General features: G+C 62.2%; 56 protein-coding genes and 1 pseudogene (1 of these 57 cut by a window edge). 33 read left to right on the top strand and 24 right to left on the bottom strand.

The genetic code is table 11. The features are described 5' to 3' along the window. The coding region (locus tag NLX68_RS00005; protein ID WP_254281986.1) for a hypothetical protein at positions 1–241 on the top strand (241 nt) is incomplete at its 5' end. An 83-nt stretch (positions 242–324) separates the two neighbouring features. On the opposite strand, the gene NLX68_RS00010 is transcribed toward NLX68_RS00005, so the two are convergent. Both NLX68_RS00010 and NLX68_RS00015 read right to left on the bottom strand, forming a co-directional pair. After that, positions 325–1,545, bottom strand: a complete 1,221-nt coding sequence (locus NLX68_RS00010) for a CaiB/BaiF CoA-transferase family protein (RefSeq protein WP_254281987.1) — start codon at positions 1,543–1,545, stop codon at positions 325–327. Positions 1,546–1,558: 13 nt separating this feature from the next. Next, the gene (locus tag NLX68_RS00015; protein WP_100781906.1) at positions 1,559–2,740 is read right to left on the bottom strand and encodes an acyl-CoA dehydrogenase; all 1,182 of its coding nucleotides are present in this window, start codon (positions 2,738–2,740) and stop codon (positions 1,559–1,561) included. Positions 2,741–2,900: 160 nt separating this feature from the next. Between NLX68_RS00015 and NLX68_RS00020 the strand changes: the two genes are divergently transcribed. The 10 genes from NLX68_RS00020 to NLX68_RS00065 all read left to right on the top strand — a co-directional run bounded on the left by NLX68_RS00020 (position 2,901) and on the right by NLX68_RS00065 (position 12,672). Continuing rightward, positions 2,901–3,827, top strand: coding sequence for a LysR family transcriptional regulator (locus NLX68_RS00020; protein WP_115084991.1), 927 nt, complete (start codon positions 2,901–2,903; stop codon positions 3,825–3,827). A gap of 406 nt (positions 3,828–4,233) precedes the next feature. After that, positions 4,234–5,355, top strand: coding sequence for a Re/Si-specific NAD(P)(+) transhydrogenase subunit alpha (locus tag NLX68_RS00025; protein ID WP_010222584.1), 1,122 nt, complete (start codon positions 4,234–4,236; stop codon positions 5,353–5,355). Positions 5,356–5,366: 11 nt separating this feature from the next. After that, positions 5,367–5,699: an NAD(P) transhydrogenase subunit alpha gene (locus NLX68_RS00030; protein ID WP_010222585.1), complete on the top strand. Its 333-nt coding sequence runs from the start codon at positions 5,367–5,369 to the stop codon at positions 5,697–5,699. A 2-nt stretch (positions 5,700–5,701) separates the two neighbouring features. After that, the gene (locus NLX68_RS00035; RefSeq protein WP_010222587.1) at positions 5,702–7,138 is read left to right on the top strand and encodes an NAD(P)(+) transhydrogenase (Re/Si-specific) subunit beta; all 1,437 of its coding nucleotides are present in this window, start codon (positions 5,702–5,704) and stop codon (positions 7,136–7,138) included. Positions 7,139–7,316: 178 nt separating this feature from the next. Further along, entirely contained in the window at positions 7,317–8,810 is a 1,494-nt protein-coding gene (locus NLX68_RS00040; RefSeq protein ID WP_254281988.1) for an acetyl-CoA hydrolase/transferase family protein, read from the top strand. Between the two features lie 318 nt (positions 8,811–9,128). After that, positions 9,129–9,344 carry a DUF1127 domain-containing protein gene (locus NLX68_RS00045; protein WP_010222590.1) on the top strand — a complete coding sequence of 72 codons (216 nt, stop codon included), beginning with the start codon at positions 9,129–9,131 and terminating at the stop codon, positions 9,342–9,344. Between the two features lie 296 nt (positions 9,345–9,640). Next, on the top strand, positions 9,641–9,958 hold the full coding sequence (locus tag NLX68_RS00050; protein WP_010222591.1) for a DUF2388 domain-containing protein: 318 nt from the start codon (positions 9,641–9,643) through the stop codon (positions 9,956–9,958). A 117-nt stretch (positions 9,959–10,075) separates the two neighbouring features. Continuing rightward, positions 10,076–10,369: a DUF2388 domain-containing protein gene (locus tag NLX68_RS00055; RefSeq protein WP_254281989.1), complete on the top strand. Its 294-nt coding sequence runs from the start codon at positions 10,076–10,078 to the stop codon at positions 10,367–10,369. A gap of 27 nt (positions 10,370–10,396) precedes the next feature. Further along, a complete protein-coding gene (locus NLX68_RS00060; protein ID WP_010222593.1) occupies positions 10,397–10,717 on the top strand; it encodes a DUF2388 domain-containing protein in 321 nt (106 codons plus the stop codon). Further along, entirely contained in the window at positions 10,714–12,672 is a 1,959-nt protein-coding gene (locus tag NLX68_RS00065; RefSeq protein ID WP_254281990.1) for a DUF4105 domain-containing protein, read from the top strand. The genes NLX68_RS00060 and NLX68_RS00065 overlap by 4 nt, the downstream gene beginning before the upstream one ends. On the opposite strand, the gene NLX68_RS00070 is transcribed toward NLX68_RS00065, so the two are convergent. Beyond that, the gene (locus tag NLX68_RS00070; RefSeq protein ID WP_254281991.1) at positions 12,673–13,074 is read right to left on the bottom strand and encodes a GFA family protein; all 402 of its coding nucleotides are present in this window, start codon (positions 13,072–13,074) and stop codon (positions 12,673–12,675) included. A gap of 303 nt (positions 13,075–13,377) precedes the next feature. Between NLX68_RS00070 and NLX68_RS00075 the strand changes: the two genes are divergently transcribed. From NLX68_RS00075 to NLX68_RS00115, 9 genes are all read left to right on the top strand, one after another. Continuing rightward, positions 13,378–14,685 carry a CitMHS family transporter gene (locus NLX68_RS00075; protein WP_254281992.1) on the top strand — a complete coding sequence of 436 codons (1,308 nt, stop codon included), beginning with the start codon at positions 13,378–13,380 and terminating at the stop codon, positions 14,683–14,685. 75 nt (positions 14,686–14,760) lie between these two features. Next, positions 14,761–15,528 (top strand): TerC family protein, encoded by a 768-nt coding sequence (locus NLX68_RS00080; protein ID WP_115084425.1) that lies wholly within the window; start codon positions 14,761–14,763, stop codon positions 15,526–15,528. Positions 15,529–15,743: 215 nt separating this feature from the next. Next, positions 15,744–17,402 carry a Na/Pi cotransporter family protein gene (locus NLX68_RS00085; protein WP_254281993.1) on the top strand — a complete coding sequence of 553 codons (1,659 nt, stop codon included), beginning with the start codon at positions 15,744–15,746 and terminating at the stop codon, positions 17,400–17,402. Positions 17,403–17,439: 37 nt separating this feature from the next. Further along, positions 17,440–18,813 (top strand): pitrilysin family protein, encoded by a 1,374-nt coding sequence (locus tag NLX68_RS00090; protein ID WP_254281994.1) that lies wholly within the window; start codon positions 17,440–17,442, stop codon positions 18,811–18,813. 113 nt (positions 18,814–18,926) lie between these two features. After that, entirely contained in the window at positions 18,927–19,946 is a 1,020-nt protein-coding gene (locus NLX68_RS00095) for a DUF5924 family protein (RefSeq protein ID WP_010222601.1), read from the top strand. 38 nt (positions 19,947–19,984) lie between these two features. Continuing rightward, entirely contained in the window at positions 19,985–21,130 is a 1,146-nt protein-coding gene (locus NLX68_RS00100; RefSeq protein WP_254281995.1) for an ABC transporter permease, read from the top strand. After that, a complete protein-coding gene (locus NLX68_RS00105; RefSeq protein ID WP_254281996.1) occupies positions 21,127–21,930 on the top strand; it encodes an ATP-binding cassette domain-containing protein in 804 nt (267 codons plus the stop codon). The genes NLX68_RS00100 and NLX68_RS00105 overlap by 4 nt, the downstream gene beginning before the upstream one ends. 1 nt (position 21,931) lies before the next feature. Beyond that, positions 21,932–22,870, top strand: coding sequence for an MlaD family protein (locus NLX68_RS00110; protein WP_254281997.1), 939 nt, complete (start codon positions 21,932–21,934; stop codon positions 22,868–22,870). Continuing rightward, positions 22,867–23,490: an ABC-type transport auxiliary lipoprotein family protein gene (locus NLX68_RS00115; RefSeq protein WP_115084432.1), complete on the top strand. Its 624-nt coding sequence runs from the start codon at positions 22,867–22,869 to the stop codon at positions 23,488–23,490. Before NLX68_RS00110 ends, NLX68_RS00115 begins: the two co-directional genes overlap by 4 nt. On the opposite strand, the gene NLX68_RS00120 is transcribed toward NLX68_RS00115, so the two are convergent. The 5 genes and pseudogenes from NLX68_RS00120 to NLX68_RS00140 form a co-directional block, all read right to left on the bottom strand. Beyond that, the gene (locus tag NLX68_RS00120) at positions 23,472–24,701 is read right to left on the bottom strand and encodes a nucleoside recognition domain-containing protein (protein WP_254281998.1); all 1,230 of its coding nucleotides are present in this window, start codon (positions 24,699–24,701) and stop codon (positions 23,472–23,474) included. The two genes, NLX68_RS00115 and NLX68_RS00120, sit on opposite strands and share 19 nt — an antisense overlap. Positions 24,702–24,891: 190 nt before the next feature. Beyond that, on the bottom strand, positions 24,892–26,223 hold the full coding sequence (gene gltP, locus NLX68_RS00125) for a glutamate/aspartate:proton symporter GltP (protein WP_254282000.1): 1,332 nt from the start codon (positions 26,221–26,223) through the stop codon (positions 24,892–24,894). 746 nt (positions 26,224–26,969) lie between these two features. After that, positions 26,970–27,286: pseudogene (locus tag NLX68_RS00130) on the bottom strand (Ivy family c-type lysozyme inhibitor). Between the two features lie 2 nt (positions 27,287–27,288). Further along, positions 27,289–27,453 (bottom strand): DUF1328 domain-containing protein, encoded by a 165-nt coding sequence (locus tag NLX68_RS00135; protein ID WP_010222609.1) that lies wholly within the window; start codon positions 27,451–27,453, stop codon positions 27,289–27,291. A gap of 45 nt (positions 27,454–27,498) precedes the next feature. Next, complete coding sequence (locus NLX68_RS00140; RefSeq protein ID WP_254282001.1) at positions 27,499–27,783, bottom strand: hypothetical protein; 285 nt, start codon at positions 27,781–27,783, stop codon at positions 27,499–27,501. A gap of 440 nt (positions 27,784–28,223) precedes the next feature. Between NLX68_RS00140 and algB the strand changes: the two genes are divergently transcribed. Both algB and NLX68_RS00150 read left to right on the top strand, forming a co-directional pair. Continuing rightward, positions 28,224–29,570: a sigma-54-dependent response regulator transcription factor AlgB gene (gene algB, locus NLX68_RS00145; RefSeq protein WP_254282006.1), complete on the top strand. Its 1,347-nt coding sequence runs from the start codon at positions 28,224–28,226 to the stop codon at positions 29,568–29,570. 8 nt (positions 29,571–29,578) lie between these two features. Continuing rightward, the gene (locus tag NLX68_RS00150) at positions 29,579–31,354 is read left to right on the top strand and encodes a KinB sensor domain-containing domain (protein WP_254282008.1); all 1,776 of its coding nucleotides are present in this window, start codon (positions 29,579–29,581) and stop codon (positions 31,352–31,354) included. Between the two features lie 12 nt (positions 31,355–31,366). Here NLX68_RS00150 and NLX68_RS00155 read toward each other — a convergent pair whose 3' ends face one another. The 7 genes from NLX68_RS00155 to NLX68_RS00185 form a co-directional block, all read right to left on the bottom strand. After that, a complete protein-coding gene (locus NLX68_RS00155) occupies positions 31,367–32,986 on the bottom strand; it encodes an EAL domain-containing protein (RefSeq protein ID WP_254282010.1) in 1,620 nt (539 codons plus the stop codon). Positions 32,987–33,061: 75 nt separating this feature from the next. After that, positions 33,062–33,838, bottom strand: a complete 777-nt coding sequence (locus tag NLX68_RS00160) for an N-acetylmuramoyl-L-alanine amidase (RefSeq protein WP_254282012.1) — start codon at positions 33,836–33,838, stop codon at positions 33,062–33,064. A 62-nt stretch (positions 33,839–33,900) separates the two neighbouring features. Continuing rightward, positions 33,901–35,934: a diguanylate cyclase gene (locus NLX68_RS00165; protein WP_254282013.1), complete on the bottom strand. Its 2,034-nt coding sequence runs from the start codon at positions 35,932–35,934 to the stop codon at positions 33,901–33,903. A gap of 27 nt (positions 35,935–35,961) precedes the next feature. Further along, positions 35,962–36,816: an endonuclease/exonuclease/phosphatase family protein gene (locus NLX68_RS00170; RefSeq protein WP_254282015.1), complete on the bottom strand. Its 855-nt coding sequence runs from the start codon at positions 36,814–36,816 to the stop codon at positions 35,962–35,964. Positions 36,817–36,828: 12 nt separating this feature from the next. Continuing rightward, on the bottom strand, positions 36,829–37,458 hold the full coding sequence (gene dsbA, locus NLX68_RS00175) for a thiol:disulfide interchange protein DsbA (RefSeq protein ID WP_010222617.1): 630 nt from the start codon (positions 37,456–37,458) through the stop codon (positions 36,829–36,831). Between the two features lie 167 nt (positions 37,459–37,625). Next, positions 37,626–38,243: a cytochrome c gene (locus NLX68_RS00180; RefSeq protein WP_254282017.1), complete on the bottom strand. Its 618-nt coding sequence runs from the start codon at positions 38,241–38,243 to the stop codon at positions 37,626–37,628. A gap of 33 nt (positions 38,244–38,276) precedes the next feature. Then, a complete protein-coding gene (locus tag NLX68_RS00185; protein WP_130262208.1) occupies positions 38,277–38,579 on the bottom strand; it encodes a cytochrome c5 family protein in 303 nt (100 codons plus the stop codon). A 193-nt stretch (positions 38,580–38,772) separates the two neighbouring features. Here NLX68_RS00185 and yihA point away from each other — a divergent pair, with 193 nt between their 5' ends. Continuing rightward, complete coding sequence (gene yihA / locus NLX68_RS00190) at positions 38,773–39,405, top strand: ribosome biogenesis GTP-binding protein YihA/YsxC (RefSeq protein ID WP_010222620.1); 633 nt, start codon at positions 38,773–38,775, stop codon at positions 39,403–39,405. 301 nt (positions 39,406–39,706) lie between these two features. On the opposite strand, the gene polA is transcribed toward yihA, so the two are convergent. Then, on the bottom strand, positions 39,707–42,469 hold the full coding sequence (polA, locus tag NLX68_RS00195) for a DNA polymerase I (RefSeq protein ID WP_254282019.1): 2,763 nt from the start codon (positions 42,467–42,469) through the stop codon (positions 39,707–39,709). Between the two features lie 74 nt (positions 42,470–42,543). Between polA and NLX68_RS00200 the strand changes: the two genes are divergently transcribed. Both NLX68_RS00200 and NLX68_RS00205 read left to right on the top strand, forming a co-directional pair. Beyond that, positions 42,544–42,831, top strand: coding sequence for a DUF2782 domain-containing protein (locus NLX68_RS00200; RefSeq protein ID WP_010222622.1), 288 nt, complete (start codon positions 42,544–42,546; stop codon positions 42,829–42,831). Between the two features lie 64 nt (positions 42,832–42,895). Beyond that, entirely contained in the window at positions 42,896–43,846 is a 951-nt protein-coding gene (locus tag NLX68_RS00205; protein WP_010222623.1) for a homoserine kinase, read from the top strand. 74 nt (positions 43,847–43,920) lie between these two features. On the opposite strand, the gene NLX68_RS00210 is transcribed toward NLX68_RS00205, so the two are convergent. Next, the gene (locus NLX68_RS00210) at positions 43,921–44,838 is read right to left on the bottom strand and encodes a metal ABC transporter solute-binding protein, Zn/Mn family (RefSeq protein WP_254282021.1); all 918 of its coding nucleotides are present in this window, start codon (positions 44,836–44,838) and stop codon (positions 43,921–43,923) included. A gap of 66 nt (positions 44,839–44,904) precedes the next feature. Between NLX68_RS00210 and zur the strand changes: the two genes are divergently transcribed. The 7 genes from zur to NLX68_RS00245 all read left to right on the top strand — a co-directional run bounded on the left by zur (position 44,905) and on the right by NLX68_RS00245 (position 50,532). Further along, positions 44,905–45,387: a zinc uptake transcriptional repressor Zur gene (gene zur, locus NLX68_RS00215; RefSeq protein ID WP_010222627.1), complete on the top strand. Its 483-nt coding sequence runs from the start codon at positions 44,905–44,907 to the stop codon at positions 45,385–45,387. Then, the gene (znuC, locus tag NLX68_RS00220; protein WP_254282023.1) at positions 45,387–46,166 is read left to right on the top strand and encodes a zinc ABC transporter ATP-binding protein ZnuC; all 780 of its coding nucleotides are present in this window, start codon (positions 45,387–45,389) and stop codon (positions 46,164–46,166) included. Before zur ends, znuC begins: the two co-directional genes overlap by 1 nt. Next, complete coding sequence (znuB, locus tag NLX68_RS00225; protein WP_254282025.1) at positions 46,159–46,941, top strand: zinc ABC transporter permease subunit ZnuB; 783 nt, start codon at positions 46,159–46,161, stop codon at positions 46,939–46,941. Before znuC ends, znuB begins: the two co-directional genes overlap by 8 nt. 133 nt (positions 46,942–47,074) lie before the next feature. Beyond that, the gene (locus NLX68_RS00230) at positions 47,075–47,788 is read left to right on the top strand and encodes a PA5502 family lipoprotein (RefSeq protein WP_254282027.1); all 714 of its coding nucleotides are present in this window, start codon (positions 47,075–47,077) and stop codon (positions 47,786–47,788) included. A 232-nt stretch (positions 47,789–48,020) separates the two neighbouring features. Further along, entirely contained in the window at positions 48,021–49,028 is a 1,008-nt protein-coding gene (locus tag NLX68_RS00235; protein WP_254282029.1) for a methionine ABC transporter ATP-binding protein, read from the top strand. Beyond that, the gene (locus NLX68_RS00240) at positions 49,028–49,699 is read left to right on the top strand and encodes a methionine ABC transporter permease (protein WP_010222633.1); all 672 of its coding nucleotides are present in this window, start codon (positions 49,028–49,030) and stop codon (positions 49,697–49,699) included. The genes NLX68_RS00235 and NLX68_RS00240 overlap by 1 nt, the downstream gene beginning before the upstream one ends. A gap of 62 nt (positions 49,700–49,761) precedes the next feature. After that, positions 49,762–50,532: a MetQ/NlpA family ABC transporter substrate-binding protein gene (locus NLX68_RS00245; RefSeq protein WP_010222634.1), complete on the top strand. Its 771-nt coding sequence runs from the start codon at positions 49,762–49,764 to the stop codon at positions 50,530–50,532. Positions 50,533–50,602: 70 nt separating this feature from the next. On the opposite strand, the gene NLX68_RS00250 is transcribed toward NLX68_RS00245, so the two are convergent. Genes NLX68_RS00250 through NLX68_RS00270 form a run of 5 tightly spaced genes read right to left on the bottom strand, consistent with a single transcriptional unit; the run spans position 50,603 to position 54,507 of the window. Then, complete coding sequence (locus NLX68_RS00250; RefSeq protein WP_010222636.1) at positions 50,603–51,235, bottom strand: SCO family protein; 633 nt, start codon at positions 51,233–51,235, stop codon at positions 50,603–50,605. Next, entirely contained in the window at positions 51,232–52,131 is a 900-nt protein-coding gene (gene cyoE, locus NLX68_RS00255) for a heme o synthase (RefSeq protein ID WP_010222637.1), read from the bottom strand. Before cyoE ends, NLX68_RS00250 begins: the two co-directional genes overlap by 4 nt. After that, entirely contained in the window at positions 52,116–53,198 is a 1,083-nt protein-coding gene (locus tag NLX68_RS00260; protein WP_254282031.1) for a heme A synthase, read from the bottom strand. Before NLX68_RS00260 ends, cyoE begins: the two co-directional genes overlap by 16 nt. Before the next feature lie 9 nt (positions 53,199–53,207). Then, positions 53,208–53,801, bottom strand: coding sequence for a hypothetical protein (locus tag NLX68_RS00265; protein ID WP_254282033.1), 594 nt, complete (start codon positions 53,799–53,801; stop codon positions 53,208–53,210). After that, positions 53,767–54,507 (bottom strand): SURF1 family protein, encoded by a 741-nt coding sequence (locus NLX68_RS00270; RefSeq protein ID WP_254282035.1) that lies wholly within the window; start codon positions 54,505–54,507, stop codon positions 53,767–53,769. The genes NLX68_RS00265 and NLX68_RS00270 overlap by 35 nt, the downstream gene beginning before the upstream one ends. Before the next feature lie 63 nt (positions 54,508–54,570). On the opposite strand from NLX68_RS00270, the gene NLX68_RS00275 reads away from it, so the two are divergent. Further along, a complete protein-coding gene (locus tag NLX68_RS00275) occupies positions 54,571–54,774 on the top strand; it encodes a twin transmembrane helix small protein (RefSeq protein ID WP_010222642.1) in 204 nt (67 codons plus the stop codon). Between the two features lie 6 nt (positions 54,775–54,780). On the opposite strand, the gene NLX68_RS00280 is transcribed toward NLX68_RS00275, so the two are convergent. Then, a complete protein-coding gene (locus NLX68_RS00280; RefSeq protein WP_254282037.1) occupies positions 54,781–55,668 on the bottom strand; it encodes a cytochrome c oxidase subunit 3 in 888 nt (295 codons plus the stop codon). 13 nt (positions 55,669–55,681) lie between these two features. Beyond that, positions 55,682–55,816, bottom strand: the final stretch of a protein-coding gene (locus tag NLX68_RS00285) for a cytochrome c oxidase assembly protein (RefSeq protein WP_254282040.1). It continues 435 nt past the right edge of the window; 135 of the gene's 570 nt are visible here — the last part of the coding sequence; its start codon lies off the right edge, out of view; the stop codon is at positions 55,682–55,684.

Below are 55,816 nucleotides of genomic sequence, written 5' to 3' on the forward strand. Positions count from 1 at the left end.
CTCGCTGCGATCTCTCGTCAGCGGGAGGCGAATTCTACAGCGTTTCAAACCGCTGTCAACTGCCTTTTTCACCGCTGCCGATCTTTCGATCGAAGCCCTTCCGGATGACCCTGGAACCGCTAACTCCTTGAAACTCAAGGAGTTTTCAGTTCCGACTGCGCCGGAAGTGGGGCGAATTATAGACACATCCGCAGGGGCGTCAAGGACTTATTTCAACTTTGTTTCAGCGGGGGCGTTTTGACTATTAAGTAGCAAGCTTCAAGCTGCAAGTAAAAGCAGGGGCACCGCGCTCAACTTGTAGCTTGCAGCTTATAGCTTGAAGCTTTAGACCACCTTGGCCACCCGCAGACGCTCGATCTCCGATGCCGCCAGGCCAAGCACTTCGCCGAGGATCTGCTCGGTATGCTCCCCCAGCAGCGGCGGTGCATGCCGGTACTCCACCGGCGTCTCGGACAATCGAATCGGGCTGGCCACCTGCGGCACCTGCCCGGCAAGCGGGTGCGGCATCTCGATCGCCAGGCCCCGCGCCTTGACCTGAGGGTCGGCAAACATCTGCGCCAGGTCATTGATGGGCCCGCACGGCACACCCGCCTGCTCCAGCTGCGCGACCCACTCAGCGGTGGTCTTGAACACCGTGGCCTGGCGGATCAGTGGAATCAGCTCGGCACGATTGGCAACCCGCTGCTTATTAGTAGCAAAGCGTGGATCGTCCGCCCACTGCGGCTGGCCAGCAACCTCGGCGAACTTGCGGAACTGCCCGTCGTTGCCCACGGTGAGGATGAAGTCGCCGTCAGCGGTAGGGAAGTCCTGGTAAGGCACGATGTTGGGATGGGCATTACCCAGACGCCGAGGCGGCGTGCCGGTGGTGAGGTAGTTCATGGCCTGGTTGGCCAGGCAGGCAACCTGCACGTCCAGCAGCGCCATATCAATATGCTGGCCGCCGCCATCGCGGTCACGATGGGCGAGGGCGGCCAGGATCGCCACGGTCGAGTACAGCCCGGTGAGGATGTCGGTCAATGCGACACCGACCTTTACCGGACCGGCACCTTCTTCACCCTCTGGCCGCCCGGTCAGGCTCATCAAGCCACCCAGGCCCTGGATCATGAAGTCGTAGCCGGCGCGCTTGGCATAGGGCCCGGTCTGGCCGAAGCCGGTGACCGAGCAATACACCAGGCGCGGGTTGATTGCCTTCAGGCTTTCGTAATCCAGCCCATAGGCAGCCAGCCCACCCACCTTGAAGTTCTCGATCAGCACATCCGACTTGGCTGCCAGCTCGCGCACCAGGCGCTGGCCCTCGGGCTGGGTGAAGTCGATGGTCAGCGAGCGCTTGTTGCGGTTGGCCGCCAGGTAGTAGGCCGCCTCGCTGGTGTTCTCGCCGCAGGCATCCCTAAGGAAGGGCGGCCCCCAGGCGCGTGTGTCATCGCCGCTGCCCGGGCGCTCGACCTTGATCACTTCGGCGCCCAGGTCAGCAAGTATCTGCCCGGACCAGGGCCCGGCCAGCACTCGCGACAGATCCAGCACCCGCAGATGAGATAGCGCGCCCATGGCTGGCTCCTTATTAATAGAAGGACTGGATGCCGGTCTGCGCGCGACCGAGGATCAGCGCGTGCACGTCGTGGGTGCCTTCATAGGTGTTGACCACCTCGAGGTTGACCAGGTGACGGGCCACACCGAACTCGTCGGAGATACCGTTGCCGCCCAGCATGTCGCGGGCCATCCGGGCGATGTCCAGGGCCTTGCCGCAGGAGTTGCGCTTCATGATCGAGGTGATTTCGACCGCAGCGGTGCCTTCGTCCTTCATCCGGCCCAGGCGCAGGCAGCCTTGCAGCGCCAAGGTGATTTCAGTCTGCATGTCGGCCAGTTTCTTCTGGATCAGCTGGTTGGCAGCCAACGGGCGACCGAACTGCTTGCGGTCCAGGGTGTATTGGCGCGCGGTGTGCCAGCAGGCTTCAGCGGCGCCCAGGGCACCCCAGGAGATGCCATAGCGTGCGGAGTTCAGGCAGGTGAACGGACCTTTCAGGCCGCGCACATCCGGGAAGATGTTCTCTTCGGGCACGAACACGTTGTCCATGACGATTTCGCCGGTGATCGAAGCGCGCAGGCCGACCTTGCCGTGAATCGCCGGGGCACTCAGGCCCTGCCAGCCCTTTTCCAGGACGAAGCCGCGGATGTCGCCAGCATCATCCTTGGCCCAGACCACGAACACGTCGGCAATCGGGCTGTTGGTGATCCACATCTTGCTGCCGCTCAGACGATAGCCGCCGTCGACCTTCTTGGCGCGAGTGATCATCGAGCCCGGGTCGGAACCATGGTCTGGCTCGGTCAGGCCGAAGCAGCCTATCCACTCGCCGCTGGCGAGCTTGGGCAGGTACTTCTGCTTCTGCGCCTCGGTACCGAATTCGTTGATCGGCACCATGACCAGAGAGGACTGCACGCTCATCATCGAGCGGTAGCCGGAATCGATACGCTCCACTTCCCGGGCAATCAGGCCGTAGCACACGTAGTTCAGGCCGCTGCCGCCGTATTGCTCGGGGATGGTTGCGCCGAGCAGGCCGACTTCACCCATCTCGCGGAAGATCGCAGGGTCGGTATGCTCGTGACGGAACGCTTCCAGCACGCGCGGGGCCAGCTTGTCCTGGGCGAACTGATAAGCGCTGTCACGCACCATGCGCTCTTCTTCAGTGAGCTGTTGGTCGAGCAACAGCGGGTCGATCCAGTTGAAGCTTGCTTTACCGGCCATGAGCGAATCCTCGAGAAATGGGACCAGAGTTGTTGTGCATTGATCCTAGGCCCGTTCAGGCGACGAGACAAACGAGGATTGCGCATGCTCTTGTGATAATTTCTCACTTCGTAATGGTCACAAAGGCCATCTTTACGCCTTATTAGTGAGGTTGATGTACATGCGGCGCAAGATCCCCAGTACGGCGGCCCTGGTCTGCTTCGAGGCAGCCGCCCGCCACGAGAGCTTTACCAAGGCTTCCCAGGAGCTATCCCTGACCCAGGGCGCCGTATGTCGGCAAATCGCCGGGCTCGAGGAGTTTCTCAATGTCGAATTGTTTCGCCGCTCCCGCCGCGGGGTGAAGCTCACCGAAGCCGGGCTTTCCTATAGCCGCCGGGTCGCCACCCAGCTCGATGCGGTGGAACGCGACACCTTGTCGGTGATGGGCCAGCAGGGCGCCAACGTCATCGAGCTAGCGGTGGTACCGACATTCGGCACCCAATGGCTGCTGCCGCGGCTCAAGGACTTCCAGCAGCGCCATCCCGAGGTCACGGTCAACCTGACCAACCGCACCCGGCCATTCCTGTTTGCCGATACCAGCTTCGACGCGGCGATCTACTTCGGTGATGCCGACTGGTCGGGCACCGAGTCCCATCGTCTGATGGGCGAGAACCCCGTGCCGGTGTGCAGCCCGGCGTTGCTTGGCAATAACAAGCAGCTCACGGGCGAGCAGATCGCCCAGTTACCGCTGCTGCAACAGACCACTCGGCCCTACGCCTGGCGCCAGTGGTTCAACAGCCTGGAAATGAACGTCGCCCGCGACATGACCGGCCCGCGCTATGAGCTATTCTCGATGTTGGCACAGGCCGCCATGCACGAGATGGGCGTGGCGCTGATTCCGCCCTTCCTGATCCAGCGCGAACTGGCAGAAGGGCGCCTGGTGGTGGCCAGCCCGCACGCGCTGTCGAGCATCAAGGCGTATTACCTGATGATCCCCGAGCGTAAGGTGGAATCGGCTTCGCTGCGCGCTTTCCGCGACTGGCTGGTGGGAGAGGCGAGCCGCTACGCCGCAGCGCATAAGGACGACAGCTATAACTTGACCCCGTAGTCAACAAAACTTAAACCCTACAGATATAAGGAAATGTCGCATTTAGGCCAACTGTTTCAGAGGCCCTCACAAAAGCCCTTAACCCTGCTGTTTATGCGGCCTTCACAGCATAAATCGCGCTTTTAGCCAGGCATTCAGCAATTTCGGCGGAAAATTTTCAAATTTTACCGTAATCTCCCTGAAGCCCGCGCTTGGCGGGCTCCAGGCCTGTTATTGCGACATTCGGTCACAGGGTGACTTGTAGTTTGATTGCCGTCACCCTTCAAAACTGGTTGAAGCGATTCAGGAATCACCTGCAAAATGCCGCGCCCCGCTTGAATTCGGCGGGATCGTGCTGATCGGCCGCCCCAGCGCACCATCCGCAGTGCGCTGGTTTACCAACAAAAGATCACGCAGGAGAAATGACGTGCACATTGGTGTTCCTCTCGAAACGCAGACGGGCGAAACACGGGTTGCTGCAACCCCGGAAACCATCAAGAAACTGATTGGCCAGGGGCATCAGGTCACCGTCCAGAGCGGCGCCGGCATCAACGCCAGCGTTCCGGACAGTGCCTATGAAGCAGCAGGCGCCACTATTGGCAGCGCTGCCGATGCGTTTGGAGCTCAGCTGGTTCTGAAAGTTGTAGCCCCTGACGATAGCGAACTGGCCCAGATCAAGAGCGGCACCGTCCTGGTGGGCATGCTCAATCCATTCAATAACGAAACCATCGCCAAGATGGCCGAGCGCGGCATTACCGCCTTTGCCCTTGAAGCCGCGCCGCGCACCTCGCGGGCACAGAGCCTCGATGTGTTGTCGTCGCAAGCCAACATTGCCGGTTACAAGGCCGTGTTGCTGGCCGCTCACCACTATCCGCGCTTCATGCCGATGCTGATGACGGCCGCCGGGACCGTCAAGGCTGCCCGCGTGCTGATCCTCGGTGCCGGTGTCGCGGGGCTGCAGGCCATCGCCACGGCCAAGCGCCTGGGTGCGGTGATCGAAGCGTCGGACGTGCGTCCGGCGGTGAAGGAGCAGATCGAATCGCTGGGCGCCAAGTTCATCGATGTCCCTTACGAGACCGATGAAGAGCGCGAGTGCGCCGAAGGTGTCGGCGGCTATGCGCGGCCCATGCCGGCCAGCTGGATGCAGCGCCAGGCCCTGGCGGTGCACGAGCGCGCCAAACAGGCCGATATCGTCATTACCACCGCACTGATCCCCGGCCGCAAGGCACCGACCTTGCTCAGCGCCGAAACCGTGGCGCAGATGAAACCCGGCTCGGTGGTCATTGACCTGGCCGCGGCCCAAGGTGGCAACTGCCCGCTGACCGTCGCTGACCAGGTGGTGGTGGAGCAGGGCGTGACCATCGTCGGCCCGACCAATCTGCCAGCCCAGGTCGGCGCTGATGCCTCGGCCCTGTATGCACGCAACCTGCTCGACTTCATGAAGCTGCTGTTCGACAAGGACGGCGCGCTGACGATCAACCTCGAAGACGACATCGTCGCCGCGTGCCTGATGTGCCGCGACGGCCAGGTCATCCGCAAGAACGGATAAGGAGCCAGACAATGGAAGACATGCTGATCTCTCACAACGTCTATAACCTGATCATCTTCGTGCTGGCGATCTATGTCGGTTACCACGTGGTCTGGAACGTCACCCCGGCGCTGCACACGCCGTTGATGGCGGTCACCAACGCCATCTCCGCCATCGTCATCGTCGGCGCCATGCTGGCCGCCGCGCTGACCGTCACGCCGCTGGGCAAGACCATGGGCACCCTCGCGGTGGCCCTGGCAGCGGTCAACGTATTCGGCGGTTTCCTCGTCACCCGGCGCATGCTGGAGATGTTCAAGAAGAAAGCCCCAGGCAAGGGCGCAGCGAAGCAAGAGGGGCAGAAGTAAACATGAGCATGAACCTGGTAACACTTCTCTACCTTGTCGCCTCGGTGTGCTTCATCCAGGCGCTCAAGGGCCTATCGCACCCGACCACGTCACGGCGCGGCAACCTGTTCGGCATGCTCGGCATGGCCCTGGCGATCATCACCACCATCGGCCTCATCTATAAGCTGGGCGCGGAGCTGGCTACCGATGGCATCGGCTACGTGATCGTCGGCCTGCTGGTCGGCGGTACTGCCGGCTCGATCATGGCCAAGCGCGTTGAAATGACCAAGATGCCCGAGCTGGTTGCCTTCATGCACAGCATGATCGGTCTGGCCGCGGTGTTCATCGCCGTTGCCGCGGTGGTCGAGCCGCAATCGCTGGGCATCGTTGCCAGCATCAGCGACCCGATCCCTAGCGGTAACCGCCTGGAGCTGTTCCTCGGCGCCGCCATTGGTGCGATCACCTTCTCGGGTTCGGTCATTGCCTTCGGCAAGCTGTCGGGCAAGTACAAGTTTCGCCTGTTCCAGGGCGCACCAGTACAGTTCAGCGGCCAGCACAAGCTGAACCTGATCCTCGGCCTTGCCACCATCGGCCTGGGCCTGATGTTCACCTTCACCGGCAGCTACAGCGCCTTTGCCCTGATGCTGATCCTGGCGTTCGTCATGGGCGTGCTGATCATCATCCCGATTGGCGGCGCCGACATGCCGGTGGTGGTGTCGATGCTCAACAGCTACTCGGGCTGGGCGGCGGCGGGTATCGGCTTCTCGCTGAACAACTCGATGCTGATCATCGCCGGCTCCCTGGTCGGTTCGTCCGGTGCGATCCTCTCGTACATCATGTGCAAGGCGATGAACCGTTCGTTCTTCAACGTGATCCTCGGCGGTTTCGGCGGCGCGGCAGAAGCGGCCGGCCCGGCCGGCGCCAAGGAAGCCCGTCCGGTGAAATCCGGTTCGGCCGACGACGCGACCTTCCTGCTCAGCAACGCCGACACCGTGATCATCGTTCCTGGCTACGGCCTGGCAGTAGCGCGTGCCCAGCACGCGTTGAAAGAGCTGACCGAGAAACTGACCCACAACGGCGTGACCGTGAAGTACGCGATCCACCCGGTAGCGGGGCGCATGCCCGGGCACATGAACGTACTGCTGGCCGAAGCCGAAGTGCCGTACGACCAGGTGTTCGAGATGGACGACATCAACTCCGAGTTCGGCCAGGCCGACGTGGTCCTGGTTCTGGGCGCCAACGATGTGGTCAACCCGGCGGCGAAGAACGATCCGAAATCGCCGATTGCCGGCATGCCGATCCTCGAAGCCTTCAAGGCCAAGACCATCATCGTCAACAAGCGCTCGATGGCCAGCGGCTATGCCGGCCTGGATAACGAGCTGTTCTACCTGGACAAGACCATGATGGTCTTCGGCGACGCCAAGAAGGTCATCGAAGACATGGTCAAAGCGGTCGAATAAGCCGTTCAACCCGCTGTGACAAATAGCCCCAGTGCGGTACCGGCTGGGGCTTTTTCATGCCCGGCCAGCCGACAGAAGGCTCTATTTCAGGGCTTCGCATTCGACCTTGGTCGCGGGACGAAGCCAGGCGAAAACACTAGACTGCGCATCTAGCTTTAGTAGCCCGAGATAACAATCCATGTACCGTGATCGTATCCGCTTGTCCTCCCTGCACAGCAAGGTAATGAGTGCGGCTGATGCCGCTGGCCTGATCGAGGACGGCATGACCGTCGGCATGAGCGGTTTTACCCGTGCCGGTGAAGCCAAGGCCGTGCCCCATGCACTGGCCGAACGCGCCAAGCAGTCGCCCCTGAAAATCAGCCTGATGACCGGCGCAAGCCTGGGCAACGACCTCGACAAACAGCTGACCGAGGCCGGGGTACTGGCCCGTCGCATGCCGTTCCAGGTCGACAGCACCCTGCGCAAGGCCATCAACGACGGCAAGGTCATGTTCATCGACCAACACCTGTCGGAAACCGTCGAGCAGCTGCGCAACCAGCAGCTCAAGCTGCCGGACATCGCGGTCATCGAAGCGGTCGCCATCACCGAGCAAGGCCACATCGTGCCGACCACCTCGGTGGGCAACTCGGCCAGCTTCGCGATTTTCGCCAAACAGGTGATCGTCGAGATCAACCTGGCGCACAACGCCAACCTGGAAGGTCTGCACGACATCTATATCCCGACCTACCGCCCGACCCGTACGCCGATCCCGCTGGTAAAAGTCGATGACCGCATCGGCAGCACCGCGATCCCGATCGACCCGGCCAAGATTGTCGGTATCGTCATCACCGAGCAGTCGGACTCGCCGTCCACCGTGCTGCCGCCAGACGACGAAACCCAGGGCATCGCCAACCACCTGATCAACTTCCTCAAGCAGGAAGTGAACGCCGGGCGCATGACCAACAAGCTCGGCCCGCTGCAGGCCGGTATCGGCAACATCGCCAACGCGGTAATGTGCGGCCTGATCGACTCCCCATTCGAAGACCTGACCATGTACTCCGAAGTACTGCAGGACTCGACCTTCGACCTGATCGACGCCGGCAAGCTGAGCTTCGCCTCGGGCAGCTCGATCACCCTGTCGACCCGCCGTAACGCCGACGTGTTCGGCAACCTGGAGCGCTACAAGGACAAGCTGGTCCTGCGCCCGCAGGAAATCTCCAACCACCCTGAAGTGGTCCGCCGCCTGGGCATCATCGGTATCAACACCGCCCTTGAGTTCGACCTGTACGGCAACGTCAACTCCACTCACGTCTGCGGCACGCGGATGATGAACGGCATCGGTGGCTCGGGTGACTTCGCCCGTAACGCGCACCTGGCGATCTTCGTCACCAAGTCGATTGCCAAGGGCGGGGCGATTTCCAGCGTGGTGCCAATGGTCAGCCACGTCGACCACACCGAGCACGACGTCGACATCCTCGTCACCGAGCAGGGCCTGGCTGACCTGCGCGGCCTGGCGCCACGCGAACGTGCCCGGGTGATCATCGACAACTGCGTGCACCCGGATTACCGCGACGCGCTGAACGACTATTTCACCCGCGCCTGCGAACGCGGCGGCCACACGCCGCACATTCTGCGCGAAGCCCTGGCCTGGCACGAAAACCTGGAAGAAACCGGGCGCATGCTCGCCAGCTGACCTGCACAGTGACCCGCCGGTTGTGCGCAATGCCAACCGGCCGGGCAACTGATTTATTTATCCAGGCAAAAACTGTTCTACTGTACCGGTGATTTCATCGCCTTTTTCCGCTTCGTCATCCCTCTCTTGATCAAGAATGCACCATTTCAGTGCCGACCAGTACAGTTGCGCCTATTCCGAGTGCAACAGTCGCTTAAAACAGTTAACTGGCCCATCACAATGTAGGTGAACTGTATCTACTGTTATGGACGACAGAGGAGGATCATTGGCATCAGTTAAATCACTACCTAATGCCGCCACAAGCGGAAGGATGACATCATGGAACGTACCCTCAGTTCCGATCTGGTTTTCGAAAACACCGCCGAACAATCCAAGGCCTCGCTGCCACTGCGCCTGCTGGCCAACCTGATGCTGTGGCAACGCCGCATTGCCAGCCGCCACCAACTGGCTCGCCTGGATTCGCGTCTGCTGGCCGACGCCGGTATCAGCGAAGCACAACGCTACGAAGAGCTGAGCAAGCCGTTCTGGCGTTAATGCAGGGCTCGCCGGCCAAGGCCGGCACCTCGAATTCCCCAAAACCCGTCGCAGGTGACTGCTGACGGGTTTTTTCGTTTAAAGGCCCGGGCTAGAGCGGCTGACGCCACGACATGTACAGTTCTATATTTAAAGAATATGACCGGTACAGTTGATAAATCTTGCGACGATGTGGTCCAACCCTCAGGTTCCTATCGCGTGATACCCTTAGCGTACCCAGCTTGGTAAAAAGTAGCGCAACAAGCTGAGCGTGCGTCTGACATAAGAACCACCAAAGCCTATCCAGGAGATCGACCATGTTCCATTCACGCTTGTTTGGCGCCGCGCTGCTGCTGGCCCTGGCTTCCACTGCCAACGCCACCAGCTTTGTCGTCACCACCGATACCGTCGTTCGTGGTGTCGCCGCCTCTACTGATGCCACCTCCGACGTGTCGTCCTCCTTCCGTGACGACAAGATTGTCCAGGCCGCTCGTGACGACGCTGCCAGCTTCGTTGCCAGCCACGGTGATATCCGCGGCGCGAAACTGGAGAGCGCTTTCGCCCATATTCGCCAGCAGACCCCAACGCTGCAGGCCAGCGACGCGCAACTGGCACAGGCCATCCTGGCGCTCTGAAGTCGCTCGCTTCCGGCGGCATGTAACACCATGCAACCAAGCCGGGCCCTCTGCGCTGGTCCTCACCGGCGCATTGGGATAGCCTTTGGCGCTTGATTCAGCTGCCGTTCGAGACCCATGCGTTATCTGTCATTGCTGTTGCTCGTGTTCTGTTGGTGTGGTGCCGCCCTGGCGCTGGACCTGACCACCAACAACCTTGTCGTCAGTGGTTACGTCACCAGCAAAGTGACGTCAGTGCCCTTCGATCGCAAACTGCTGCTGGCCGCCCATGACGATGCTGCGGCCTTTGTGGCCAGCGATGGCCAGTGGCGGGGCGCTCGCCTTGAGGCGGTACTGAACCGGCTGCGTCAGGCCAACCCACAACTTCATGCCAGCGACCTTGAACTGGCGCAGGCAATTCTCGTCCAATGATTACTTCTGTTCTCCCGGAGATGCTCCATGCGTAACCCGCTGATTGCCGCCACCCTTGGCCTTCTGTTGCTGGCCGATGTAGCCCAGGCACAAACCCTGGTGGCCACCAGCAACATTATCGTTCGCGCCTTTGGCCGCTCGATCGATTTCACCTCCGACACCACCACTTCGATTCGCGATTCCAAAGTCGTGCGCGAAGCCCGCGACGATGCCGCCAGCTATGTCGCCAGCCGTGGCGAGATCCGTGGCGCGCAGCTAGAAGCGGCCTTCGACACCCTGCGCCAGCGTGTTCCAGAAGCACGCCAGGCCAGCGACCAGGTCCTGGCTGAAGCCATTCTCGCCCTGTGAAACCGCTACGTGCCTGGCTGCTGGGCTGCTTGCTGACACTGTTCGGCAGCCCGGCACTGGCCGACCTGCAGCTGGTGCTGCAGGCCGATGGCCTGAGCCCGCAACAACAGCGGGCCAGCCAGGCATTGCTGGATGAAGCCCTGCAGGCCCTGCCGCCGAGCTTCAAGACCCGCCTTGACCGACGCATCCAGGTCAGCTGGAGCAGCCGCATGCCAGAGGACGCCTATGGCCAGGCGTCGCCGGTATCCACCCTGGAACTCAACAGCCGCCTGCTGCCAAGCCTCACCGATGGCAGCGCCGCCACGCAAAAAACCAGCCGCCCCCACGGCAGCGTACGCCAGGAACTGCTGGCCACCGTCCTGCATGAACTGACCCACATTTATGACCGCGCCCGCCTATGGCAGGGTGCGCAGCGCCGGCTGATCACCCAGTGCAGCCGGCAGCAGAACAGTCAGGGCAAAGTCGGTCTGCCCGAGCAGTGCCGTGGCCAGACCGAACGCCGCTTCACCCTCAGCGACGACCCGCGCCTGCTCGACCTGGCCGGCTGGCAGCAGTATGTAGGCCGCCGCGGCGAGCGTGAGCAGCACAACCGCCAGGTGGCACGCAGCCCCGACAGCTATGAGCTGAGCAGCCCCAAGGAATTCATTGCGGTCAACATGGAGTACTTCCTGCTTGACCCCAGTTTTGCCTGTCGGCGCCCGGCCCTGCAGGCTTACCTGAAGGGGCATTTCGACTGGGCGCCCGAGCATCCGCCATGCCCGAGCGCATTGCCATTTCTCAACGCCGGCAATGACTTTGCCAAATCGCCGCTGGGCGAGATCGACCCCGAGCGGGTCTACGCCGTGGATTACCTGCTGGCCGAAGCCAACCAGAACTGGGTCAGCCGCTGGGGCCACAGCATGTTGCGCCTGGTGATCTGCGCCCCGGGGCGCCCGCGCGGGCCGGACTGCCGCCTGGACCTGGACCAGCACCTGGTGCTGTCGTACCGGGCCTTCGTCAATGACGTGCAACTGTCGAGCTGGGACGGTTTGACCGGTGCCTATCCGTCGCGACTGTTCGTCTTGCCACTGGCACAGGTGATCGACGAGTACACCAAGACCGAACTGCGCAGCCTCGCCTCGATCCCGCTCAGGCTCAACCGCGACGAACTGGAAAGCCTGGTGCGCCAGGCCGCCGAGATGCACTGGAGCTACGACGGCAACTACTACTTCCTGTCCAACAACTGTGCGGTTGAAACCCTCAAGCTATTGCGCAGCGGCACCGCCAACCCACGCCTGAACGATCTGGACAGCATCGTCCCCAATGGCTTGCTCGAAGTGCTCGAAGGCCGTGGCCTGGCGGATGTCAGCGTACTCGACGACCCGCGCGAGGCCTTGCGCCTGGGTTACCGCTTCGACTCCTACCGGGACCGCTACCAGGCGATGTTCCTGGTGCTGAAGAAGCAACTGCCGATCAAGCAGGACAACGTGGAAGCCTGGCTGGAGCAGTCCGCCGAGCAACGCCAGCAGTGGTTTGCCCAGGCTGATCTGCGCACCAGCGCGGCGTTGCTGCTCCTGGAGCAAGCCAGCCTGCGCCGGCAACTGTTGCTGGCCCAGGACGAGGTGAAACAACGCTATCTCACCGGGCGTGAGCTCAACGACGCCAGCGTCGGCAAGGCCAACAACACCCTGCAGCAGATCCTCGCCAACAGCGGTTTTCTCAGCCGCCCGGCGGAACTGCTGGGCAGCAGCGGTTACGGCCTGCCCCAGGCCAGCGAGCGCGAAAAGCTGCTGAGTGCAACCAGCGAGCGGCAAAAACAGCTGCAAACCCTCAGCGCCGACCTCGACAAGGAGGTCCGAGCCTTGCTCGGCCCGGCCCGTGCGGCTGAAATCAAGGCGGTCGAGGCCAACATCAAGCAGGTGGGCGAACATTTGCGTGCGCTGCACAAGGCCGGCGGCGGCCTGCAACTGCCCTGATCACAGGGTTTCGCCGTGCTCCTCAGGCAACTGTTCATCCAAATGCAGCCAGGGCAGGCGGCTGTCGATCCAGATGTGCCGGTTCGGCGGCGCCAGTTCGGGCTGGTCGAGCGTGGTAACCGTAACATCGATGCTCTGCGGGCTCAGATCAGTGGTCAGCGCCACATGGGCACCACAACGGCTACAGAAATAGCGCACGCAACTGGCCGACGAGTCGTAGCGTTGCGGCGTGCCGCTCAACCATTGGAAATCATCGCAATCCACCGTCAACCAGGTGATCAGTAAACCACCACTGACCCGACGGCAAACCGAACAATGGCAGTGGGCAACATCCGTCAATGGACCTTGAATCCGGTAGCGCAGGGCGCCGCAATGGCAGCCGCCTTCGTACGAATCACGCATCGCTCCCTCCTGATACCTACTGGCTGATAGCCAACAATGCACCTCTCGTCGGCTTTGGGCCAGCGAAAGCTGGCTGAAAGCTTCCCGCCTTAGGATTGCCCCACTACCGGCACAAGACCGGTCAGCCAGGGCCCCGTGTGTTGCATGCGGCGCCCGGCCCAATTAACAACAACAATGGTGATACTGATGCTTTCCTACGCCCGCCTCCCTGCAGCAATCCCTCCGCTATTCCACGCGCCGCGCCCCGTGCGCTGATCCGCCCGAATCGTTCTTCCTTCGACGCGCTACGCCTGGAGTACTCCCATGCTGACCTTCCTCGGCTTTGCCATGGTCATCACCTTCATGTACCTGATCATGACCAAGCGCCTGTCGGCCTTGATCGCGCTGATCCTGGTACCGATCCTGTTCGCCCTGTTCGGTGGTTTTTCCGTCAAGATCGGCCCGATGATGCTCGAAGGCATCAGCAAACTGGCGCCGACCGGGGTCATGCTGATGTTTGCGATCCTGTATTTCGCCCTGATGATCGACTCCGGCCTGTTTGACCCGGCCGTGCGCAAGATCCTCAAGCTGGTCAAGGGCGACCCGCTGAAAGTCTCGGTCGGCACCGCAGTACTGGCCCTGGTGGTGTCGATGGATGGCGATGGCGCCACCACTTACATGATCTGCGTGGCAGCCATGCTGCCGCTGTACAGCCGCCTGGGCATGAGCCCACGGATCATGGCCGGCCTGATCATCCTCGCCGGCGGCATCATGAACATGACCCCCTGGGGTGGCCCGACCGCTCGCGCCGCCAGCGCCCTGCATGTCGACCCGTCAGCGATCTTCGTACCGATGATTCCAGCCATGCTCGCCGGTGTCCTCGCCCTCCTGGCGATTGCCTATGCGTACGGCAAGCGTGAACGTGCGCGCCTGGGTGAACTGCACCTGCCGGGTGATGAAATCGATCACAGCGAAATCAGCGTTTCGCAGTTCCCGGACGCCCGCCGCCCTAAACTGCTGTGGTTCAACGGCGCCCTGACCGCGCTGCTGATGGTCTCGCTGATCATGGGCCTGTTGCCATTGCCGGTGCTGTTCATGATCGCCTTCAGTATCGCCATGATCGTCAACTACCCGTGCCTGCAGCAGCAGAAAGACCGCATCGCCGCCCATGCCGGTAGCGTACTGGCAGTGACAGGGCTGATTTTCGCGGCGGGCATCTTCACCGGCATCCTCTCCGGCACCGGCATGGTCGATGCCATGTCCAAAAGCCTGTTGGCGGTCATCCCGGATGCGCTGGGCCCTTACCTGGCGGTCATTACCGCGGTTGTGAGCATGCCGTTCACCTTCTTCATGTCCAACGACGCCTTCTACTACGGGGTCTTGCCGGTGCTCTCGGAAGCAGCCAGCCATTACGGCATCTCGCCGGTGGAAATGGCCCGCGCGTCGATCGTCGGCCAGCCCGTGCATCTGCTCAGCCCGCTGGTACCCTCTACGTACCTGTTGGTGGCCCTGGCCGGCATCGAGTTCGGCGATCATCAGCGCTTCACCTTGAAGTGGGCAGTGTTGATCTGCCTGTGCATAATGCTCGCCGCGCTGCTCATGGGAATTTTCCCCCTGTTCAGTAGCCTATAAAACAACAGAGTCACCTAACCGTAGCCGCGCCCCATTGCCTGGGGCGCTCTGCTTACATCGTTCGAAGGAATACACATGGAATGGCTGACCAGCCCAGAGATCTGGGTTGCCTTTTTTACTCTGACGGCGCTTGAGATCGTTCTCGGTATCGACAACATCATCATGATCTCGATCCTGGTCAGCCGCATGCCCAAGCACATGCAACAGCGCACCCGGATCTTCGGCCTGGCACTGGCCATGGTCACCCGGATCCTGCTGCTGCTGTCGATCACCTGGGTAATGCGCCTGACCGCCGATCTGTTCGTAGTGTTCGACCAGGGCATTTCCGGGCGCGACCTGATCCTGTTCTTCGGCGGCCTGTTCCTCTTGTGGAAAAGCTCTCAGGAGATCTACCACGGCCTGGAAGGTGAAGACGAAACCAGCGACGAGCCAAGCGGCGCCGGCGGCAAGTTCTTCTACACCATCATCCAGATCGCGATCATCGACATCGTCTTCTCCCTCGACTCGGTGATCACTGCCGTGGGCATGGTTTCCCACGTACCGGTGATGATCGCCGCGATTATCGTCGCCGTGCTGGTGATGATGCTGTGCGCCGGCGCCATCAGTAACTTCATCGACAAGCACCCGTCGCTGAAGATGCTCGCCCTGTCGTTCCTGATCGTGGTCGGTACCGTGCTGATCGCCGAATCCTTCGACGTACACGTACCGAAAGGCTACGTCTACTTCGCCATGGCGTTCTCGCTGGCAGTCGAAGCGATCAACATCAAGATGCGCACGGCCATGGCCAAGAAGAAGCAACAGAGCGATCCGGTGAAACTTCGCAAGGACATCCCGGGTCAGTAATCCCGGTGCTGTTGAAAAGGGCCCTGCGGGGCCCTTTTTTCATTTAGCGCCATGACAGTTTTGTTTCAAAGGCTGCCATGGCTATGCGATGCTGGCGCCACGGCCGTTGGCCGACTACAGCTTAAGTGAGCACTGGGAAAAACCGCCTGGTAGCAGGACAGGCTCACAGCATTATCCATTTGCCCCACTGGGGCGCATTACAGGGGGCCTTTTCAATGCTGACCCTGCTCAATCTGCTTTCCGCCGTGGCGTTGCTGATCTGGGGCACGCACATCGTGCGTACCGGTATCTTGCGGGTGTATGGCTCAAACCTGCGTCGGGTACTGAGCCAGAACATGTCCAAGCGGCCGCTGGCGTTTGTCGCCGGTATCCTGGTGACGGCAATGGTGCAAAGCAGCAACGCCACGGCGATGCTGGTGACCTCGTTCGTTGGCCAGAGCCTGATGGGCCTGACCCCGGCGCTGGCGATCATGCTCGGCGCCGATGTCGGTACGGCACTGATGGCGCGGGTGCTGACGTTTGATTTGTCGTGGCTGTCGCCGCTGCTGATCTTTCTCGGGGTGATTTTCTTTCTTTCCCGCAAGCAGACCCGCGCCGGCCAACTGGGCCGCGTCGGTATCGGCCTGGGCCTGATCATCCTCGCCCTGCAGTTGATCGTCGAAGCGGCAGCGCCGATCACCCATGCCCAGGGCGTGAAAGTGCTGTTCGCCTCACTCACCGGCGACATCCTCCTCGATGCCCTGGTCGGCGCCCTGTTTGCGCTGATTTCCTACTCAAGCCTTGCCGCCGTGCTGCTCACCGCAACCCTGGCCGGCGCCGAGCTGATCAGCCTGCCGGTGGCCATCGGCCTGGTGATCGGCGCCAACATCGGCAGCGGCCTGCTGGCCTTTCTCAGCACCAGCATGCAAAACGCCGCCGGCCGCCAAGTGGCGCTGGGCAGCTTGCTGTACAAGCTGATCGGCCTGGTGCTGATCATCCCTGTGCTGCATCCGCTGGTGGCGTGGATGGACAGCCTGAGCTTCAGCCCACAAGAGCTGGTGATCGGCTTTCACCTGCTCTACAACACCCTGCGCTGCCTGATCCTGTTGCCCACGGTTACCCCGATGGGGCGCTTGTGCAGCTGGCTGCTGCCCGAGCGCGAAGAAGCCAACGGCCGAGCCCGCCCACGGCACCTGGATGCCACCGCACTGACCACGCCCAGCCTGGCCCTGGCCAACGCGGTGCGCGAAACCCTGCGCATGGGCGACCTGGTCGACAGCATGCTCGATGCCATGCTCAATGTGCTGCGCGGTACCCAGACCGCCATGACCCAGCAAATGCGCGGCCTCAACGAAGACGTCGAGGCCCTGTACAACGCCATCAAACTGTACCTGGCGCAGATGCCGCGCGAAGACCTCAGCGAGCAGGACAGCCGGCGCTGGGCCGAAATTATCGAGCTTGCAATCAACCTCAAGCTGGCCAGCGACCTGATCGAGCGCATGCTGCGCAAGGTTCAGCAGCAGAAGACCTCCCAGCGCCGGGAGTTTTCCGACGTTGGCCTGGAAGAACTCACCGGGCTGCACAGCCAGTTGCTGGCCAATCTACGCCTGGGCCTTTCAGTGTTCCTCAGCGCCGACCCGGAAAGCGCCCGCCAGCTACTGCGGGAAAAACGCCGCTTCCGCGCCCAGGAGCGGCGCCTGGCCCACGCCCATGTCAGCCGACTGCAACGTAAAGTGGTGCAAAGTATCGAGACCAGCTCGTTGCACCTGGAACTGATCGCCGACATGAAACGATTGAACTCCTTGTTCTGCAGCAGTGCCTATGTCGTATTGGGCGGTTCCGATACCGGCGGCCTACTGCTCGACAGTGTGCCGGACGACGCTCATTCACCCTGATCGCTTGACCCCAAGAACTCCCGCAAGGAAGCTCGCCATGCGTTGCCTGCTATTCATTTGCCTGTTGCTGGGCTGCGTGCCCGGCTTTGCCCTCGACCGCTCCCAGGTCGAAGGCTATCTGCTGCCCAACGGCCTGCAGGTAGTACTCAAGTCAGGTTATGAACGCAACCATGTGTCGATCCGCCTGGTGGTGGGTGTCGGCTTCGATGACTTCCCGTGCGAGCGTCAGGAGTTGCCGCACCTGCTCGAACACTTGCTGTTCAGCGGTATCGACGACCGCGGCGAGGGTGGCCTGGAAGAGCGCATGCAGGCGCTGGGCGGGGAGTGGAACGCCTACACCAGCAGCGCCGATACCACCTTCGTCATCGAAGCGCCGGCGCGCAACCAGCGCAAGGTGCTCGACCTGCTGCTGGCCGTGATCAACGACACCCGGATCGATGAAAAAGCCCTGGAGCTGTCCAAGCGCATCGTCGAACGCGAAGACGGTGGCCATTACTCCCACCTGCAACGCTGGCTCGACCGCCAGGACCTCGGCCACCGCGCCAGCGACCAATTGGCGGTGGAACTGGGGCTCAAGTGCGCCGAGCGCTCCTCCATCGAGGACATGACCCTGGAGGAGGTCAACGACCTGCGCCAGCACTGGTACGCCGCCAACAACATGACCCTGATCGTCGTTGGCGGCCTCGACCGCCTGCTGCCGGCCTACCTGGAGCGCACCTATGGCGAGCTGCCAGCGGTCGAGCCAGGTGAACGGCGGGTGCTTGACGGCGTTACCCACGCAGGCGAACCCCGCCGAGAGCTGACCCGCGGCTGGCTGGGCGACAGCGCACACTTGCACTGGCTGTTCCTGGAGCCGGTGCTGGACAACGACCATGGTCAGACCTACGACCTGCTGCAGCGCTATCTGGACTGGGCGCTGTATGACGAATTGCGGCTCAGGCACGGCTTTTCCTATGGCCCCTCCAGCCAGCGCGAAAGCTTTGGTGACACCGGGTTGATGGTGCTCAATGCCGACCTGGACCGTGCCGATGTCGATGCCGCCGAGCAGGCCCTGGCCGCCATGCTTGAGCGCTTGCGCAAGGATGGCCTGGACCCGGTCACCTTCCAGCGCATCAAGCAGGCTGCCATCGACCGCGAAGCCTGGGCCACTCAGGGTAATAGCGCCCTGGCTGATTATTACTGGGGGGCGCTGAACGGCTACAGCGACGGGCGCTTTACTGATCCGGGGCGGGCGTTGCGCAGGATCAGCCTCGACGATGCCAACCGAGCCCTGAAGCAGTTGCTGGCCGAACCTGGCTATGTGCGGATCGAGAAGCCGCTGCTCAGTTACGACGCGTTGTATGGGTGGGTAGCGCTGGCGGTGGCGGTGTTGTTGGCCGGGGTACTGATCTGGGGGCGGCGGCGCCGCTAGATCCGATCAGCAAGGCTTTGCCCTAGATGGGTGGGCGCCCGCAGTAACAGCACAAGGCCAGCTCAAACCAGAGTATCCTGTGCCAGTTTTTACCTGACCTTGCGAACACCTTCATGCCTCTCTACCTCCAGCGCCTGATCGAGCTGATCAAGCGCTACCCCGGGGTCATCGCCCTCGGCGGTTTCATCTCCGGTGTCGGCAGCTTCATCCTGGTCGATCGCCAGGAAAGCCTGGCCAGCTGGATCGCCATCGTCATGCTCATCAGCTGGATCTGGCTGATGATGGAGAACACCTTCACCAAGGTCTTTGCCAAGGTCTTCAAGCGCGAAATTCCCCAACCGCTGCTGCGCTATGCGACGCAGATGATCCACCAGGAAAGCCTGTTCTTCGTCTTGCCGTTCTTCTTCGTGACCACCACCTGGAACAGCGGCCAACTGGTGTTTACCGGCATCCTGGCCGCCGCCGGGCTGATCTCGATTATCGACCCGCTGTACTACAAGTGGCTGGCCCCACGGCGCTGGCTGTACCTGGCGCTGCACACCCTGACCCTGTTCGCCGCACTGCTCACCGCGCTGCCGATCATCCTGCACCTGACCACCTCGCAAAGCTTCAAGCTGGCCCTGGGCATCGCCATGCTACTGTCGTTCCCGAGCCTGGCCAGCAGCTTCCCGATCAGCCACTGGCGCCGAGGCCTGATGCTGGTGGTAATGACCCTGGCCGTCGGCGCCGGCGGCTGGATGCTGCGTTCCTGGGTACCGCCGGCAACGCTGTGGATGGCCGAAGTGGCGGTCAGCACCCAGGTCGAGAACCGCACCCCGGGCAACAGCCTGAAGCAGATCAACGCCAGTGAAATACGCGCTGGCCTCTACGCGTTTACCGCCATCAATGCCCCTCGCGGGCTGAACGAGCGGATCTATCATGTCTGGCAGTTCGAGGGCAAAGAGGTCGACCGCATCGCCCTGGATATCCACGGCGGGCGCAAGGAAGGCTACCGCGCCTGGACCCACAAGCAGAACTTCCCCGGCAACCCTGTGGGGCGCTGGCAGGTGCGGGTGCTGACCGAAGACGGCCAGGTCATCGGTGTGCTGCGCTTTCGGGTGGTTGACGATGGTCAAGCGCCCGCAGCCGAGTAACGCTATGCTCTGAGGCTGCGAACCGTTGGTCGGACTGCATGGAGCCTATGACTACACACGCTAGCGCCACCCTGGATACTGCAAGCAGCCCGCCACGGCTGCGCATCGCCGGTGACTGGACCCTGGCCAACTACGCCAGCCTCAAGCGCAGCAGCGACAGCCTGGTGGGCCAGTACGATCCATCCACCGAAGTCGACCTCGACCAGCTCGGCAAACTGGACACCGCCGGAGCGGCGGTGCTGGTCGAGCTGCTCGGCGCCGAGCGCCTGGCGCGGCTGACCGAAACCGCCACGCACCTGCCCGCAGCCAGCCAGGCATTGCTCAAGACCGTGTATTGCTCGGTGCAGGACTTCTGTATCCCGGAAAAACAGACCGAACGCTCGGTGCTGATTCAACTGCTCAGCCGTATCGGCCGTGCGGTCGACACCCTGTGGCAAGACACCCAGCAGATCCTCGGCTTCGTCGGCCTGATCCTGCAAACCCTGTTCCTGCGCCTGTTCCAGCCCAAGCGCTGGCGGGTTACCTCGGTGGTTGCGCATATCGAACAGACCGGCCTGGACGCCGCGCCCATCGTCGCCTTGCTGACCTTCCTGGTGGGTGCGGTGGTGGCCTTTCTCGGCGCCACGGTACTGGCCAGCTTTGGTGCCAGCATCTTTACCGTCGACCTGGTGGCATTCTCGTTCCTGCGGGAGTTCGGCGTGCTGCTGACCGCGATTCTGATGGCCGGACGCACCGCCAGTGCCTTTACCGCGCAAATCGGCTCGATGAAAGCCAATGAAGAGATCGATGCCATCCGCACCCTGGGCCTCGATCCGGTGGAACTGCTGGTGGTGCCACGGGTGCTGGCGCTGCTGATCGCGCTGCCGTTGCTGACCTTTGTCGCCATGCTCTGCGGCATTATCGGCGGGGCGGTGGTCTGCGCGCTGTCGCTGGGTATCTCGCCGGCGATGTTCCTGTCGCTGCTGCAAAGCGATATTGGCGTGCAGCACTTTCTGGTCGGGCTGGTCAAAGCACCGTTCTTTGCGTTTTTGATCGCCGCCATCGGTTGCCTGGAAGGCTTCAAGGTCAGCGGCAGCGCCGAATCGGTCGGCGCCCACACCACCTCCAGCGTGGTGCAGTCGATCTTCGTGGTAATCGTTCTGGATGCCGTGGCAGCGCTGTTCTTCATGGAGATGGGCTGGTGAACGAAGCCAACAGCAACACCCGCAAGGCGGTGATCGAAGCCCGTGGCATCTGCAACCGCTTCGGCACCCAGCGTGTGCACGAGCAACTCGACCTGGACCTGTACCGCGGCGAGATCCTCGCCGTGGTCGGCGGATCGGGCAGTGGCAAGTCGGTGTTGCTGCGCAGCATCGTCGGCCTGCGCCGGCCCAATGAAGGCCAGGTGCGGGTGTTCGGCCAGGACCTGAGCAGCGCCAGCGGCGAGCAGCGTTCGCGGGTCGAGCGGCGGTTCGGCGTGCTGTTCCAGAAGGGCGCATTGTTCTCCTCGCTGACCGTCACCGAGAACGTCGCCTTGCCGCTGATCGAGCACGCGGGCCTGAGCCGCGCAGATGCCGAGCACCTGGCCGGGGTCAAGCTGGCCCTGGCCGGGTTGCCGATTTCCGCGGCAGACAAATATCCGTCGTCGCTGTCCGGCGGGATGATCAAGCGCGCGGCGCTGGCCCGGGCGCTGGCCCTGGACCCGGACATCCTGTTTCTCGACGAACCCACTGCCGGCCTCGATCCGATTGGCGCGGCGGCCTTCGACCAGCTCATCCTGACCCTGCGCGACGCCCTGGGCCTGAGCGTGTTCCTGATCACCCACGACCTGGACACCCTCTACACCATCACCGACCGCGTCGCCGTGCTGTCGCAAAAGAAGGTGCTGGTGGCCGGACCCATTGCCCAGGTCGAAGACACCGACGACGCCTGGATTCACGACTACTTTCATGGCCCGCGTGGCCGCGCGGCGTACCAGGCCGCTACAGCGCCCAAGGAGCTCTGAGATGGAAACCCGTGCACATCATGTCCTGATCGGCCTGGTTACCGTACTGGTGGTGGCTGGCGCCATGCTGTTCGGCCTGTGGCTGACCAAGTCCAGCGTCGACAGCACCTTCAAGGACTACGAAGTGGTATTCAACGAAGCCGTTTCCGGGTTGTCCCGGGGCAGTTCGGTGCAGTACAGCGGCATCAAGGTCGGCGACGTCACCAGCCTGCGCCTTGACCCCAATGATCCACGCCGGGTACTGGCCCAGGTACGCCTGAGCGCCGATACACCCATCAAGGAGGACACTCAGGCCAAACTGACCCTCACCGGCATCACCGGCACCTCGTTCATCCAGCTCAGCGGTGGTACACCGCAAAGCCCGGAGCTCAAGGGCAAGGATGGCAAGCTGCCCGTGATCATCGCCTCGCCGTCGCCGATTGCCCGCTTGCTGGATGACGGCAGCGACCTGATGACCAACATCAACGCCCTGGTGCATAACGCCAACGCGTTGTTCTCCCAGGACAACGTCGCCCGCCTGAGCAACACCCTGAACAACCTCGAGCAGACCACCGGGGCTTTCAACGACCAGCGTGGCGACATCCGCGAGGCCATCCAGCAACTGGCCCAGGTCGGCAAGCAGGCCGGGGTCATGCTCGAGCAGACCAGCGAACTGATGCGCAACGCCAACGGCCTGCTCAGCAACCAGGGCAAGCAGATGTTCGGCAGCGCAGAGCAAGCCATGCAGTCGCTGGCGCAAAGCACCGCGACCATCAACAGCCTGCTCAATGACAACCGCGAAGCCATCGACGGCGGCGCTCAGGGTTTCAATCAACTGGCGCCGGCAATCCGCGAGCTGCGCGATACCCTGACCTCGCTCAAAGGTATCTCCCAGCGCCTGGAAGCCAACCCCAGCGGCTACCTGCTGGGCCGTGACAAAAACAAGGAGTTCGAGCCATGAGCCATACCTGCCGCTACCTCGTCCTGGCCACTGCGCTGAGCCTGAGCAGCGCCTGCTCGATCCTGCCCCAGGCCGAACCTGCCGACATCTACCGCCTACCTTCGGCGCAAAGCACCCGGACTGTGCCGCACAGCACGTTGTGGTCGCTGCGGGTGAACAAGCCGATCGCCAGCGATGTCCTGAACAGCCCGCGTATCGCCGTGGTGCCGCAAGGCGACCTGATCAGCAGCTACAAGGGTGCACGCTGGAGCGACCCGGCGCCGACGTTGCTGCGCAATCGCATGCTCGATGCCTTCCAGCGTGACGGCCGGGTGCAGCGCCTCAGCGCCGACGACAGCAACCTGCAAAGCGATTATGAAATTGCCGGTGAACTGCAGGCCTTCCAGAGCGAGTACAGCGCCGATGGCCTGGCGGTGGTGATCCGCTACGACGCGCGCCTGGTGCAGGGCCGCAGCCAGCGCATCCTCGCCAGCCGGCGCTTTGAGGTGCGCCAGCCAGTGAGCGACAAGCAGGTTTCAGCGGTGGTCAGCAGCTTTGGCACGGCCAGCGACCAGTTGATGAAGCAACTGGTCGACTGGACGGTAGTCCAGGCCGGTCAGCTTCAGGCGAAGAACCAGTAGCAGACGAAGATCGCCGCGACCACCCCGGCCAGCTCCGCCAGCAACGCACAGCCTACTGCATGGCGGGCGCGCTGGATGCCGACGGCGCCGAAGTACACTGCCAGCACGTAGAAGGTGGTTTCGGTGCTGCCCTGGATGGTGGCTGCCACCAGGGCCGGGAAGCTGTCCACGCCGTGGGTCTGCATGGTTTCGATCAGCATCGCCCGTGCTGCGCTGCCGGAGAACGGTTTGACCATCGCCGTCGGCAGGCCTTCGACGAAGCGGGTATCCCAACCCAGCCACTCGACCGCATGGCGGATGCCATCCAGGGCCAGCTCCAGAGCCCCTGAGGCGCGCAGCACGCCGACGGCGCAGAGCATGGCAACCAGATAGGGCAACAGGCTCTTGGCGACGTCAAAGCCCTCCTTGGCGCCTTCCACGAAGGTTTCATAGACCTTCACCCGCTTCAGCGCACCGATCACCAAAAACAGGATGATCAGGCCGAACAACGTCAGGTTGCCGAGAATCGATGACAGGCTCGCCAGCGCGGTGGCCGACAGGGTGCCGAGAAACGCCATGAATCCGCCCAGCAGCAGGGCGCCCGGGATCAGGTAAGCCAGCACCACCGGGTCCCATAGCCGAAGTCGCTGCATCACCGCCACCGACAACAGGCCGACCAGGGTCGAGGCGCTGGTGGCGAGCAGGATCGGCAGGAACACCAGGGTCGGGTCCATTGCCCCTTGCTGGGCGCGGTACATGAAGATGGTCACCGGCAGCAGGGTCAGCGAGGAAGCATTGAGCACCAGGAAGAGGATCTGCGCGTTGCTGGCGGTCGTGGAGCTGGGGTTGAGTTCCTGCAGTGCGCGCATGGCCTTGAGGCCGATGGGCGTAGCGGCGTTGTCCAGGCCCAGGCCGTTGGCGGCGAAGTTGAGGGTAATCAGGCCCAGGGCCGGATGGCCGGGCGGGACTTCCGGCATCAGCCGGGCGAACAACGGGCCGAGGACCTTGGCCAGCCACTCGACCACGCCGGCCTTTTCGGCAATCTTCAAAAAGCCCAGCCACAGGGTCAGGGTGCCGAACAGCAGGACCATGACCTCGACCGAGAGCTTGGCCATGGCAAAGATGCTTTCGACCATTGCCGCAAAGATCCCGGCGTTACCGCCCACCAACCATTGTGTCAGCGCCGAGACGGCGGCGACAATGAAAAAACCAAGCCAAAGGCCGTTGAGCATCCGTTGTTCCCCCCAAAGATGGCGCAAATGATAGCGGGCCGGGTTGGCTTCGCGCCATAAACGTCGACTCAGGCGCCGTCTCCATCGCGGGTCAAGCCCGCTCCCACACTGCAGGGGCGGGCTTGACCCGCGATAGGGCCAACAAAAAAGCCCCGACCAGGTCGGGGCTTTTCGTGCAGCCGGTTAGCGCTTACTTGCTGGCAGGCTTGCCAGCCGGTACGGCTTCCTTGCTGCGCCAGTGCGGCAGCGAGTTCCAGTAGCGCTGACCCTTGGCGTCGTCGTACATGCCTTCCCAACGCGCGATAACCAGGACCGCCAGGGCGTTGCCGATCACGTTCAGGGCGGTACGGGCCATGTCCATGATGCGGTCGACACCGGCGATGAAGGCCAGGCCTTCCAGCGGGATGCCAACGCTGCCCAGGGTGGCCAGCAGGACCACGAAGGACACGCCCGGTACACCGGCGATGCCTTTGGAGGTGACCATCAGGGTCAGCACCAGCAGCAGCTGCTGGCTCAGCGACAGGTCGATGCCGTACAGCTGGGCGATGAAGATTGCCGCGATGCTCTGGTACAGGGTCGAACCGTCAAGGTTGAACGAGTAGCCGGTCGGTACCACGAAGCTGCAGATGGCTTTCGGCGCACCGTAGGCTTCCATCTTCTCGATCACGCGCGGCAGCACGGTCTCGGAGCTGGCGGTGGAGTAGGCCAGGACCAGTTCGTCCTTGAAGATGCGCATCAGCTTGATCACCGAGAAGCCGAACAGGCGGGCGATCAGGCCAAGGACCATGAAGGCGAAGAAGGCGATGGCGAAGTACACCAGCAGTACCAGCTTGGCCAGCGGCAGCAGCGAGGCGAAGCCGAAGTTGGCGACGGTCACGGCGATCAGCGCGAACACACCGATTGGCGCGTAGTTCATGATCATGTGAGTGACCTTGAACATGGCTTCGGAGACGCCCTGGAAGGTTTTCACCAGCGGGTCGCGGATCTCTGCCTGCAGGCTCGACAGGCCCAGGCCGAACAGCACCGAGAAGAAAATGATCGGCAGCATCTCACCGCGCATCAGCGCTGCAAAGATGTTCGACGGGATCAGGTTGAGGATGGTCTCGATGAACGCATGCTCATGCTGAACTTCGGCCGCCGTAGCCTGGTACTTGGAGATATCGACGGTACCCAGGGTGCTCATGTCGATGCCGGTGCCCGGGTGGAACAGGTTGGCCAGCACCAGACCGACGACGATGGCGATAGTGGTCACCACCTCGAAATAGATAATGGTCTTGAGGCCGATACTGCCGAGTTTTTTCGCGTCGCCAACCCCGGCGATCCCCACGATCAGCGACGAAATCACGATCGGGATGACGATCATCTTGATCAGGCGAATGAAGATGTCACCCGCAGGTTGCAAGACGTTGCTGATCCACCATGCCTTTTCTGCACTGAAATGGTTCAGTAAAGCGCCGATTGCAATCCCCAGTACCAGACCGATGAGGATCTGCCAGGCGAGGCTTAGCTTTGCCTTCTTCATGTCGTTACCTTTTCTTCAGGTGGAAACGGCCACCAGACGGATAACCGCGACCCAGAGCCATTGCCAGCGATCCGCATCGTTTTTGTTATCTGCCGATGACATCGTAAAAGGTCACCGCAAGCGAGCGTAGTAACGCTCAAGCCAGCGAAAAAAGGCGCAACTATTCCGACGTGGGGGGGCTCCGTCTAATGCCGTAAACGACTACCCCATGCCGAATCGGCATGAGGTTTATCGGCCAAAACATACGTCACAATGGGTCATTCGCCTACCGTTCGGAATTCCGACGATGGCCAAAGCGCCATAATCCGGCAGATATAGAGGTATCCACCTGCGGGTCAAACGCCCTTGTTCGACAATCCGAATGCATGAAATTGCTGAGACTTCGGTAGGGCGCAGGGGTGAAAAAATATCGATGTACGGTCGGGCAAAAATATGCGTCGACAGCTTCGGTAGGAAAAACGAATTTGTTGCGAGGGAAAGGCGATTACCTCAAAGAGTGCTACGGACGTCCGGTCGGACACCTCTGCCTGAAGGCAGTTGTCCGACCCGCAACTTCCGCTACCGCTTCACCTGACCCGGCCCTCATCGGAGGTACTCCCTGTACCCCTAGGCCCCTCCGATCCTGAAACAATCAGAGCAGCCCGGCCCCCTGGTCATGCACCTGCCTTCCTCGGGCGGCGCAGCATAGAAGCCTGAAATGGAAAAAGGTTCAGCTTCTATATATGTACCAAGGTGTGAGCAGCGCCTCAGTACCCGTTCGGATCACGCTTGAGTGGCTCCTTGAGCAGGGCTTGCATGCCTTCGTCCCACCTGAAGGCAACGATCAGGCGTTGGTTCAGGCACTTCTGCCCGGACTCGCACAACGGCCCGACCAGATACTTATCGCCCTCTTCCTCAACCGCCGACATCTGTTGCTCGGAGGTACCCCTCAGGTTGAGGACTCATTCAGGGTCCGAGCCAAGAATCTGGTGGCCCGAACCTGGCCGTCATTGGCCGCCATTGCCGCTGCGCTGCCACCCATCATCAGGACGGCAACCAGGGCTCTGCCTAGCGCTGTGCTCATACTCAGCCCCTACCGCGGCGACCAAAGAAGAAGGACACCACGAACAGCACCAGGAAGATAATGAACAGAATCTTCGCGATACCAGTAGCGGCGCCGGCGATACCACCGAAGCCCAGCACGGCAGCGACAATGGCGATAATCAGGAAGGTGATGGCCCAACTCAACATGGTGATTCTCCTTGCTGTTTTTCGAAGAGGTCCTTGGGCGTTCGCTCAGAACACCCAGCGATCACGTGGGGCAGCGGTGTCAACAACGGCTGGAGTGGTCACCGGCGAAGACAGTGCGACCCGGGCCTGCAGCGGTGCAACCGAGCGTTGAGCCTGAACCTGCGCCACCATTGCCGCCTGGGCAGCCAGTTGCTCGGCACTGCGCGCGGTTTCCCAACTGTTATAGAGCTGCCCGGCAATCAGGGTCAGCAGCAACGCCAGGCTGAAGAACAGACCCTGGCGCAGTTGAAGCGAAGAAACCTGCATTAGGGTGGCGGGGTGGCGGGTCATACCGTGCTCCTCCTGCTGCGTTTATTGCTGACTTGATGGAGTCATTGCAGTCTGCATGCCAGCCCTTTAAATGATTTTTTATCTTTAAAAATCATATAGCTAAGCAAACTTATCGTTATCACCCGAAACGTATCCTGCACGATCGGGCTAAAGCGTTCGTGCGTTTTGCATGATCAGCCCTGCACCTTGTCGTTGATCCAGGCGTCGCTGAGCTGCGGATCGGCAACCAGAGCGCCTTGGCTTCGGCGCTGCTGGCCAACGGCAGCAGCAGGAAGCTCGCAACAGCGCCTTCCCGGCAAGCAATCGCCGATTTTTCAGTGGGTTAGATAAGTGCTGGGGGAGGCACTACCATGCAGGTAACGGAATGAATCAGAATGAACCATGCAACTTGCCCGATTTTTCCGACACTAACCTAGATCATTCTTAAAGGAGCGTAGGAAATGGAGCCAGCCCAGGAGCATCAAGGCCGTATTCTGCTGGTCGACGATGAGTCCGCCATCCTGCGAACCTTCCGTTACTGTCTTGAAGATGAAGGCTACAGCGTTGCCACCGCCAACAGCGCGACGCAGGCCGAAACCCTGTTGCAACGGCAAGTCTTCGATCTGTGTTTCCTCGACCTGCGCCTGGGCGAAGACAATGGTTTGGATGTACTGGCGCAAATGCGTATTCAAGCGCCGTGGATGCGCGTGGTGATCGTCACTGCGCATTCGGCGGTTGACACTGCCGTTGACGCGATCCGGGCCGGCGCCGCCGATTACCTGGTCAAGCCCTGCAGCCCGGACCAGCTGCGTCTGGCCACCGCCAAGCAACTGGAAGTGCGCCAGCTGTCGGCGCGTCTTGAAGCGCTGGAAGGTGAAGTACGCAAACCCAAGGACGGCCTCGACTCGCACAGCCCGGCCATGATGGTGGTGCTGGAAACCGCCCGCCAGGTTGCCAGCACCGACGCCAACATCCTCATTCTCGGTGAGTCCGGTACCGGTAAAGGCGAGCTGGCCCGCGCCATTCACAGCTGGAGCAAGCGTGCACGCAAGGCCTGCGTCACCATCAACTGCCCATCGCTGACCGCCGAACTGATGGAAAGCGAGTTGTTCGGCCACAGCCGCGGTGCCTTTACCGGCGCCAGCGAAAGCACCCTGGGCCGGGTCAACCAGGCCGACGGCGGTACCTTGTTCCTCGACGAAATCGGCGATTTCCCGCTGACCCTGCAACCCAAACTGCTGCGTTTTATCCAGGACAAGGAATACGAACGCGTCGGCGATCCCGTCACCCGCCGCGCCGATGTGCGAATCCTGGCCGCGACCAACCTCAACCTCGAGGATATGGTCCGCGAAGGACGCTTCCGTGAAGACCTGCTGTACCGTCTGAACGTCATCACCCTGCACCTGCCACCGCTTCGCGAACGCAGCGAAGACATCCTCACCCTGGCCGATCGCTTCCTCGCCCGCTTCGTCAAGGAATACTCGCGCCCGGCACGGGTGTTCAGCGACGAAGCCCGCGCCGCGCTGCTCAACTACCGCTGGCCAGGCAATATTCGTGAACTGCGCAACGTGGTCGAACGAGCCAGCATCATCTGTGCTCAGGAGCGCGTCGAGATCAGCCACCTGGGCATGGCCGAACAACCGGCCAGCAACGCCCCGCGCATTGGCGCGGCGCTCAGCCTGGATGAACTGGAACGTGCCCATATCGGCGCGGTGCTGGCCACCAGCGAAACCCTCGACCAGGCCGCCAAGACCCTGGGTATTGATGCCTCGACCCTGTACCGCAAGCGCAAGCAGTACAACTTATGAAACTGGCGATGAAACTGCGCACGCGGCTTTTCCTCAGCATTTCGGCGCTGATCACCGTTGCGCTGTTAGGCGTGCTGCTGGGCCTGGCCAGCGTGCTGCAGATGGCCAGCGCGCAACAGGCGCTGGTGCGGGAAAACGCGCTGACCCTCGACCTGGGCCTGAAACTGCGGCAAAACCTGGGCGAACAACTGTCCCTGCTGCTTGACGATACCCTGGACAAACCGGCTCTCGAAGCGTTGCAACGCCAGTTCCAGCAATTGCTGGAGGAGGGCGTCAACCATGACGATGACAGCCCTGGCGAGCAGGGCTTTGCCAAGGCCAGCATCGATTATCAAGCGTTCCTGCAAGCCTATCGCAGTAGCAGCTCACCGTCGCAAAACCTTGGCGCAGGCCAGCCGCTGGGGTACGCCTTCAATCTATTGCGGGCCGACCTGGTCGAATCGCACCGACGCGCGTTGCAACACATTAACGAAAGCGAACAGCAAGCCCATGACCGCGCCCTGCTGATTGGTGGCTTGTTGGGCCTGGTGGGCCTGGCAGTATTGATTCTCGGTTTTGTCACCGCGCATGGCATCGCCCGCCGGGTCGGCCAGCCGATCGAAGCGCTGGCCAAGGCTGCCGACCAGATTGGCCAGGGTAACTTCGACGTCACCTTGCCGGTGTCCCACGCCTTGGAGCTGAACCAGCTGACCCGTCGCTTTGGCCTGATGGCCGAAGCCCTGCGCGAACATCAGGCGACCAATATCGACGAAGTGTTGGCCGGCCAACAGCGCCTGCAAGCGGTGCTCGACAGCATTGACGACGGCTTGCTGATCATCGATCGCCAAGGCCATCTGGAGCACCTTAACCCGGTCGCCCAGCGCCAGTTGGGCTGGGAAGACGCCCGTCTGGGCACCGGCCTTGGCGATGCCCTGCAACGCCCCGAGCTGGACGAGCAACTGCGTCTGGTACTGCGCGGCGGCACCCTGGACCGGGTGCCTGACGACCTCAGCCTGGAAATAGATGAAGAAGCCCGGCTGCTCTCCTACAGCCTGACACCGGTATGCCACCCACAAGGGCAAATCCTCGGCGCGGTGATGGTGCTGCACGATGTCACCGAGCAACGGGCGTTCGAACGGGTGCGCAGCGAGTTCGTGCTGCGCGCCTCCCATGAACTGCGCACGCCAGTGACCGGCATGCATATGGCCTTCGGCCTGCTGCGTGAACGCCTGAGCGTTGCCCCTGGTTCGCGGGAAGCTGACCTGTCCGAGACCATCAGTGAAGAAATGCAGCGCCTGAACCAGCTGATCAATGACCTGCTGAACTTCTCCCGTTACCAGAGTGGCCTGCAGAAGCTTGAACTGGCCCCCTGTGCTATCGACGAGCTCCTGAATCGTGCTTGTCAGCGCTTCGCGGCCGTAGCAAATGACAAACAGATCGAGCTACAGGTCGAGCTCACCGCCCCCTTGCCGCATATCCAGGTTGATCCCGCGCAACTGGACCGGGTCCTGGACAACCTGCTCGACAATGCTGTGCGCCATACGTCGACTGGCGGTCGCATCCGCTTGCACGCACGCCGCCACGCCGAACGGGTGATCATCAGCATCGAAGACAACGGTGAAGGCATCGCCTATGGCCAGCAGGGCAGGATCTTCGAACCTTTCGTCCAGGTCGGACGCAAGAAGGGCGGGGCCGGCCTTGGGCTGGCGCTGTGCAAGGAAATCATCCAGCTGCATGGCGGACGCATGGGCGTGTATTCACGGCCCGGTCAGGGCACGCAGTTCTATATGGCCTTGCCGGTCTGAAGCAACCGCGGCTCAAGCCTCATCGTCGATGCGGCGTGGCCCGAGGCGGCGGCCACGGGTGATCAGCTCGATGAACTGCCGGGCATTGAGCGGATGGGCAAACAGCCAACCCTGGCCGTAATTGACCCCTTCACTGTTAAGCAACAGCGCCTGGTCTTCGTACTCGATGCCCTCGGCAATAACCCGCAACTGCAGAGCGTGGGCCATGCGGATGATGTGCGGCGCCACCCCGCTGCTGGCCGCGTCATGGCCCAGGGCGTCGATAAAGGCCTTGTCGATTTTCAGACAATCGACCGGCAGGGTTTGCAGGTAGGCCAGGCTGCAATAGCCGGTGCCGAAATCATCGATCAGTACCTGATGCCCTACAGCGCGCAAGGCTTGCAGGTTATCGCGGGCCACCACCACATCGATCAGCCCGCGCTCGGTGACCTCGAAGGCTATCTGGCTGGCCGCCACATGATGCAGGGCCAGCAAGCGCGCCGCCACCCGGCCGATCCTCGGCACCATGACATCGCACGCGGCAAGGTTCACTGAGATGTACAGCTGGCGATTGGCGCGCAGCAGTTGGCCCAGTTGCTCCAGTACCCGCTGCAGGACGAAATCGGTGATCTGGCGGATCTGCCCGGTGTTCTCCGCCAGCGGGATGAACAGCTCCGGGCTGGTCAACGTGCCATCCGAGCGACGCCAGCGCACCAGGGCTTCGGCACCGACACAGCGGCGGCTGGTGAGCTCGAAAATTGGCTGGTAGAGCACCTGCAGCTCGCCACGACGCAGCGCCCCCTGAAGCTCCACACTCATCGAGCTACGTTGTCGAATCAGTTGTAACACCAACCAGCCAATGCACCAGGCCAATACCAGACTGCCCGGGAACAGCAGCCAGAGAATCCCGCTCATCTTCAGCGGCATGCTGGCCCGTGGCGCGATCAGCACCAGCTGATAATCCGGTGACTTGGTCGGCATGCGGTAAATCAGCCGATCAGGCAGCTCCAGCAGCGAACCACTGGAAGTGGGCGGCCAATCGGCAGACGGCGGCCAGACCTGCGGCGGGCCAAGCACCGGTACCGCTCGTGTGCCGTTGTCGAGCACCACCAACAGGCTGCCTTCCGGCGGCAGATCAACCACGTCGGTTATGTGCCCGCGGGAAGTGGCCACCAGAAACTTGCCACGGCCAAGCATCAGCGCCGCCAGGTTGTCATCGGGTTCGGTGGTGGTGTTGAGCCAGTAGCTGTAGGTCGGCCCCTGGATATCGGCAGGACGCAGTGGACTGATGGTGCGCTCGCCAACACGATTGGAACAGGCGACATTGCCATCGACGTAAGCGGCCTCATAGACGAAACGATAACGGAAGGCGACCTGCTGCAAGGCCGCCAGCATGCGGGCATCGCAACCTCGCAACGGTTGCAACTGAAGCTGGTCGACGCCTTCGCGCAGCTGGCCGAAGATCTGCTCCAGGCGCGCGAGAAAGCGCTCGCCCTTGGCGTTCATCTGCTCGATTTCGTTTTGCTGCAGCTGATGCATGGTCACGCCCACACTGGCCATGAGCAGCAGGATCGCGCTGGCCGTAGCCGCGAGTGTGGCCAGTAACCAGGGACGATAGAGCAGGTGGCGCAACACGGAGAGGGCAGCTGACATCAAGAATTATCCAGTTGAATACCAAGAGGTATAGCAACTGCCAATCAAGTCAGCCTGCCCGTTGGGCAGTGGTTGTCAACGACGGCTGTTGAGCACCTGCAACATGGCGGCCGTCTGGGCATCCGGCACGCCATCGAACCGCTGCGGACGAAAGCGCATCTGAAAAGCCGCCAGCACATGTTTGGTGCTGACATCGTACTCGCCAGTCTGCTCGATGGCGTAGCCAAAGCGCTTCAACTGCTGCTGGTACCAAGTGATGCTCGGCGGGTTGACGCTGAAGTATGCCTGCTGCTGAGCCACAGCTTGTGCATTCGGCCATACCCCAAGACCTGCGTCCGCCAGGCGCTTCCAGGGGAACATCGGCCCGGGGTCGAGTTTGCGCAGCGGCGCGATATCGCTGTGGCCGATGATGTAGCGGGGCTTGATGTTGTTGCGCTTGACGATGTCCTTGAGCAGGACGATCAGCGCCTGCACCTGCGCCTCGGTATACGGGTGCCAGACCCGGCCGGTTGGCGTATCGGTAAAGCCCGGGTTGACGATCTCGATGCCGATGGAGGTGGAGTTGAGCCAGGTGCGGCCATCCCACTGACTGTCGCCGGCATGCCAGGCGCGGCGGCTCTCGTCGACCAGTTGATAGACGGTCGCCGGTGAGTCGCCGATCAGGTAATGGCTGCTGACCTCGCCATGGGTCAGCAAATTCAGCGAACGCTCGAGCGAAGCGTTGGTGTAGTGCAGGACGACGAACTGAATACGTTCATCCTGGTTGACCGAAGTATGGCTGCGATCGATTCGCAAGCCGGTGGCGCAACCTGCCAGCGTCAGCAGCAGGAGGGCAGTGAAAAACGCTTTCATGGAGAGGGCACTGTGGTGAGAAATTGCAAAGCGTAAGCTTAACGTATCCTCGCTATTGCCACTCAGCCCTGTTCAACACGATTTCGACCAAGATGTTTCGCCCGGTACAGCGCCTCGTCCGCGCGTTTGAGCACCACCTCGCTACGTTCACCGCTGCGAAATGCACTGATGCCAATGGACAGGGTAATGGTCACCCGCTCGCCCTTGAAGTGGAAAGGGCAGGCCTCGATGGCCGCGCGCAGGGTTTCCGCCAACTGGCAACCAGCAGGCATGGCCGTCTGCGGGATCAGCAGAACAAACTCCTCACCACCGAAGCGGGCGATGAAATCACGACTGCGCAGGCGTTTGCGCAGTACGCTGGCGACTATCTTCAGCACTTTATCGCCTGCCAGGTGGCCGTAACTGTCATTGATACGCTTGAAGTGGTCGAGATCGAGAATCGCCATCAATAGATGGCCGCCGTTCTCCTGCCATTCCAGCACTTCCTGATCGACCCGCTCTGACCAGGCAGCGCGATTGGGCAAGCCGGTGAGGGGGTCGATGAGGGCTTTCTGGCGCTGCTCCTCAAGGTGCTCGCGGTAGCCCAGGGCTTCCTGCTCCATGCTTGCCACCCGCTCGGCCAGGCCTTGCAGGCGGTTGGCCATGTCCTGTTCGCGCTGGTCACGCTGCTGCTGGTGCTCGTCCATGGTGCCGAGCAAGCCTTCAAGGCGGTTTTCCAGAATGTGCTTGAGACTGCCCAGGTCGGCAGCGCCCTGCACACTGCTTTGCAAACCGTCGACCTGCTCACGCAACTGGCTGTCGAGGTCGCGCGCCGCCGAGGTGTTGTCGGCATGGCCTTCGCTGGCTTCGTGTAGGTGGCTCTGGAACGACTCCAGACGCTCATTGAGTTGCTGCAGGTAGACTTCGAACTCGTGCTGGCCGCTGTCGTTGATTGCCAGCATCAGCACGGCCAGATCATCCAGCACCGGCAGCAGTTCGTACCAGTTCAGGCCGTGCTCCAGGCGTTCGCGCATGGACTGCGCCTGGGCCTTGTGGCGTTCGGGCAGGGTCAGGTCGTCGAGCAAGCCGAGCAGGGTGTCTTCAATATGGTCGGCGACTGAGCTGTAGGTGGGCTCGGTGCCGTCGGGCAGGGCGTAGTGGGCTTGCTCGTCGTCCAGAGGCCCGGCTTCAAGAGGCTCGGCTTCTGGCCGGTCAACCTGCGGCTCGTCGGGGCTGTGTTCGAGTAACGCCAGGACATCCTGCTCAGAGCCCAGAGCGTCGGGCTCGACCGGCGCTGCTGGCTCGGCGGCAGTTGCAGGCGCTGTTGGCAGCTCTGCAACCGGCTCAGGCTCGGGTGCAGGTGCAAGCGGCGGTACTTCGATAACGTCAGCCTCGACCCTTGCAGGCTCGAACGTCTCGGGCCCAATCGCTTGAGCCGTCGGCAAGGGCTGAAGCTCATCGACATCGGCGAGTTCATGCGCTGCCGTCTCGGCAACAGCGTGCAGCATGGGCGCAGGCTGCTCTCTGGCCTCAGCTACAGCCGCTGCTGTTCCTGTGAGCGCCGGCTGCATGGCTTCTGCTTCTGCTTCTGCTTCCCGACCACCGAACAGGCGCTGCAACAAACCAGGCCGCTGCGCCTCTTCAGGCCGCTCCAATGCCGACAGCGCCTGGCTCTGCAGCCCGCTCAACTCGCCCAGCAGCAGGGGCATTTCCCGAGAATGGCTAGCGCGGGCCTCGACCTGCTTGGCAAATTTTTTCAGCGGACGGCTGACTTCGCTGGGCAACGGCAGGGTCTGCAACTGGCTGACCAACGCGTTGAGGGCGGTGGTGACCTGGACGACACGGGTTGCCCGGCGCTGCTCGGAGTCGAGCACGGCCTTTTCCAGGCGTGGAATCAGACCGGCGAGTGCGGCGTCCATGTTGTCGGTGCGGATCACCTCGCGCATTTCCTTCATGCACTGGTCCACCGCCCGGTCGCTGCCTTCAGCAGCCAGGGTGCTGCGCACAAGACCACGGCGCAACAGGTCGAGACGAGCCTCCCAACGGCGCTCCAGCTTCTCTTGCTGTTCGATACTCTTGAGGTATTTTTCTTTCCAGCGCTGGGCTTCGTCGGTCATGCCTGGGTCCGCAGAGGGTAATGGCAATTAGCTCAAAGCGGGCAGCGTATCCACAGCAAGGGCATCAGGCAAACGAATCTCAACTGCGACCGGAAGATGATCGGAAATAGGCTGGGCCAGAACCTCGACCCGCTCCAGGGTCAGGCTCGGGCTGAGCAGAATATGATCAAGGCAGCGCTGCGGTCGCCAACTGGGGAAGGTGGCTTGAACCTGGGGTGCAATCAGGCCCAGATCGCGTAGCGGCGAATGTTCGAGCAGGTCGCGGGCATGGGTGTTCATGTCACCCATCAGCACCTGGTGGCGGTAGCCGCCAATCAGTTCGCGAATGTAGGCAAGCTGCCGGGCGCGGGTCTTGGAACCCAATGCCAGGTGCATCATCACCACGACCAGTGCGTCTTCACCTTCACCGAAACGCACCAGGATCGCCCCGCGGCCAGCCGGGCCGGGCAACGGGTGATCTTCGAGCAGGTGCGGCTTCAGGCGGCTGAGCACACCATTGCTGTGCTGGGCCAGACGCCCGAGGTTGCGGTTGAGCTGCTGATACCAGTAAGGGAAGGCGCCAAGCTGAGCCAGATGCTCGACCTGGTTGATGTAGCCCGAACGCAAGCTGCCGCCATCGGCCTCCTGCAAGGCAACCAGGTCGAAGTCGGCGAGCAGGTCGCCGATCTTCTGCAGGTTGCCGGCCCGTCCGGTGTGCGGCAGCAGGTGCTGCCAGCCACGGGTCAGGTAATGGCGGTAACGCTCGGTGCTGATGCCAACCTGGATGTTGAAACTGAGCAGCCGCAGCCGGCCGTCATCTGGCAGGCCGTTGGCCTGCAGGTGATGTTCGTTGACCTGCGGATCATGCAGGCCAACGCCACGCTCGGTTCTCCAGCGGCGCATGGCTGGCGCCGCTTACTTAGCGGCGCGCTCCTTGGCGATCAGGTAGTCAGCAACGTTCAACACGCCTTGCGGCCCCTTGGCGGTGCCAAGGTCGAAGCGGTACTTGCCGTTGACGACCATGCTCGGTACGCCGGTGATCTCGTACTTCTTGGCCAGTTCGCGCGCCTGGTTGACCTGGCCCTTGATGGCGAAGGAGTTGAAGGTGGAGAGGAACTTGTCCTTGTCGACGCCTTGGGTCGCAAGGAAGTCGGCCATTTCTTCCGGCTTGGTCAGGCGCTTGCGCTGAACCTGAATGGCTTCGAACACTGCAGCATGAACTTTGTGCTCAACACCCATGGCCTCGAGCGTCAGGAACATCTGGCCGTGGGCATCCCAAGGGCCGCCGAACATGGCCGGTACGCGCTTGAAGTTGACGTCCTTCGGCAGCTTTTCGACCCATGGATTGACCACCGGTTCGAAGCTATAGCAGTGCGGGCAGCCGTACCAGAACAGCTCGACCACTTCGATCTTGCCAGGTACCGACACCGGAACCGGGTTGCTCAGCTCGGTATACTGGTCAGAGGCTACCGGTTCGGCGGCCTGGGCCGTCATGCCGAAGAGGCTGGCAGTGACCAGCGCGGCGCCGAGAATCAGATTACGCATGCTTTACTCCTGAGCAGTCTATTGAGTCGCCTTGACGCGACCGGTCATAGGACAGGTCGAGGCAGGCCCGAGTTCGTTAGTGTAACGGTAGCGGGCACAAAAAAGGGCAGCCGAAGCCACCCTTTTCATCTTTGCGCCGCAGTATTAACCCAGCGTTAAAGCGCGGATCAATGCAGACCCTGGATGTAGCTGGACAGCGCTTCGATGTCCTTGTTGCTCAACTTGGCAGCGATGGTGCGCATGGTGGTGGCGTCGCCATCGTTGGTACGGTTGCCTTCGCGGAAGTCGGTCAGCTGTTTGGCCACGTAGGTGGAGTGCTGGCCACCCAGGTGCGGGAAGCCGGCCAGGGCAATGCCAGCGCCATTAGGCGAGTGGCAGCCGGTGCAGGCCGGCAGGCCTTTTTCGACGTCACCGCCGTTGAACAGCGCGCGGCCACGTTCGACCAGTTTCGGATCAGCGGCACCGACGCTGCCTTTCTGACTGGAGAAGTAGGCGGCGATATCCGCCAGGTCCTGATCGCTGAAAGCGGCCAGCATGCCGGTCATCTCCAGCACGGTGCGCTTGCCCGACTTGATGTCGTGCAATTGTTTTTCCAGGTACTTCTCACCCTGGCCTGCAAGTTTCGGGAAGTTCGGCGCCAGGCTATTGCCGTCCGGATTGTGACAAGCGCCACATACAGCAGTTTTGGCCTGACCAGCAGCGGCATCCCCTTTGATAGGCTCTGCGGCATTGGCTGCACCGGTGATGCCCAAGGTCAACAGCAGACTCACGAGTAGTTTGTTCATCAGCTAATCCAACTACGGCTAAGGGTGAAAGAGTTATGTATCGGGACTCCGGCTCATCCACTGGATGATTGCCTGGTAGTCCTCGGCACTGCAGTCCATGCACAATCCACGCATTGGCATAGCCTTGAAACCCTGGGTGACATGCACCACCAGCATCTCCATACCCTTCGCCAGTCTTGGCTCCCAAGCCGCACGATCACCCGCTTTCGGTGCCTGTGGCAGCTGCCCGGCATGACAAGCCGCACACGTGCGGTTGTACAACGCCTCGGGATCCTGTGTAGCCTGAGCGCTGAATAACGGTATCAAGACACCGACAACAAGCAGCCATTTCGTCATGCGAACGACCTTTCAGGGTTGGGGGCTGCACTGCGTTCTAATGCGCAAGCTTGAATCCGATGCCCCCGTGCACATCCTCCTACGCTGGGATAATGCGCACACAAAATCTGGGGCATTATATACTCCCGTTACTGAAACGGAAACGACACCGCTTGCCGAGCCCGCCTCTGGCAACGCCCACACCGGATATCCCATGCAAGTCAAAAACCCCATCCTCGGCCTCTGCCAACAGGCCAAATTCGCCATCAGTGCTGCCAAGGTCGACCAGTGTCCGCCCGATCAGGGCTATGAAGTGGCCTTTGCCGGCCGCTCCAACGCTGGCAAGTCCAGCGCCCTGAACACCCTGACCCACGCCAGCCTGGCGCGGACCTCGAAAACCCCGGGGCGCACCCAGCTGCTGAACTTCTTCAGTCTGGACGATGAACGGCGTTTGGTCGACTTGCCAGGCTACGGTTATGCCAAGGTGCCCATCCCGCTCAAGCAGCACTGGCAGCGCCACCTGGAGGCCTACCTGGGCAGCCGCGAGGCCTTGAAGGGCTTGATCCTGATGATGGACGTGCGCCATCCGATGACCGACTTCGACATGATGATGCTCGACTGGTCGCGCGCCTCGGGCATGCCGATGCACATCCTGCTGACCAAGGCCGACAAGCTGACCTTCGGAGCAGCCAAGAACACCTTGCTCAAAGTGCAGGCGGAAATTCGCAAAGGGTGGGGCGACAGCGTCTCGATCCAACTGTTCTCGGCACCCAAGCGCCAGGGCCTGGAAGAGGCCTACGGGGTGCTGGCACGCTGGATGGAACTGCCGGACAAGCCCGCGGAATAAGGGCCGCCCGGTAAACGCCGGGCAAAAAAAACCCCGGACTTCGTATGGGGAGGGGGAAGTTCGGGGTTCAAGTTCCGGACCGCTAGGGCGGGGTCCAGAGATCTGCCAACACTTAACACAACATAGGAGCATCGAAGGGCTTCACCAGCCATTCAGATACTCTGAGTCGCCGTTCACCGGTTTAGTTCCGGGCGTTTAAAAACTATTTGCGATAGATGGGAAATTTCCGGCAATAGCCGCAGCAGGCCATCAAAAAGCCGCGACGATATGCCGCAGCTTTTCCCCGAATTTCAGCGCATTTTTAGTGCGCTTCGTCCCAATTTGCCCCCACTCCGACCTCAACCAGCAGCGGAACATCCAACTGAGCAGCACCGCTCATGTGTGGACGAATTTGCTCACGCACCTGCTCGACCAGGTCTTCGCGCACCTCCAGCACCAGTTCGTCGTGTACCTGGAGGATCACCCGGGCATCCAGGCCCGAAGCGGTCAGCCAGTTGTCCACAGCGACCATGGCGCGCTTGATGATATCGGCTGCAGTGCCCTGCATCGGCGCGTTGATTGCAGTGCGCTCGGCGCCTTTGCGCAGGGCCGGGTTCTTGGCGTTGATCTCCGGCAGGTACAAGCGCCGGCCAAACAGGGTCTCGACATAGCCTTGCTCGGCAGCCTGGGCGCGGGTGCGCTCCATGTAGGCCAGTACGCCTGGGTAGCGGGCGAAGTAACGATCGATGTAGGCCTGGGACTGTTTGCGATCGACGCCGATCTGCTTGGCCAGGCCAAAGGCGCTCATGCCGTAGATCAAGCCGAAGTTGATGGCCTTGGCGCTACGCCGCTGGTCGGTAGTGACCTGTTCCAGCTCAACGCCGAACACTTCGGCAGCGGTGGCGCGGTGCACGTCCAGGTCGTTGCGAAAGGCGTGCAGCAGGCCTTCGTCCTGGGCCAGGTGGGCCATGATCCGCAGCTCGATCTGCGAATAGTCCGCCGCCAGCAGTTGGTAGCCCGGTGCGGCGACAAAGGCCTGACGGATGCGCCGGCCTTCGGCGGTGCGGATCGGAATGTTCTGCAGGTTCGGGTCGCTGGACGACAGGCGTCCGGTCGCCGCCACCGCCTGATGGTAGGAGGTGTGGATCCGCCCGGTGCGCGGGTTGATCTGTTCCGGCAGGCGATCGGTGTAGGTGCTCTTGAGCTTGCTCAGGGAGCGGTACTGCATCAGCACCTTGGGCAGCGGGAAGTCCATGTCGGCCAGTTCCGCCAGCACCGCTTCGGCGGTGGAAGCCTGGCCCTTGGCGGTCTTGTTGAGCACTGGCATGCCCAGCTTGTCGTAGAGGATCACGCCCAACTGCTTGGGCGAACCGAGGTTGAACTCCTCACCGGCGATCTCGAACGCCTGGCGCTCCAGCTCAAGCATCTTCTCGCCCAGCTCCACGCTCTGCACGCCCAGCAGCTTGGCATCGACCAGCGCGCCCTGGCGCTCGATCTTGGCCAGCACCGGCACCAGCGGCATTTCGATGTCGCCGAGCACCGATTGCAGGCTCGGAATCAGCGCAAGCTTCTGCTGCAGGGTCTGGTGCAGGCGCAGGGTGACGTCGGCGTCTTCGGCGGCATAGGGGCCGGCCTGCTCCAGGGTGATCTGGTCGAAGGTCAGCTGCTTGGCACCTTTGCCGGCGATGTCGGTAAAGCCGATGGTGGTGTGATTCAGGTACTTGAGCGCCAGGCTGTCCATGTCATGACGGGTGGCAGTGGAGTCGAGCACGTAGGACTCGAGCATGGTGTCGTAGGCCACGCCCTGCATCTGGATGCCGTTGGCAAAGTCCCCACCGATGGCGCAGTTGGCCAGGATGTTCATGTCGTACTTGGCGTTCTGCGCCACCTTGACCTTGGTCGGGTCTTCCAGCAACGGCTTGAGCGCCAGCAACACGCTGTCGCGATCGAGCTGCTCGGGCACCCCCATGTAGGAGTGAGTCAGCGGCACGTAAGCGCCTTCATGGGCCTGAACGGCGAACGACACACCCACCAGTTGCGCCTGCTGGGCATCGAGGCCGGTGGTTTCGGTGTCGAACGCGAACAGCGGTGCCTGGCGCAGCTTCTCCAGCCAGGCATCGAATCGGGCCTGGTCGAGGATGGTTTCGTACTGGGCCTCGACCACTTCCTGCGGCGCTTGGACCGCGACTTCCTGGCCAGCGCGCTTGGCATCGCGCTGAACTTCGTCGATCCAGCTCTTGAATTCCATTTCGGTGTACAGCGCCAGCAGCGCGTCACGGTCCGGCTCGCCGCAGACCAGCGCATCGACTTCAACGTCCAGCGGCACGTCGATCTTGATGGTTGCCAGCTCATAGGACAGGAACGCCGCGTCACGGTGCTCTTCAAGCTTCGCCGGCAGGGTCTTGGCGCCGCGAATGGCCAGCGCCGGAACCTTGTCGAGGTTCTGGTACAGGTCGCTCAGGCCCCCGCCGATTCCGGTCAGCAGGCCCACCGCAGTCTTTTCGCCCACCCCCGGCACGCCCGGGATGTTGTCGACCTTGTCGCCCATCAGGGCAAGGAAATCGATGATGTGTTCAGGACCGACGCCGAATTTCTCGTGTACGCCAGCCACGTCGAGCACGCTACCGGTCATGGTGTTGACCAGCGTAATGTGGCCGTCGACCAACTGCGCCATGTCCTTGTCGCCCGTGGAGATGATCACCGGACGCCCGGCGGCGGCGCTGCTGCGGGCCAGCGTGCCGATAACGTCGTCGGCTTCCACGCCTTCGACACACAGCAGCGGGTAGCCCAGGGCACGCACGCTGGCGTGCAGCGGCTCGATCTGCACCCGCAGGTCGTCGGGCATGCTCGGCCGGTTGGCCTTGTACTCGGCGAACATTTCGTCGCGAAAGGTGCCGCCCTTGGCGTCGAAGACCACCGCGAACAGGCTGTCCGGATACTGCTTGCGCAGGCTCTTGAGCATGTTCAGCACGCCCTTGACCGCGCCGGTCGGCAGGCCCTTGGAGGTAGTCAGTGGTGGCAGCGCGTGAAAGGCGCGGTACAGGTACGAGGAACCGTCCACCAGGACGAGGGGAGCTTGGCTCATGAGCAGAATCAACCTTTTCGACGGGCCCGGCGCTAGAATGTCCGGAACATTGACGACAAAGGGACAAGGTTATCATGCGTACACTAAATCGCCTGTTGCTGCTCAGCCTGTTGGCAGTCACTCCGGTCGTCACAATGGCAGCGGATGACGCGCCATCGGCTGATCCGGATGTAACCATTCGCACGGAAGGCGACAAAACCATCCAGGAATACCGGCAAAATGGCTTCCTGTATGCAATCAAGGTGACCCCGAAAAACGGCAAACCTTACTTCCTGGTACGCGCTGATGGCTCGGAGGGCAATTTCATCCGCTCCGACCAACCGGACATGCTGATCCCGTCGTGGAAAATCTTCGAGTGGTAAGCCGTACCCTTTACATCAACCTGGCACTTCCCTGCTGAAGTGCCCGTATGGGCAATTTTTGATCATGTCAGTCTTCACCCCCCTGACCCGGCCTGAGCTGGAAACCTTTCTTGCACCGTACGGCCTGGGCCGCCTGCGGGACTTCCAGGGCATTGCCGCCGGTACCGAGAACAGCAACTTCTTTGTCAGTCTGGAACAGGGGGAGTACGTGCTGACGCTGGTCGAACGCGGGCCGATCCAGGACCTGCCGTTCTTCATCGAGCTCCTCGATGTGCTGCATGAGGCCGACCTGCCGGTGCCCTACGCCTTGCGGGGCAACGACGGCGTGGCCCTGCGCGAGCTGGCCGGCAAGCCTGCGCTGCTGCAGCCACGGCTACCGGGCAAGCACATCAAGACCGCCAACAACCAGCACTGCGTGCAAGTGGGTGAGCTGCTCGGGCACCTGCACCTGGCCACCCGCGACAGGGTGCTGGAGCGCAAGACCGACCGCGGCCTGGACTGGATGCTGGAAACCGGTGCCGAGCTGATGCCGCGTCTGAATGCCGAGCAACGCCAGTTGCTGCAGGCGTGCCTGGACGAAATCGTCGAGCACAAGGCGCAGATCATGGCCCTGCCACGGGCCAACCTGCACGCGGACCTGTTCCGCGACAACGTGCTGTTCGAAGGCACCCACCTGACCGGCCTGATCGACTTCTACAACGCCTGCTCGGGGCCGATGCTCTACGACCTGGCGATCACCCTGAACGACTGGTGCTGCGATGACGCCGGGATCATCGACGGTCCGCGGGCGCGGGCGCTGCTGGGGGCTTATGCGGCGCTGCGGCCGTTCACCGCGGCGGAGGCACACCTGTGGCCGGTGATGCTGCGCATTGCTTGCGTGCGCTTCTGGTTGTCGCGCTTGATCGCCGCTGAATCATTTGCCGGGATGGACGTACTGATTCACGACCCGGCTGACTTCGAAGTGCGCCTGGCGGCGCGCCAGCAGGTGGAGATTGCATTGCCGTTTGCGATTTGAAGCATCGCGGGGTAAACCCGCTCCTACACCATTCCTGTAGGAGCGGCGGTGCGACTTGCCCCGCGATCAGGGCGTCACAACTTCTCCAGACACCCCGCCAGATCATTGCCCAGCGTCTCCAGCAACTGCTCATACCCCCGGGCACTGGCCGGCGCCGTCCCGCCCAACGCATCCAGCTCTGCCAGCGTCACCGGCAGCCCCGCCGTCAGCGTCTCGGCCAAGCGCGGGCGCAGTGGCGGCTCACTGAACACACAGGTCTTGCCCACCTCCTGCAGACGCTTGCGCATCGCCGCCACGTGCTGGGCACCCGGCTGTACTTCCGCTGCCACGCTGAACACCCCGGTGTGCTTCAGGCCATAGGCCGACTCGAAGTAGTCAAACGCTTCATGGAAGACGAAGAACGGCTTGCCGCTGATGCCTGCCATACGCTTTTTCAGACGCGCATCCAACGCATCCATACGCTCGCCAAAGGTCTTGAGGTTGCTCTGGTAACGTACGGCATTGGCCGGGTCGGCAGCGCTCAGGTCAGCCGCCATCTTCGCCGCAATCACCCGGGCGTTGACCGACGACAGCCACAGATGGGCATCGAGGCTGCCCGGGCGGTGATCGTGGTCATGATCGTCGCCATCTTCGTCGTGGGAGTGGCTATCTTCGCCAAAGTGGCGCAGATGCAGACCCGGCAAGTCCTGCACGGCGACGCTTGGCTTGCTGCGGGTCTTGAGCACCCGCGGCAGGAAGCCTTCCATGTCCGGGCCAATCCAGTACAACAGCTCGACGTCGCCCACGCGCCGTACGTCGGAAGGGCGCAGGGCGTAATGGTGCGGCGAAGCGCCTGGCGGCAGCAGCACTCCAGGCGTGCCGACACCGTCCTGGACCGCCGCAGCGATCTGCTGCAGGGGCTTGATACTGGTCAGCACACGCACTTCGGCCTGTGCCTGAGCCATCACCAGGGTGGCGGTAAAAGCGACAAAAAGGGCAAAAATTCGGGACACGATGACCACTCACAGGGGCTGAAACAGGTAACATAATAACGTCTCCAACCAGAACCGTCGCCGCTCATGCCTAAAACCCCGTTGGCCAACCGCCCCCACGACCACTCCCATTGCGTGCACAGCGCCCTGGCCGAGGCCGATGCGCTGTGCGCACGCCAGGGTGTGCGCCTGACCGCCTTGCGCCGGCGGGTGCTGGAACTGGTATGGCAGAGCCACAAGCCACTGGGTGCCTACGACATCCTCGCCGTGCTGAGCGAGCAGGATGGCCGCCGGGCGGCGCCGCCCACCGTCTACCGGGCGCTGGACTTCCTTCTGGAAAACAGCCTGGTACACCGCATTGCCTCACTCAACGCCTTTATCGGCTGCAGCCACCCCGAGCACGCGCATCAGGGCCAGTTCCTGATCTGCCGCGAATGCCACGTGGCCATCGAGCTTGAGCAGAGCAGCATCAGCGACGCCATTGTCGCCAGCGCCAAAGACGTCGGTTTCAGCGTCGAAGCACAGACGGTCGAAGTGGTCGGCCTGTGCAGTAACTGCCGGAGCGCCTGATGAGCAATGCGCTGATTCGCCTCGAACAGGTGGGCGTGAGCTTCGCCGGGCAAGCGGTGCTCGACAGCATCGACCTGGCCGTGGAGCCCGGGCAGATCGTCACCCTGATCGGCCCCAATGGTGCCGGCAAAACCACCCTGGTGCGCGCCGTGCTGGGCCTGCTCAAGCCGCATACCGGCACGGTCTGGCGCAAACCGCGGTTGCGCATCGGCTACATGCCGCAAAAGCTCCAGGTCGATGCCACCTTACCTCTCTCGGTGCTGCGCTTTTTGCGCCTGGTGCCCGGTGTTGATCGCGCGGCGGCCTTGTCGGCACTCAAGGAAGTCGGCGCCGAACACGTCATCGACAGCCCTATCCAGGGTATTTCCGGTGGCGAAATGCAGCGCGTACTGCTGGCCCGTGCATTGTTGCGCGAGCCCGAGCTGCTGGTGCTCGATGAGCCGGTGCAGGGCGTCGACGTTGCGGGCCAGTCCGAGCTGTACAGCCTGATCACCCGCCTGCGCGACCGCCACGGCTGCGGCGTGCTGATGGTTTCCCACGACCTGCACCTGGTCATGAGCACCACCGATCAGGTGGTTTGCCTCAACCGCCACGTCTGCTGTTCCGGCCACCCGGAGCAGGTCAGCGGCGATCCGGCCTTTGTCGAACTGTTCGGCAGCAACGCGCCGAGCCTGGCGATCTATCACCACCATCACGACCACGCCCACGACCTGCACGGTTCGGTGGTCGCCCCGGCCAAAGGCGGCCACGTTCATGGAGATCACTGCAAGCATGGCTGATTTTCTGCTTTACGCCCTGCTCGCAGGTCTGGCGCTGGCATTGGTTGCAGGCCCTCTGGGGTCCTTCGTGGTCTGGCGGCGCATGGCCTATTTCGGCGATACCCTGTCCCATGCCGCGCTGCTCGGTGTTGCTCTGGGTTTCGTGCTGGATGTCAGCCCGGCCTTGGCGGTCACCGTCGGCTGCCTGTTGCTGGCGATCCTGCTGGTGACCCTCCAGCAGCGTCAGCCACTGGCCTCCGACACCCTGCTGGGCATTCTTGCGCCCAGTACGCTTTCACTCGGCCTGGTTGTACTGAGCTTCATGCACGATGTGCGCATCGACCTGATGGCGTATCTGTTCGGCGACCTGCTGGCGATCAGCCCGGGGGATCTGGCCTGGATTCTCGGCGGCAGCGCTGCGGTGCTGCTGTTGCTGGTGGCGCTGTGGCGCCCGCTGCTGGCGGTCACCGTGCATGAAGAGCTGGCCATGGTCGAGGGCCTGCCTGTCGTTGCGCTGCGCCTGGCGCTGATGTTGCTGATTGCCGTGGTGATCGCCGTGGCGATGAAAATCGTCGGCGTGCTGCTGATCACTTCGCTGCTGATCATTCCCGCCGCTGCGGCGCAACGTCACGCCCGCTCGCCGGAACAGATGGCCCTGGGCGCCAGCCTGCTGGGGGTTACCGCAGTATGCGGCGGCCTGGCGCTGTCGTGGTTCAAGGACACCCCGGCCGGGCCGTCCATCGTGGTCTGCGCCGCAGTGCTATTCTTGCTGAGCCTGGCACTGCCCCGGCGCTGAAGGCGTGGGGTGCAGGCTCGGCGGTTGCACCCTGCGACATTTAAAAAGCGCGCAGGGTCCTGAAGAATTATTTTCGAGTCTGCGGACTGGGTGTAGACTTGCTCGCTTTTTGCGCAAATAGAGAGTCGCAGGAATGAAGCCGTTCGCCTCCCGTTATCTGCTCCTTGCCGCGTTTTCGCTGATCCTCGCCGCGTGCTCCAGCACCCCGGCCGACAACGCCGCCGTGCCTGCCCAGCCTGATGCCTGGCAGCAGCTGGAGCACAGCATCGCCAGCAGCGAGCTGGCCACTGCCGAAGATCAGCTCGCCACCCTGCAAAGCCAGGCGCCGAATGACAGCCGGATCGAGCAGTACCAGCGTCAGCTGGCCGAAGCCTACCTGCAACGCAGCCAGATCGTCCTGCAAAAGGGCGATGTGAATGCGGCTGCCACCGCATTGGCCCGCGCCCGCGCGCTGATGCCCAAGGCACCGGCGCTGACCGGTGGCGTCAACGGCGCAATTGCCCAGGCCCGCAAGGCCGAGCTCGATAAAGCCGAGGCAGCCCTGAAAGCCGCCGAAGCGCGCCCGGTCGCCAAGCTTATCGACCCGACGGCGCCCAACACCGTGGTTGCATTGAAAACCACCAATATTCGCGAAATGCGCAAGCAACTGGATGACATCGCCAGCGATGTGGTCAATTACCAGTGCGAGGTGGTGTTTCAGGTTCCGCGCAAGCAGGACGCACCTTGGCTGCAAACCCTGCTGGGCAAACGGGTGAAGAAACTCGACGGTGAATTTGCCCTGCAGCAACGCCACGAGATTCATCGCAATCAGCCTGCCCAGGCAATGTTGATCCCGCGTCGTCCGTAACAAAATGGGGGCCCAGGCGGGCACCCGACTTGTGCATCACGCCGCAATGGCTTTCGCTGCGGCCTCACGCTCCCTGAAAGTAGCCGTTCCTTCGGATTGACCACTGATCGCGTTATTCCAGTAGCATTGATCATTTGCGAAATAAATACTAAGAGCCTCTATACGAACAGGCTAAAATGCGCGCCCGGCTAACCGCTGCCCCATTTCCCATGCGCCCCACAAGGTTCGCTACGTGATCGAGTTTCAAAATGTCCATAAAACCTACCGCGTTGCCGGTAGGGATATCCCCGCACTGCACCCGACCAACCTGAGCGTCGAAGACGGCCAGGTGTTCGGGCTGATCGGCCATTCCGGTGCCGGTAAAAGTACCCTGCTGCGCCTGATCAACCGCCTGGAAGCGCCGAGCGGCGGCAAGATCATTGTCGACGGCGAAGACGTCACCGCGTTCAATGCCAATGATCTTCGGGGTTTCCGCCAGCAAGTCGGGATGATCTTCCAGCACTTCAACCTGCTGGCCTCCAAGACCGTCGCCGACAACGTGGCCCTGCCACTGACCCTCGCGGGCGAGCTGTCGCGCAAGGAAATCGACGCCCGCGTCAACGAACTGCTGGCCCGCGTCGGCCTGTCCGATCACGCGAAAAAATACCCGGCACAGCTCTCCGGCGGCCAAAAGCAGCGCGTCGGCATCGCCCGCGCCCTGGCCACCAAACCGAAGATCCTGCTGTGCGACGAAGCCACCAGCGCCCTCGACCCGCAGACCACCGCCTCGGTGTTGCAGCTACTGGCCGAGATCAACCGCGAGCTGAAGCTGACCATCGTGCTGATCACCCATGAAATGGACGTGATCCGCCGGGTCTGCGACCGCGTGGCCGTAATGGACGCCGGGCAGATCGTCGAGCAGGGCCCGGTGGCCGATGTGTTCCTGCATCCGCAACACCCGACCACCAAGCGCTTCGTCCAGGAAGATGAACAGATCGACGAGAGCGAACAGCGCGACGACTTCGCCCACGTGCCAGGCCGCATCGTGCGCCTGACCTTCCAGGGTGACTCGACCTACGCGCCGCTGCTGGGCACTGTGGCCCGGGAAACCGGTGTGGACTACAGCATCCTGGCTGGCCGCATCGACCGTATCAAGGACTCCCCGTATGGGCAGCTGACCCTGGCCGTCACTGGCGGCGACATGGAAGCGGCGTTCGCCCGCTTCACTGCGGCTGATGTTCATATGGAGGTACTGCGTTGATGGACGCCTTGAGTTTCTTTGCCAACGTCGACTGGGCCGAAATCTGGCTGGCCACTATCGACACCATGATCATGCTGTTCGGCTCGCTGTTCTTCACCGTGCTGCTCGGCCTGCCGCTGGGCGTGCTGCTGTTCCTTTGCGGCCCGCGCCAGCTGTTCGAACAGAAGGGCGTGTACGCGCTGCTGTCGCTGGTGGTGAACATTCTGCGCTCGCTGCCGTTCATCATCCTGCTGATCGTGATGATCCCGTTTACCGTGCTGATCACCGGCACCTCGCTGGGCGTCGCCGGGGCCATCCCGCCACTGGTGGTCGGTGCCACGCCATTCTTCGCTCGCCTGGTGGAAACCGCGCTGCGTGAAGTCGACCGCGGCATCATCGAAGCCACCCAATCGATGGGCGCCACTACCCGCCAGATCATCATCAACGCTTTGCTGCCCGAGGCCCGTCCGGGCATCTTCGCAGCCATTACCGTCACCGCCATTACCCTCGTGTCGTACACCGCGATGGCCGGTGTGGTGGGCGCTGGCGGCCTCGGTGACCTGGCGATCCGCTTCGGTTATCAACGCTTCCAGACCGACGTGATGGTAGTCACCGTGGTCCTGCTGCTGGTACTGGTTCAAGTCCTGCAAAGCGTGGGCGACAAACTGGTTGTGCATTTTTCCCGTAAGTAACCCCATGGGTCGGCGCTGCCGACGCACCGGGGGCCGGATCGGCCCTCACAAGGAGTGATTTGATGAAAAAGCTGCTTGCTGTTGTCGCCGCCGTTGCGGCCTTCTCCGCCCAGGCCGAGACCCTGACCGTCGCCGCCACCCCAGTGCCGCACGCCGAGATCCTCGAGTTCGTCAAACCGGCCCTGGCCAAAGAAGGCGTGGACCTGAAGGTGAAGGTGTTCACCGACTATATCCAGCCGAACGTGCAAGTGGCCGAGAAGCGCCTGGATGCCAACTTCTTCCAGCACCAGCCGTACCTGGATGAGTTCAACAAGGCCAAGGGCACCCAGCTGGTGAGCGTTGCCGGTGTGCACCTGGAGCCGCTGGGCGCCTACTCGAGCAAGTACAAGAAGCTTGACGAGCTGCCGTCGACGGCCACCGTGGTCATCCCCAACGACGCCACCAACGGCGGTCGCGCCTTGCTGCTGCTGGACAAGGCCGGTGTGATCAAGCTCAAGGACAACAAGAACATCCTCTCGACCGTCAAAGACATCGCCGAGAACAGCAAGAACCTGAAATTCCGTGAACTGGAAGCCGCGACCATCCCGCGCGTGCTGACCCAGGTCGACCTGGCGCTGATCAACACCAACTACGCGCTGGAAGCCAAGCTCAACCCCGAGTCAGATGCTCTGGTCATCGAAGGCAGCGATTCGCCTTACGTGAACATCCTGGTGACCCGCGCAGACAACAAGGACGCGGACGCTGTGAAGAAGCTGGTTGCGGCGCTGCACACCCCGCAAGTGAAGAAGTTCATCGAAGAGAAGTACAAGGGCGCGGTCAAGCCGGCGTTCTGATTCAAAGACCTATCGCGGGTCAAGCCCGCTCCCACAGGTTTTGTGGGAGCGGGCTTGACCCGCGATGCTTTTAGTCGCGTTTAACCAAGCCCGGCAACTGCGCAACCAGCTTCTGGTTGTTGAACGGCGCCCGGATAAACCCGCGCTGCTTGCCATCCGGCCCCAGCAGCGCCAGGTTGCCGCTGTGATCGACCGTGTAGTTCGGCTTGCTGGTATCGGCCGGAATAAACGGAATGCTCACTGCATTGGCCAGCTTCTGGATGTTCTCCAGCGAGCCGGTGACCCCGCGAAAATCCTTGTCGAAATAGCCCAGGTACTGCTTCAGCTGTGCCGGGGTATCGCGGTTCGGATCGACACTGACCAACACCACCTGCAACCGCTCAACCGCCTCTTTGGGCAGCTCGCTTTTCACCTGGCGCAGCTGGGCGAGGGTGGTCGGGCAGATGTCCGGACAGAAGGTGTAGCCGAAAAACAGCAGCGACCACTTGCCCTTGAGCTGGTCCATCACCACTGGCTGCCCCTGCTCGTCGGTCATTTCCACGGCAGGCACGGTGCGGCTCTGTGGCAGCAGGATGATGCCGGCATCGATCAGCTCGGTCGGGTTGCCTTCGCTGCGGCCGTTGAGCACCTTGTTGACGGTAAGCCCGAGGATCACGGCGACCAGGGCAACAAGAATAAAGACGGTTTTCTGGGTTCGAGTCATAGGTTCAACAGTAGGTAGTGGTCAACAAGCAGCGCGATGAACAGCAGCAACAGGTACCAGATAGAGTACTTGAAGGTCTTGATCGCCGCGTGCGGCCGACTGCCACGGTACAACACCCAGGCCCACTGCAGGAAGCGCCCGCCCAAGGCCAGGGCGCAGGCCAGGTACAACGGGCCGCTCATGTGGATGGCATAAGGCAGCAGGCTGACCGCCAGCAACACCAGGGTGTACAGCAGGATATGCACCTTGGTGTAGTGCTCGCCGTGGGTCACCGGCAGCATCGGAATGTCAGCCTTGGCGTACTCCTCCTTGCGGTGGATGGCCAGGGCCCAGAAATGCGGCGGCGTCCAGGCGAAGATAATCAGCACCAGCAGCAATGGCTCGGCGCTGATATGCCCGCTGATCGCCACCCAGCCCAGCAGTGGCGGCGCAGCGCCCGCCAAGCCGCCGATAACGATGTTCTGCGGCGTGGCGCGCTTGAGAAAGCCGGTGTAGATCACCGCGTAGCCGAGCAGCGAGGCCAGGGTCAGCCAGGCGGTCAGGGCGTTGGTGAACACCAGCAGCAGGGCCATGCCCAGTGTCGCTAACAGCAGGGCAAAGGTCAGTGCTGCCGCCGGCGTCACCCGGCCTTCGGCAATCGGGCGTTTGTGCGTACGCGCCATCAGCGCGTCGATGCGCCGGTCCACCACATGGTTGACCACCGCAGCGCCACCGGCGCAACACGCGATGCCAAGGTTGCCGAACAACAAGATGGTCCACGGCACTCCGGCGCGGGTGGCGAGAAACATGCCGACCAGCGAAGTGATCAGCATCAGCACCACCACCTTGGGCTTGGTCAGCTCAAGGTAATCGCGCCAGCCTGCTTGCAGCCTGCGCTCACTCAGAAGCGTCGCCATGAATTATCTCCCAGATAATGAACGACTCCGCCGCTAGCCAGCGGGGTCAGGCGCCAGCCCTGGCTGACCCGACGGACTTTGGCCTGGGCAACCAGGCGAATGCGGTAATTGACCAGCACCATGCTCAGCAACAGCAAGGCGCCACCGGCGTTGTGGGCCACGGCCACGGCCAGCGGCAGGTGGAACAGCACGTTGCTGATCCCCAAGCTCACCTGCACGGCCAGCCCCAGCAGCACCAACCCGGCCAGCCTGCTCAAACCATGGCGATGCAGCTTCCAGCTCAGGGTCAGCATGACCGCAGTCACCAGCAAGGCACCCAGGCGGTGGCTCATATGAATCGCCGTGCGTGCATCGCTGTCGAGCTGGCCGCCGAGGTAGTTGGGGCCGATGTGCTGGGTCAGGTGAAAGCCGTTGGCAAAGTCCGCCTGCGGCCACCACTGGCCATGGCAGGTCGGCAGGTCGACACAGGCGACTGCCGCGTAGTTGGCGCTGACCCAGCCACCCAGGGCGATCTGGCCGATCACCACCAGCAACCCCAGCGCCGCCACCCGGCGTACGCTCAACGGCAACTTGGGCAAGGGCGCGAAGACCCGAGACAGACGCAGGCTGAGCAGGAACAACAGGCTCAAGGTGGCAAAGCCGCCCAATAGATGTGCCGTGACCACCTGCGGCCAAAGCTTGAGGGTCACCGTCCACATGCCGAAGGCCGCCTGGGCGAGTACCACGCCGAGCAACAGCAGGGGCAGGCGATAAGGCTGGCCATCGCGGCCATGACGGCGCCAGGCCTGCAAGGCCAGCAGGCTGATCACCAGGGCCAGGGTGCCGGCAAAGTAGCGATGGACCATCTCGTTGCGGCCCTTGTGCACCTCTACCGGAGTGTCGGGAAAGTGCCGCTCGGCATGGGCCAGCTGTGCTTCGGTCTTGGGCACGCTGATGAAGCCATAGCAGCCCGGCCAGTCCGGGCAGCCCAGGCCGGCGTGGGTCAGGCGGGTATAGGCACCGAGCAGGACGACAACCAGTGCCAGCAAGGTGGCGAAGACGGCGAGGCGAAATCCAGGTCTGGCCATGGCGATGTCCTACCCGATGTTGGACAGCTTGAGCAGGTGGCGCAGGTCGTTGAGCAAGTCCTTGCCCTTGACCCTGGCGTCATAGCGCAGCACCAGGTTGCCGTATGGGTCGATGATCCACAGCTGGGCATCCTGTTTGCCCTGGCTGACTGTGCCGTAGCGCGACACGTCCAGGGGGTAGCGTTGTAATTGCGGGTACTCGCGATCCAGCTTGGCCTGGTAGTCACTGGCCAATGGCTGGGCGGCGGCCAGGGCATGACTGGCGCGGCTGGCATCACGGCCCAGGCCGATCTGGATCTGCCGGGCCAGGTACACCAGTTGCTGGCAGTCCAGCCCACAGTCCTTGGGCGTACTCACCAGCAATTGCCAGCGTCCTTCCTCAGCGCTCACCCCAAGGTCAGCGCGGGTCTGGCCGTTGCCGATCATTTCACCGTGGTAACTACGGCTGTCGGGTACCCAGAATTTGAGTTTGTACATGCTGGTGGCAAGGATCATCGGGCCGAGAACCACCAGCAGGATCAGCAGCAGTTGCAGACGCCCGCGCGCACGACTGCGCGGCGCCTTGCCTTCAGACATGTTGAGTGGACTTGTGACGGCTCCCATGCTGTTTCTCCTTGTTGTTATGCCAGCCGAAGTAGAGGTAGAGCAGCACCAGCGCCAACGCCAGGGCAAACCACTGCACGGCGTAACCCAGGTGTTTTTCCGGGCCCAGGGCAACCACCGGCCAATCCCGCCGATAACTGGCCGGGCCCGCTTCCAGGCGCAACTCATGGGCAAAGCCTTCGCGGCCCAGTTGCGGCCACAGCGTGCTGGCGTCGCTGGCGGTGATCAGCCGCGGCCAGTTGCCCCCCTGCGGGTCGGCATGCAATTGAAAGGTGGCGCCCGCGGCAACGTACACCGAAGCGTCCAGGCTCAAGGGCTGCTCAGGCGTGCTGAACTGCACCGCAATGCGCCGGTCCGGCCAGGGCAGCCAGCCACGGTTGATCAACAGCCACAGGCCGCTGGCCTGGTCGAGAAAGGGTTGCAGCAGCTCGACGCCGACCTGACCGTCGCGCATGCGGTTATCCAACAGCAGGCTGTGTTGACTATCGAATTGGCCATATAGATGCACACGGCGAAAGGCCGGATCTGCGATCTGCAGCAACTGCGCACCGCCGACCGCATCGCTGGCACTGCGCTCGGCGTAGACCTGCAGCAGCTGGCGTTTCTGCTCGGCCCGCCCGAGCTGCCAGCAGCCGAGCGCAATCAACCCTGGCAGCAGCAAAAACACCACCAGGGTCGGCACGATGCCGGGGCGAAAGCGCTTCACCGGGCCCTCGAAAGGTCAATCGCTATACTTGTACTCATCACTGCATCCCCCCGGAGTTTCGCCATGCTCAAAGCCGCGATTGTCCTGATGCTGTTGGCGACCATCGCCAGCCTGTTCAGTGGCCTGTTCTTTCTGGTCAAGGACGACGGACAGTCGACTCGCCTGCTTAAGGCCCTCACTGTTCGGGTCACCCTGGCCGCCTTGACCCTGGCCCTGGTGACCTGGGGGTTCTACAGCGGCCAGTTGGTGTCCCACGCGCCGTTCTGAACCCGGCTACAGCACGTAAACGAAGATAAACAGCCCCACCCAGACCACGTCGACGAAGTGCCAGTACCAGCTGGCGGCCTCGAAACCGAAGTGTTTGTCGGCGTTGAAGTGCCCACGCATGATCCGCACCAGCATCACGAACAGAATCAGGGTACCCATGGTCACGTGGGCACCGTGGAACCCCGTGAGCATGAAGAAGGTTGCGCCGTAGATACCCGAACCCAGAGTCAGCCCCAGCTCGGTATAGGCCTCGTGATACTCGTAGGCCTGCAGTGCCAGGAAGCCCAGGCCAAGGAGAATGGTCAATGCCAGCCAGGCCTTTAGCGGCCCGCGGTGGTTCTTGCGCAAGGCATGGTGGGCGATGGTTACCGTGACACTGGAACTGACCAGCAAAATGGTGTTGATCAACGGCAGGTGCCAGGGGTCGATGATCTCCTTGGGCGGCGGAAACAGCTTCGGGTCCGGGGTCTGGAGCAGCGGCCAGGCGAACTCGAAGTTCGGCCAGAGCATGTGCGCCACGCCCTTGGCGCCATCACCACCGAGCCACGGCCCGGCCAGGTTGCGCACATAAAACAGCGCGCCGAAAAAGGCGATGAAGAACATCACCTCGGAGAAAATGAACCACGACATGCCCCAGCGGAACGAACGGTCCAGTTGCGGGCTGTAGAGCCCGGCACGGCTTTCCCTGACCACCGTGCCAAACCAGCCGAACAGCATGTAGGCCAGGCACAGTGTGCCAAAGAAGAAAATCCACGGCCCGTGGGACTCCGGCCGCCCGGCCTTGAGGTCGTTGAACCAGGTGCCCAGGCCGAACACCGTGATGAACATGCCGACCGTGGCAATGATCGGCCACTTGCTTTGCGCCGGAACGTAATAGTGCTCATGGGAAGCCATCGTGGTGTTCTCCTTATCGGGCGCCCTGTGCAACCGGGTCCGCCAGGTGTGCAACCGGCGGGTGGCGAGCGGTGATATCGAACAGCGTGTAAGCCAGCGTCAGGTGTTTCACATCCTTGGGCAGGTCGCGGTCGACGATGAAGCGCAC

Source organism: Pseudomonas sp. SBB6 (assembly GCF_024213215.1).
Taxonomy (GTDB): Bacteria; Pseudomonadota; Gammaproteobacteria; order Pseudomonadales; family Pseudomonadaceae; genus Aquipseudomonas; species Aquipseudomonas donghuensis.

Bases quoted from the DNA above. Each gene is read 5' to 3' on its own strand.
- NLX68_RS00010 (WP_254281987.1), bottom strand. From the start codon at position 1,545: ATGGGCGCGCTATCTCATCTGCGGGTGCTGGATCTGTCGCGAGTGCTG.
- NLX68_RS00015 (WP_100781906.1), bottom strand. From the start codon at position 2,740: ATGGCCGGTAAAGCAAGCTTCAACTGGATCGACCCGCTGTTGCTCGAC.
- NLX68_RS00020 (WP_115084991.1), top strand. From the start codon at position 2,901: ATGCGGCGCAAGATCCCCAGTACGGCGGCCCTGGTCTGCTTCGAGGCA.
- NLX68_RS00030 (WP_010222585.1), top strand. From the start codon at position 5,367: ATGGAAGACATGCTGATCTCTCACAACGTCTATAACCTGATCATCTTC.
- NLX68_RS00035 (WP_010222587.1), top strand. From the start codon at position 5,702: ATGAGCATGAACCTGGTAACACTTCTCTACCTTGTCGCCTCGGTGTGC.
- NLX68_RS00040 (WP_254281988.1), top strand. From the start codon at position 7,317: ATGTACCGTGATCGTATCCGCTTGTCCTCCCTGCACAGCAAGGTAATG.
- NLX68_RS00045 (WP_010222590.1), top strand. From the start codon at position 9,129: ATGGAACGTACCCTCAGTTCCGATCTGGTTTTCGAAAACACCGCCGAA.
- NLX68_RS00050 (WP_010222591.1), top strand. From the start codon at position 9,641: ATGTTCCATTCACGCTTGTTTGGCGCCGCGCTGCTGCTGGCCCTGGCT.
- NLX68_RS00055 (WP_254281989.1), top strand. From the start codon at position 10,076: ATGCGTTATCTGTCATTGCTGTTGCTCGTGTTCTGTTGGTGTGGTGCC.
- NLX68_RS00060 (WP_010222593.1), top strand. From the start codon at position 10,397: ATGCGTAACCCGCTGATTGCCGCCACCCTTGGCCTTCTGTTGCTGGCC.
- NLX68_RS00070 (WP_254281991.1), bottom strand. From the start codon at position 13,074: ATGCGTGATTCGTACGAAGGCGGCTGCCATTGCGGCGCCCTGCGCTAC.
- NLX68_RS00075 (WP_254281992.1), top strand. From the start codon at position 13,378: ATGCTGACCTTCCTCGGCTTTGCCATGGTCATCACCTTCATGTACCTG.
- NLX68_RS00080 (WP_115084425.1), top strand. From the start codon at position 14,761: ATGGAATGGCTGACCAGCCCAGAGATCTGGGTTGCCTTTTTTACTCTG.
- NLX68_RS00085 (WP_254281993.1), top strand. From the start codon at position 15,744: ATGCTGACCCTGCTCAATCTGCTTTCCGCCGTGGCGTTGCTGATCTGG.
- NLX68_RS00090 (WP_254281994.1), top strand. From the start codon at position 17,440: ATGCGTTGCCTGCTATTCATTTGCCTGTTGCTGGGCTGCGTGCCCGGC.
- NLX68_RS00095 (WP_010222601.1), top strand. From the start codon at position 18,927: ATGCCTCTCTACCTCCAGCGCCTGATCGAGCTGATCAAGCGCTACCCC.
- NLX68_RS00100 (WP_254281995.1), top strand. From the start codon at position 19,985: ATGGAGCCTATGACTACACACGCTAGCGCCACCCTGGATACTGCAAGC.
- NLX68_RS00110 (WP_254281997.1), top strand. From the start codon at position 21,932: ATGGAAACCCGTGCACATCATGTCCTGATCGGCCTGGTTACCGTACTG.
- NLX68_RS00115 (WP_115084432.1), top strand. From the start codon at position 22,867: ATGAGCCATACCTGCCGCTACCTCGTCCTGGCCACTGCGCTGAGCCTG.
- NLX68_RS00120 (WP_254281998.1), bottom strand. From the start codon at position 24,701: ATGCTCAACGGCCTTTGGCTTGGTTTTTTCATTGTCGCCGCCGTCTCG.
- gltP (WP_254282000.1), bottom strand. From the start codon at position 26,223: ATGAAGAAGGCAAAGCTAAGCCTCGCCTGGCAGATCCTCATCGGTCTG.
- NLX68_RS00135 (WP_010222609.1), bottom strand. From the start codon at position 27,453: ATGTTGAGTTGGGCCATCACCTTCCTGATTATCGCCATTGTCGCTGCC.
- NLX68_RS00140 (WP_254282001.1), bottom strand. From the start codon at position 27,783: ATGACCCGCCACCCCGCCACCCTAATGCAGGTTTCTTCGCTTCAACTG.
- algB (WP_254282006.1), top strand. From the start codon at position 28,224: ATGGAGCCAGCCCAGGAGCATCAAGGCCGTATTCTGCTGGTCGACGAT.
- NLX68_RS00150 (WP_254282008.1), top strand. From the start codon at position 29,579: ATGAAACTGCGCACGCGGCTTTTCCTCAGCATTTCGGCGCTGATCACC.
- NLX68_RS00155 (WP_254282010.1), bottom strand. From the start codon at position 32,986: ATGTCAGCTGCCCTCTCCGTGTTGCGCCACCTGCTCTATCGTCCCTGG.
- NLX68_RS00160 (WP_254282012.1), bottom strand. From the start codon at position 33,838: ATGAAAGCGTTTTTCACTGCCCTCCTGCTGCTGACGCTGGCAGGTTGC.
- NLX68_RS00165 (WP_254282013.1), bottom strand. From the start codon at position 35,934: ATGACCGACGAAGCCCAGCGCTGGAAAGAAAAATACCTCAAGAGTATC.
- NLX68_RS00170 (WP_254282015.1), bottom strand. From the start codon at position 36,816: ATGCGCCGCTGGAGAACCGAGCGTGGCGTTGGCCTGCATGATCCGCAG.
- dsbA (WP_010222617.1), bottom strand. From the start codon at position 37,458: ATGCGTAATCTGATTCTCGGCGCCGCGCTGGTCACTGCCAGCCTCTTC.
- NLX68_RS00180 (WP_254282017.1), bottom strand. From the start codon at position 38,243: ATGAACAAACTACTCGTGAGTCTGCTGTTGACCTTGGGCATCACCGGT.
- NLX68_RS00185 (WP_130262208.1), bottom strand. From the start codon at position 38,579: ATGACGAAATGGCTGCTTGTTGTCGGTGTCTTGATACCGTTATTCAGC.
- yihA (WP_010222620.1), top strand. From the start codon at position 38,773: ATGCAAGTCAAAAACCCCATCCTCGGCCTCTGCCAACAGGCCAAATTC.
- polA (WP_254282019.1), bottom strand. From the start codon at position 42,469: ATGAGCCAAGCTCCCCTCGTCCTGGTGGACGGTTCCTCGTACCTGTAC.
- NLX68_RS00200 (WP_010222622.1), top strand. From the start codon at position 42,544: ATGCGTACACTAAATCGCCTGTTGCTGCTCAGCCTGTTGGCAGTCACT.
- NLX68_RS00205 (WP_010222623.1), top strand. From the start codon at position 42,896: ATGTCAGTCTTCACCCCCCTGACCCGGCCTGAGCTGGAAACCTTTCTT.
- zur (WP_010222627.1), top strand. From the start codon at position 44,905: ATGCCTAAAACCCCGTTGGCCAACCGCCCCCACGACCACTCCCATTGC.
- znuC (WP_254282023.1), top strand. From the start codon at position 45,387: ATGAGCAATGCGCTGATTCGCCTCGAACAGGTGGGCGTGAGCTTCGCC.
- znuB (WP_254282025.1), top strand. From the start codon at position 46,159: ATGGCTGATTTTCTGCTTTACGCCCTGCTCGCAGGTCTGGCGCTGGCA.
- NLX68_RS00230 (WP_254282027.1), top strand. From the start codon at position 47,075: ATGAAGCCGTTCGCCTCCCGTTATCTGCTCCTTGCCGCGTTTTCGCTG.
- NLX68_RS00240 (WP_010222633.1), top strand. From the start codon at position 49,028: ATGGACGCCTTGAGTTTCTTTGCCAACGTCGACTGGGCCGAAATCTGG.
- NLX68_RS00245 (WP_010222634.1), top strand. From the start codon at position 49,762: ATGAAAAAGCTGCTTGCTGTTGTCGCCGCCGTTGCGGCCTTCTCCGCC.
- NLX68_RS00250 (WP_010222636.1), bottom strand. From the start codon at position 51,235: ATGACTCGAACCCAGAAAACCGTCTTTATTCTTGTTGCCCTGGTCGCC.
- cyoE (WP_010222637.1), bottom strand. From the start codon at position 52,131: ATGGCGACGCTTCTGAGTGAGCGCAGGCTGCAAGCAGGCTGGCGCGAT.
- NLX68_RS00260 (WP_254282031.1), bottom strand. From the start codon at position 53,198: ATGGCCAGACCTGGATTTCGCCTCGCCGTCTTCGCCACCTTGCTGGCA.
- NLX68_RS00265 (WP_254282033.1), bottom strand. From the start codon at position 53,801: ATGGGAGCCGTCACAAGTCCACTCAACATGTCTGAAGGCAAGGCGCCG.
- NLX68_RS00275 (WP_010222642.1), top strand. From the start codon at position 54,571: ATGCTCAAAGCCGCGATTGTCCTGATGCTGTTGGCGACCATCGCCAGC.
- NLX68_RS00280 (WP_254282037.1), bottom strand. From the start codon at position 55,668: ATGGCTTCCCATGAGCACTATTACGTTCCGGCGCAAAGCAAGTGGCCG.